At 62.3% G+C, this 56,024-nt stretch carries 52 protein-coding genes (2 of these 52 running past the window's edge); 39 read left to right on the forward strand and 13 right to left on the reverse strand.

The window, feature by feature from the left end:
- The 18 genes from ACYVL5_RS02680 to ACYVL5_RS02765 form a co-directional block, all read left to right on the forward strand.
- Positions 1-1,587: the 3' portion of an NAD-glutamate dehydrogenase gene (locus ACYVL5_RS02680; RefSeq protein WP_460594007.1), read on the forward strand. The gene continues 1,425 nt to the left of window position 1, outside the view; 1,587 of the gene's 3,012 nt are visible here — the last part of the coding sequence; its start codon lies beyond the left edge, outside the window; the stop codon is at positions 1,585-1,587.
- A 52-nt stretch (positions 1,588-1,639) separates the two neighbouring features.
- Positions 1,640-2,374, forward strand: coding sequence for an amino acid ABC transporter ATP-binding protein (locus ACYVL5_RS02685; RefSeq protein WP_460594008.1), 735 nt, complete (start codon positions 1,640-1,642; stop codon positions 2,372-2,374).
- A 176-nt stretch (positions 2,375-2,550) separates the two neighbouring features.
- The gene (locus ACYVL5_RS02690; protein WP_460594009.1) at positions 2,551-3,363 is read left to right on the forward strand and encodes an ABC transporter substrate-binding protein; all 813 of its coding nucleotides are present in this window, start codon (positions 2,551-2,553) and stop codon (positions 3,361-3,363) included.
- Between the two features lie 200 nt (positions 3,364-3,563).
- On the forward strand, positions 3,564-4,268 hold the full coding sequence (locus tag ACYVL5_RS02695; protein WP_460594010.1) for an amino acid ABC transporter permease: 705 nt from the start codon (positions 3,564-3,566) through the stop codon (positions 4,266-4,268).
- 48 nt (positions 4,269-4,316) lie between these two features.
- Positions 4,317-5,006 (forward strand): amino acid ABC transporter permease, encoded by a 690-nt coding sequence (locus ACYVL5_RS02700; RefSeq protein ID WP_460594011.1) that lies wholly within the window; start codon positions 4,317-4,319, stop codon positions 5,004-5,006.
- Between the two features lie 253 nt (positions 5,007-5,259).
- Positions 5,260-6,948 carry a transporter substrate-binding domain-containing protein gene (locus ACYVL5_RS02705; protein ID WP_460594012.1) on the forward strand — a complete coding sequence of 563 codons (1,689 nt, stop codon included), beginning with the start codon at positions 5,260-5,262 and terminating at the stop codon, positions 6,946-6,948.
- Between the two features lie 254 nt (positions 6,949-7,202).
- Positions 7,203-8,618 carry a sigma-54-dependent transcriptional regulator gene (locus ACYVL5_RS02710; RefSeq protein WP_460594110.1) on the forward strand — a complete coding sequence of 472 codons (1,416 nt, stop codon included), beginning with the start codon at positions 7,203-7,205 and terminating at the stop codon, positions 8,616-8,618.
- Positions 8,619-9,082: 464 nt separating this feature from the next.
- Positions 9,083-10,384, forward strand: a complete 1,302-nt coding sequence (locus ACYVL5_RS02715; protein ID WP_460594013.1) for a dicarboxylate/amino acid:cation symporter — start codon at positions 9,083-9,085, stop codon at positions 10,382-10,384.
- 369 nt (positions 10,385-10,753) lie between these two features.
- The gene (locus ACYVL5_RS02720) at positions 10,754-12,979 is read left to right on the forward strand and encodes a methyl-accepting chemotaxis protein (RefSeq protein WP_460594014.1); all 2,226 of its coding nucleotides are present in this window, start codon (positions 10,754-10,756) and stop codon (positions 12,977-12,979) included.
- A 187-nt stretch (positions 12,980-13,166) separates the two neighbouring features.
- Positions 13,167-13,859 carry a lysophospholipid acyltransferase family protein gene (locus tag ACYVL5_RS02725; RefSeq protein WP_460594015.1) on the forward strand — a complete coding sequence of 231 codons (693 nt, stop codon included), beginning with the start codon at positions 13,167-13,169 and terminating at the stop codon, positions 13,857-13,859.
- 4 nt (positions 13,860-13,863) lie between these two features.
- A complete protein-coding gene (locus tag ACYVL5_RS02730; protein ID WP_460594016.1) occupies positions 13,864-14,046 on the forward strand; it encodes a hypothetical protein in 183 nt (60 codons plus the stop codon).
- A gap of 22 nt (positions 14,047-14,068) precedes the next feature.
- Positions 14,069-14,479, forward strand: a complete 411-nt coding sequence (locus tag ACYVL5_RS02735; protein WP_460594017.1) for a hypothetical protein — start codon at positions 14,069-14,071, stop codon at positions 14,477-14,479.
- 110 nt (positions 14,480-14,589) lie between these two features.
- A complete protein-coding gene (locus ACYVL5_RS02740) occupies positions 14,590-16,275 on the forward strand; it encodes a ribonuclease J (protein ID WP_460594018.1) in 1,686 nt (561 codons plus the stop codon).
- A 122-nt stretch (positions 16,276-16,397) separates the two neighbouring features.
- On the forward strand, positions 16,398-18,740 hold the full coding sequence (locus ACYVL5_RS02745) for a DNA translocase FtsK (RefSeq protein WP_460594019.1): 2,343 nt from the start codon (positions 16,398-16,400) through the stop codon (positions 18,738-18,740).
- Between the two features lie 18 nt (positions 18,741-18,758).
- Positions 18,759-19,328, forward strand: coding sequence for a glycine cleavage system transcriptional repressor (locus tag ACYVL5_RS02750; protein ID WP_460594020.1), 570 nt, complete (start codon positions 18,759-18,761; stop codon positions 19,326-19,328).
- Position 19,329: 1 nt separating this feature from the next.
- A complete protein-coding gene (def, locus tag ACYVL5_RS02755; protein ID WP_460594021.1) occupies positions 19,330-19,836 on the forward strand; it encodes a peptide deformylase in 507 nt (168 codons plus the stop codon).
- Between the two features lie 127 nt (positions 19,837-19,963).
- Positions 19,964-20,680, forward strand: a complete 717-nt coding sequence (locus tag ACYVL5_RS02760) for a cytochrome c biogenesis protein (RefSeq protein ID WP_460594022.1) — start codon at positions 19,964-19,966, stop codon at positions 20,678-20,680.
- Between the two features lie 12 nt (positions 20,681-20,692).
- Positions 20,693-21,358 carry a cytochrome c biogenesis protein ResB gene (locus tag ACYVL5_RS02765; protein WP_460594023.1) on the forward strand — a complete coding sequence of 222 codons (666 nt, stop codon included), beginning with the start codon at positions 20,693-20,695 and terminating at the stop codon, positions 21,356-21,358.
- A gap of 359 nt (positions 21,359-21,717) precedes the next feature.
- On the opposite strand, the gene ACYVL5_RS02770 is transcribed toward ACYVL5_RS02765, so the two are convergent.
- Positions 21,718-22,287, reverse strand: coding sequence for a peptidylprolyl isomerase (locus ACYVL5_RS02770; protein WP_460594024.1), 570 nt, complete (start codon positions 22,285-22,287; stop codon positions 21,718-21,720).
- Between the two features lie 162 nt (positions 22,288-22,449).
- Between ACYVL5_RS02770 and ACYVL5_RS02775 the strand changes: the two genes are divergently transcribed.
- From ACYVL5_RS02775 to ACYVL5_RS02785, 3 genes are all read left to right on the forward strand, one after another.
- Complete coding sequence (locus ACYVL5_RS02775) at positions 22,450-23,859, forward strand: phosphoglucomutase/phosphomannomutase family protein (RefSeq protein WP_460594025.1); 1,410 nt, start codon at positions 22,450-22,452, stop codon at positions 23,857-23,859.
- 106 nt (positions 23,860-23,965) lie between these two features.
- Positions 23,966-24,457, forward strand: coding sequence for a roadblock/LC7 domain-containing protein (locus ACYVL5_RS02780; RefSeq protein WP_460594026.1), 492 nt, complete (start codon positions 23,966-23,968; stop codon positions 24,455-24,457).
- 89 nt (positions 24,458-24,546) lie between these two features.
- Positions 24,547-25,134 (forward strand): GTP-binding protein, encoded by a 588-nt coding sequence (locus ACYVL5_RS02785; RefSeq protein WP_460594027.1) that lies wholly within the window; start codon positions 24,547-24,549, stop codon positions 25,132-25,134.
- A gap of 206 nt (positions 25,135-25,340) precedes the next feature.
- Here the strand turns inward: ACYVL5_RS02785 and uvrC are convergent, their stop codons facing one another.
- From uvrC to ACYVL5_RS02805, 4 genes are all read right to left on the reverse strand, one after another.
- Positions 25,341-27,176 (reverse strand): excinuclease ABC subunit UvrC, encoded by a 1,836-nt coding sequence (gene uvrC / locus ACYVL5_RS02790; RefSeq protein WP_460594028.1) that lies wholly within the window; start codon positions 27,174-27,176, stop codon positions 25,341-25,343.
- 782 nt (positions 27,177-27,958) lie between these two features.
- On the reverse strand, positions 27,959-28,393 hold the full coding sequence (locus ACYVL5_RS02795; protein ID WP_460594029.1) for an RNA recognition motif domain-containing protein: 435 nt from the start codon (positions 28,391-28,393) through the stop codon (positions 27,959-27,961).
- Positions 28,394-28,564: 171 nt separating this feature from the next.
- Positions 28,565-29,764 carry a c-type heme family protein gene (locus tag ACYVL5_RS02800; protein WP_460594030.1) on the reverse strand — a complete coding sequence of 400 codons (1,200 nt, stop codon included), beginning with the start codon at positions 29,762-29,764 and terminating at the stop codon, positions 28,565-28,567.
- Between the two features lie 240 nt (positions 29,765-30,004).
- Positions 30,005-30,259: a cytochrome c3 family protein gene (locus ACYVL5_RS02805; protein WP_460594031.1), complete on the reverse strand. Its 255-nt coding sequence runs from the start codon at positions 30,257-30,259 to the stop codon at positions 30,005-30,007.
- A gap of 247 nt (positions 30,260-30,506) precedes the next feature.
- Between ACYVL5_RS02805 and ACYVL5_RS02810 the strand changes: the two genes are divergently transcribed.
- From ACYVL5_RS02810 to ACYVL5_RS02870, 13 genes are all read left to right on the forward strand, one after another.
- Complete coding sequence (locus tag ACYVL5_RS02810; RefSeq protein ID WP_460594032.1) at positions 30,507-31,283, forward strand: ParA family protein; 777 nt, start codon at positions 30,507-30,509, stop codon at positions 31,281-31,283.
- A complete protein-coding gene (locus ACYVL5_RS02815; RefSeq protein ID WP_460594033.1) occupies positions 31,273-32,118 on the forward strand; it encodes a ParB/RepB/Spo0J family partition protein in 846 nt (281 codons plus the stop codon). Before ACYVL5_RS02810 ends, ACYVL5_RS02815 begins: the two co-directional genes overlap by 11 nt.
- Before the next feature lie 413 nt (positions 32,119-32,531).
- Positions 32,532-32,957 (forward strand): F0F1 ATP synthase subunit B family protein, encoded by a 426-nt coding sequence (locus tag ACYVL5_RS02820; protein WP_460594034.1) that lies wholly within the window; start codon positions 32,532-32,534, stop codon positions 32,955-32,957.
- A 71-nt stretch (positions 32,958-33,028) separates the two neighbouring features.
- A complete protein-coding gene (locus ACYVL5_RS02825; RefSeq protein WP_460594111.1) occupies positions 33,029-33,598 on the forward strand; it encodes a F0F1 ATP synthase subunit B family protein in 570 nt (189 codons plus the stop codon).
- A complete protein-coding gene (atpH, locus tag ACYVL5_RS02830; RefSeq protein ID WP_460594035.1) occupies positions 33,595-34,137 on the forward strand; it encodes a FoF1 ATP synthase subunit delta in 543 nt (180 codons plus the stop codon). Before ACYVL5_RS02825 ends, atpH begins: the two co-directional genes overlap by 4 nt.
- A gap of 9 nt (positions 34,138-34,146) precedes the next feature.
- Entirely contained in the window at positions 34,147-35,655 is a 1,509-nt protein-coding gene (atpA, locus tag ACYVL5_RS02835) for a F0F1 ATP synthase subunit alpha (protein WP_460594036.1), read from the forward strand.
- A gap of 18 nt (positions 35,656-35,673) precedes the next feature.
- Complete coding sequence (gene atpG, locus ACYVL5_RS02840; protein WP_460594037.1) at positions 35,674-36,537, forward strand: F0F1 ATP synthase subunit gamma; 864 nt, start codon at positions 35,674-35,676, stop codon at positions 36,535-36,537.
- A gap of 48 nt (positions 36,538-36,585) precedes the next feature.
- Complete coding sequence (gene atpD, locus ACYVL5_RS02845; RefSeq protein ID WP_460594038.1) at positions 36,586-37,995, forward strand: F0F1 ATP synthase subunit beta; 1,410 nt, start codon at positions 36,586-36,588, stop codon at positions 37,993-37,995.
- A 73-nt stretch (positions 37,996-38,068) separates the two neighbouring features.
- Positions 38,069-38,482, forward strand: coding sequence for a F0F1 ATP synthase subunit epsilon (locus ACYVL5_RS02850; RefSeq protein ID WP_460594039.1), 414 nt, complete (start codon positions 38,069-38,071; stop codon positions 38,480-38,482).
- 334 nt (positions 38,483-38,816) lie between these two features.
- Positions 38,817-40,214: an MATE family efflux transporter gene (locus ACYVL5_RS02855; RefSeq protein ID WP_460594040.1), complete on the forward strand. Its 1,398-nt coding sequence runs from the start codon at positions 38,817-38,819 to the stop codon at positions 40,212-40,214.
- A 74-nt stretch (positions 40,215-40,288) separates the two neighbouring features.
- Positions 40,289-41,311 carry an aspartyl protease family protein gene (locus tag ACYVL5_RS02860; RefSeq protein WP_460594041.1) on the forward strand — a complete coding sequence of 341 codons (1,023 nt, stop codon included), beginning with the start codon at positions 40,289-40,291 and terminating at the stop codon, positions 41,309-41,311.
- 17 nt (positions 41,312-41,328) lie between these two features.
- On the forward strand, positions 41,329-42,297 hold the full coding sequence (locus tag ACYVL5_RS02865) for a DMT family transporter (protein ID WP_460594042.1): 969 nt from the start codon (positions 41,329-41,331) through the stop codon (positions 42,295-42,297).
- Positions 42,294-42,590 carry a hypothetical protein gene (locus tag ACYVL5_RS02870; RefSeq protein ID WP_460594043.1) on the forward strand — a complete coding sequence of 99 codons (297 nt, stop codon included), beginning with the start codon at positions 42,294-42,296 and terminating at the stop codon, positions 42,588-42,590. The genes ACYVL5_RS02865 and ACYVL5_RS02870 overlap by 4 nt, the downstream gene beginning before the upstream one ends.
- A gap of 157 nt (positions 42,591-42,747) precedes the next feature.
- On the opposite strand, the gene ACYVL5_RS02875 is transcribed toward ACYVL5_RS02870, so the two are convergent.
- The 5 genes from ACYVL5_RS02875 to ACYVL5_RS02895 are packed head-to-tail and all read right to left on the reverse strand — an operon-like array spanning position 42,748 to position 48,020.
- Positions 42,748-43,818, reverse strand: a complete 1,071-nt coding sequence (locus ACYVL5_RS02875) for a protein-glutamate methylesterase/protein-glutamine glutaminase (protein WP_460594044.1) — start codon at positions 43,816-43,818, stop codon at positions 42,748-42,750.
- Positions 43,819-43,824: 6 nt separating this feature from the next.
- Positions 43,825-44,724 carry an HDOD domain-containing protein gene (locus ACYVL5_RS02880; protein WP_460594045.1) on the reverse strand — a complete coding sequence of 300 codons (900 nt, stop codon included), beginning with the start codon at positions 44,722-44,724 and terminating at the stop codon, positions 43,825-43,827.
- Between the two features lie 10 nt (positions 44,725-44,734).
- The gene (locus tag ACYVL5_RS02885; RefSeq protein ID WP_460594046.1) at positions 44,735-45,607 is read right to left on the reverse strand and encodes a CheR family methyltransferase; all 873 of its coding nucleotides are present in this window, start codon (positions 45,605-45,607) and stop codon (positions 44,735-44,737) included.
- A gap of 10 nt (positions 45,608-45,617) precedes the next feature.
- Positions 45,618-47,480 (reverse strand): chemotaxis protein CheA, encoded by a 1,863-nt coding sequence (locus ACYVL5_RS02890; RefSeq protein WP_460594047.1) that lies wholly within the window; start codon positions 47,478-47,480, stop codon positions 45,618-45,620.
- Positions 47,481-47,522: 42 nt separating this feature from the next.
- Positions 47,523-48,020 carry a chemotaxis protein CheW gene (locus ACYVL5_RS02895; RefSeq protein WP_460594048.1) on the reverse strand — a complete coding sequence of 166 codons (498 nt, stop codon included), beginning with the start codon at positions 48,018-48,020 and terminating at the stop codon, positions 47,523-47,525.
- A 339-nt stretch (positions 48,021-48,359) separates the two neighbouring features.
- Between ACYVL5_RS02895 and ACYVL5_RS02900 the strand changes: the two genes are divergently transcribed.
- The gene (locus ACYVL5_RS02900; protein ID WP_460594049.1) at positions 48,360-49,760 is read left to right on the forward strand and encodes a sigma-54-dependent transcriptional regulator; all 1,401 of its coding nucleotides are present in this window, start codon (positions 48,360-48,362) and stop codon (positions 49,758-49,760) included.
- Positions 49,761-49,775: 15 nt separating this feature from the next.
- Positions 49,776-50,537, forward strand: a complete 762-nt coding sequence (locus tag ACYVL5_RS02905) for a lytic transglycosylase domain-containing protein (protein WP_460594050.1) — start codon at positions 49,776-49,778, stop codon at positions 50,535-50,537.
- Positions 50,538-50,666: 129 nt separating this feature from the next.
- On the opposite strand, the gene ACYVL5_RS02910 is transcribed toward ACYVL5_RS02905, so the two are convergent.
- From ACYVL5_RS02910 to ACYVL5_RS02920, 3 genes are all read right to left on the reverse strand, one after another.
- Positions 50,667-51,164 carry a ferritin-like domain-containing protein gene (locus tag ACYVL5_RS02910; RefSeq protein ID WP_460594051.1) on the reverse strand — a complete coding sequence of 166 codons (498 nt, stop codon included), beginning with the start codon at positions 51,162-51,164 and terminating at the stop codon, positions 50,667-50,669.
- Positions 51,165-51,264: 100 nt separating this feature from the next.
- Positions 51,265-52,038 (reverse strand): TatD family hydrolase, encoded by a 774-nt coding sequence (locus ACYVL5_RS02915; protein ID WP_460594052.1) that lies wholly within the window; start codon positions 52,036-52,038, stop codon positions 51,265-51,267.
- A 3-nt stretch (positions 52,039-52,041) separates the two neighbouring features.
- Complete coding sequence (locus ACYVL5_RS02920; protein ID WP_460594053.1) at positions 52,042-52,752, reverse strand: PilZ domain-containing protein; 711 nt, start codon at positions 52,750-52,752, stop codon at positions 52,042-52,044.
- 131 nt (positions 52,753-52,883) lie between these two features.
- Between ACYVL5_RS02920 and ACYVL5_RS02925 the strand changes: the two genes are divergently transcribed.
- The 3 genes from ACYVL5_RS02925 to ACYVL5_RS02935 all read left to right on the forward strand — a co-directional run.
- Entirely contained in the window at positions 52,884-54,464 is a 1,581-nt protein-coding gene (locus tag ACYVL5_RS02925; RefSeq protein WP_460594054.1) for a peptide chain release factor 3, read from the forward strand.
- A 158-nt stretch (positions 54,465-54,622) separates the two neighbouring features.
- Positions 54,623-55,543: a DMT family transporter gene (locus ACYVL5_RS02930; RefSeq protein ID WP_460594055.1), complete on the forward strand. Its 921-nt coding sequence runs from the start codon at positions 54,623-54,625 to the stop codon at positions 55,541-55,543.
- A protein-coding gene (locus ACYVL5_RS02935; protein ID WP_460594112.1) for a permease crosses the window boundary here: on the forward strand, positions 55,543-56,024 show its 5' portion. The gene runs 1 nt beyond the window's last position; 482 of the gene's 483 nt are visible here — the first part of the coding sequence; its start codon is at positions 55,543-55,545; only part of the stop codon is in view: it crosses the right edge, with 2 bases visible at positions 56,023-56,024. Before ACYVL5_RS02930 ends, ACYVL5_RS02935 begins: the two co-directional genes overlap by 1 nt.

A 56,024-nucleotide genomic window follows, 5' to 3' on the forward strand; every position in this document is an offset into this window, starting at 1 on the left:
TACCACGTCGGCTTCTCCGACATCGCCCGCGGCGGGTGGCGCACCATCATCGCGAGAAGCCGGGACGATTACACCACCTGCGCGACCACGCTTTTGCGCGAGGTGTACGTCCTGGCCAACACCCAGCACCTGAAGAACAAGGACATCTACGAGGGGGGCTCGAAGATGGTGGTGGTGCTGGACGCCTCCGACCTGAAGAGCCCGGGGCGGGAGCTGGAGACCTGGCGGCTGTACAAGCTCCAGTACGGCTTCATCAACGCCTTCCTGGACATCTTCGTCACCAGGGAGGGGCGGGCCGCCGACCCGCGGGTGGTCGACTACTACGCGGAGGACGAGCCGATCGAGCTCGGGCCGGACGAGAACATGCACGACAGCATGGTCGAGGCGGTCGCCTCCCTCTCCGTGCAGCGCGGCTACCTCTTGGGGATCGGCATCATGTCCAGCAAGAAGGTCGGCATCAACCACAAGGAGTACGGGGTCACCTCCACCGGCGTGGTCAAATTCGCCGAGATAACCATGGGGGAGATCGGCATCGACCTAAGGCGCGATCCCTTCTCGGTCAAGTTCACCGGCGGCCCCAACGGCGACGTGGCGGGTAACGCCATGCGGATCATGCTCGAGACCTGCCCGAAGGCCCAGATGCGGCTGATCCTCGACGGGACCGCGGCGCTGTACGATCCGCAGGGGGCCGACCACCGGGAGCTGGCAGGGCTGGTGATGAAAGAGGACCTCGACCGCTTCGACCCGGCGGCGCTTCACCCCGGCGGGTTCCTCCTCTACCGCAGCCAGCGGCGTACCGAAGGGCTGAGGGAGCTCTACCGCAAGCTCGTCATGGGGACCGAAGGCCTCGAGGAGCAGTGGGTCTCGCTGGACGAATTCTCCCGCGAGTACGACGAGCTGGTCTTCTCGGTGGAGGCCGATCTCTTCATCCCCGCCGGCGGGAGGCCCGAGACCATCGACCGCGACAACTGGAAACGGTTCTTCGCCGGGGACGGCAGGCCGAGCGCGCGGGTCGTCGTGGAGGGGGCGAACTCCTTCATCACCCCGGAGGCGCGCGAGCAGCTCCAGCGGCGCGGGGTGATCATCATGCGGGACGCCTCCGCCAACAAGTGCGGGGTCATCTCCTCCTCCTACGAGATCATCGCCAACCTCCTTTTGACCGAGAGGGAGTTCCTCGAGGTGAAGGAGCGGTACGTGGCGGACGTGATCGAGATCCTGGAGAAGAGGGCGGCGGACGAGGCGCGGCTCATCCTCAGAAGGCGGCAGGCGCCGGGATGCGGCCAGCTCTACACCGAGATCTCGGACAGCATCAGCGCCGAGATCAACGGGATCTATGCCCGGCTGTTCAAGTTCTTCCAGTCCAGGCCCCAGCTCTGCCTGCAGCCACCCTTCAACCGGGTGGTCATGAGCCATCTCCCCAGGCTCTTCCGGGAGAGCCCGCGCTACCAGCGGCGCCTGAAGACCCTGCCGCCCAAGTATCTCTACGCCATCCTGGCCGCCGAGATCGCTTCCTCGCTCGTCTACCGGGGCGACCAGGATGCCGACTTCGAGGAGATGGTGCGCGGCCACATAGTCAGGAATTTCTAAGAAGCGACAGCTTTAACTTGTTGCAAAGATTCACAAAGAAAAGGAGCAGCAGATGATCCAGTTTCAGGGCGTCCACAAGTGGTTCAAAAAGCTTCACGTATTAAACGGCATCGATCTCCACGTCCAGCCGGGGGAGGTGGTCGTCGTCTGCGGCCCCTCGGGGTCCGGCAAATCGACCCTGATCAGGACGATAAACCAGCTGGAGCCGATCAACGAGGGGAGCCTGGTGGTCGACGGCATGGATCTCTGCAGCAAGAAGACCGACATCAACAGGCTGAGGGCCGAGGTCGGTTTCGTGTTCCAGCAGTTCAACCTCTACCCGCACCTCTCGGTGTTGAACAACATCACCCTCGCCCCCACCAAGATCAGGAAGACCCCGAAGAAGGAGGCCGAGGAGCAGGCGATGGCCCTTCTCGAGCGGGTCGGCCTGGCGGTGAAGCGGGATGCCTACCCCACCCAGCTCTCCGGCGGACAGCAGCAGCGCGTCGCCATCGCGCGGGCGCTCGCCATGAAGCCCCGGATCATGCTGTTCGACGAGCCGACTTCGGCCCTGGACCCGGAGATGATCGGGGAGGTACTGGCGGTCATGCAGGATCTCGCCAAGACCGGCATGACCATGGTGGTGGTCACCCACGAGATGGGGTTCGCGCGCGAGGTCGCCGACCGGGTCGTCTTCATGGACCACGGTGTGATCCTCGAGGAGGCGAAACCGCTGGAATTCTTCAAAAACCCGCAGCACGACCGGGCCAAGCAGTTCCTGAAGCAGCTGCTGTCGCCGATGCACTGAGGCGGTCGAGGCCCCATCCTCACCCGGAGAAAGTCGTAGGGTGGGCCCGTACCCACGCGGGGGCTGACGAAAGGTGGGCAGAGGGCTGCCCACCCTACCGAGGGGGGCGTCTGGCCTGGATGTTCGAAAAAACGAAGCCGTTTGTTTCCGGCACTACCACCAAAGGAGATGCGATGATGAAAAGATTGGCTGCCGTAGTTTTGGGTTTGGTACTGGCTTGCACGGCCGGGAAGGCGGCGTTCGCCGCTGATACCCTGGCCGACGTGAAGAAGAAAGGGGTGCTGGTCGCCGGGGTGAAGGATTCGCTCCCCCCGTTTGGCTACGTGGATGAGAAGAGCCGCGAGATCGTCGGCTACGACGTCGACATCGTCAAGGCGATCGCCAAGAAACTGGGGGTCCGGGTGGAACTGAAGCCGGTAACCTCGGCTTCGCGCATGCCGCAGCTCATGGAAGGGAACATCGACATCATTGCGGCCACCATGACCAAGAACCCGGAGCGGGCCAAGCAGATCGGCTTCAGCCACACCTACTTCGCCACCGGCCAGAAATTCATCACCAGGAAGGGTTCGGTCAGAAGCCTGAAAGACCTGGCCGGCAAGAAGATCGGCACCGCCAAGGGGTCCACCTCCGAGCAGAACGTCAAGAAGGCGATTCCGACCGCGACCGTGCTCTCCTTCGACGATTACCCGCAGGCGTTCCTCGCCCTGCAGCAGGGTAAGGTGGCGGCGGTGACCACCGACGAGGCGATCCTGGCCGGCATCCTCGCCAAGGCTCCCAACAAGGCCAAGTTCGAGATCCCGAACGTCCAGATCTCCGACGAGCCGTACGGTCTCGGTATGCGCAAAGACGACGTGAAGTTCATCGCCTTCGTCAACAAGACCCTGCTGGAGATGGAGAAGAGCGGCGAAGCGAAGAGGATCTTCGAGAAGTGGTTCGGTCCTTCCACCGCGTTCCACCTGAAGCGTAACTTCAAGTTCAAGGCTGACTAGTTAGCTGGGCCCCTCCTCATGACTCCCCCCTCCCCTCGAGGGAGGGGGCGAGGAGGTGGGGGAGGTGTCCACGCAGGGCCGAAGCCGGCCTCCGAGGGGTACTTTTAACGACTAACTTCCCCTCCGCAAACTATCCCTCCCCTGGGCGGGGTGAGGATGGGGGGAAGGCGGGGGCTTTGGCCCTTTGATGGAGATTTATCGTGCTACATTACAATTTTGATTGGTCGGTGGTCACCTCCGGCAAATATTTCGAGTGGCTCGTATCGGGGCTGAAGGTCACCCTGGAGCTTTCCGCGATCGGCATCGTCGGCGCCTTCCTGCTCGGACTGGTCATCGCCGTGCTGAAGATGAGCCACTACCGGCCCCTGCGCTGGATGGCCTCCGCGTACCTGGAGTTTTTCCGCAACACCCCGCTGCTGGTCCAGATCTTCTTCTGGTACTTCGGCTCCTACAAGATCCTGCCGATGGCGGTCAACGACTGGCTGAACAACACCAACTTCGAATTCGCCGCCGCGGTCATCGCACTGATCATCTACACCTCAGCCTTCATCGCCGAAGACATCCGCTCGGGTATCCTCTCCATCCCCAAGGAGCAGATGGAAGCGGCCCGCAGCGCCGGGTTTTCCTACCTGCGCTCCATGCAGTACATCATCCTGCCCCAGGCGGTGCGCATCACCGTCCCGCCGCTGGTCAACCAGTTCCTGAACCTCGCCAAGAACTCGTCTTTGGCCATGACCATCGGCGTCATGGAGGTCACCTACCAGGCGCGCCAGGTGGAAAGCTACACCTTCAAGGGGTTCGAGGCGTTTACCGCGGCGACCGTGGTCTACCTGGGACTTTCGGTGACCATCACCGCGCTCATGGACCTGTACAACAAAAAGGTCCTGAACGCGCACCGGGCATGATGACCTTAGTTCCGGCCGGACCACGGCCGGCGTAACTGGAGAATTAGTATGGATTTCAACGTTATCCTCGACAATTTCACCTACTTCATGATCGGCCGCTATCCCAACGGCCCCCTGGGCGGCCTGGGCCTCACCCTTTATCTCGCGGTGGTCTCCTGCATACTGTCGTTTTTCGGCGGGCTGATCCTGGGGCTCTTGAGCCTTTCCCGTTTCGCGGTCATCCGCTACCCGGTGAACCTCGTCATCAACACGGTGCGGGGCCTGCCGCTGCTCATGGTCATCTTCTGGATGTACTTCCTGCTCCCTGCCCTGATGGGGAAGGCCGTCCCGGAGAGCCAGACCGTCATCATGGGGCTCACCATCTTCACCTCCGCCTACATGTCGCAGATCGTGCGCGCCGGCATCGAGGGGATCCCCAAGGGGCAGGTGGAGGCGGCGATCTCGACCGGGCTCAAGGGTTGGCAGGCGATGCTGTACATCGTGCTCCCGCAGGGGATGCGGAACATGATTCCCTCCTTCGTGAACCAGTTCGTCTCGCTCATCAAGGACACCTCGCTCGCCTTCATCGTCGGGGTCTCCGAGCTGACCCACGTGGCGACCCAGGTCAACAACAGGACCATGTCCTATCCCACCGAGATCTTCATCTTCATCGCGGCGGTCTACTTCGTCCTCTGCTTCAGCTTCACGACCTTCTCGCGCTGGCTGGAGGCGAGGCTCGCCTGGAGAAAGTCGATCTAGTCCGGACGGGGAGAAACTGGCGCTGCCGGATTACTTGCGAAGAGAAAGGGGGACAGGTGCTTGAACGACAAGCCGCCGGTCCCCCTTTTGTATTCCCTCTTACGGAGGCAGGGTGCCGGGGTCGTGACGGCGGGAAAGCTGCCTCTTTACAAAAAAAAGGGGGCGACCTATAGTCGAATCTTCCGCCCGCTGGAAAGGCCGGCGATGCCGGTGGGCATTCTCTCGCATCGAAAGGTACTCTGTGCGGCGTTGGTTGTTATCGAAAAAGCAGCTCTTTTCCCTCGTTCTGGCGCTCTCGCTGGTGGCCGGGAGCGTGCCGTCCTGGGCCGAGCCGGCCGCCGCGGCTCATTCCTCGACGGTAGTGGTGGTCGGGGGCGACAAGAACTTCCCTCCCTACGAATTCCTGGACAAGAACGGCCAGCCGGCCGGCTTCAACGTCGAGCTCACCCGCGCCATCGCCGAGGTGATGGGGATAAAGGTGGAGATCCGGCTCGGCAACTGGGACGACATGCGGCATGGCCTCGAAAACGGGTCGATCGACATCCTGGAGGGGATCACCAGTTCGGAGGCCCGCAGCAAGACGGTCGATTTTTCTCCCCCGCACAACATCATCCATACCTCCATCTTTGCGCGCAAGGGCGCCCAGCCGGTATCGGGACTGGAGGCGCTGCGCGGCAAGGAGGTGATCGTGCAAAAGGGGGGCAACATGCACGACTACCTCCTCACCCACGATATAGGTGCCAAACTCTTCTTCGTCGATACCCACGCCGACGCGCTGAGGCTGCTGTCGTCGGGAAAGCACGACTACGCGCTGGTGGGGAACCTCCCCGGCCTCTACCTCGGGCGGGAGTTGGGGCTGTCCAACATCGTTGCGGTCGGCCACCCCTTTGCCGGCGGCTACTACGGCTACGGCGTCAAGAAGGGGAACGCCGAGTTGCTCTCTACCTTCAGCCAGGGGCTCGCCATCGTCAAGAACACCGGGCGCTACCAAAAGATCTACGACAAGTGGCTGGGGGTCCTGGAGCCCCAGCAGCCTTCCCTGGGGAAGATCCTCCGGTATCTGGCCATGGTGGTGGTTCCTCTGCTGCTCATCCTCGGCGGCACGGTGATCTGGTCGAGGACCCTCCAGCGGCGGGTGGCGCAGGCGACGGCGGAGCTCCAGCAGCACCAGCAGCAGCTTATCCAGGCGGACAAGATGGCTTCCCTCGGGATCCTGGTTTCCGGTGTCGCCCATGAGATAAATAACCCCACCGGTCTCATCCTCTTCAACATCCCGGTCCTCAAGAAGCTTTTCCAGTCGGCCCAGTCCAGCCTCGAGGAGCGCTTTGAGGAGCACGGGGATTTCATGATCGGCGGGATACGGTATTCGCAGGTGCGCGAGGAGGCCCCGCGGATGTTCGACGAGATGCACGACGGCGCCCGGCGGATAAAGCGGATCGTGGATGACCTCAAGGATTTTGCCAGGAAGGACGATTCCGACCTGAACGAGTCGGTCGATCTCAATGTGGTGGTGGCGGCCTCGGTCCGGCTGGTGGAGAACTCCATCAAGAAGGCGACCCATCGGTTCGAGGTCAGCTGCGCCGAAGGGCTTCCTCGCTGCCGGGGGAACGCGCAGAGGATCGAGCAGGTGGTGGTCAATCTGATCCTCAACGCCTGCCAGGCGCTTCCCTCGCCTGATAAGGGGATACGGGTGGCGACCTCGTTCGATCAGGAAGCAGGGGAGGTGCTGGTCTCGGTCAGCGACGAAGGGGTCGGCATTCCGGCGGAGCACGTGTCCCATCTCACCGATCCCTTCTTCACCACCAAAAGGGACCAGGGAGGCACAGGGCTCGGGCTGTCGGTTTCGGCGGGGATCGTCAAGGACCACCAGGGGCGGCTGATGTTCGCTTCGGCGGTCGGGGAAGGGACGACGGTGACGGTGGCGCTGCCGGCGGAGGCGTAAAACCTCCCGCACCCGGCCCCTTGTATAGTCATCCCCTCTCCCGGAGGGCGAGGGGATACTATTCCACCCGGCCCTTGTGTCCTTTATCCCCTCGCCCCCATTGGGGGAGAGGGTGCCCGTAGGGCGGGTGAGGGAAGGTTCTCAAATCACCCTCACCCCTCCCCCTCTCCCGGAGGGCAAGGGAATTGGAGTATAGAAAGGGCGAGGGGGATAGCACTCTCTCAGCTTTGAGTCGGTAAAGGAGACGGAGCTTGATGATGGATGAACTCTATCCTTCTTTCGGGATTTTACTGGTGGATGACGAGGAGGCGTGGCTGAGAAGCCTCAGCATGACGCTGGGACTGTCGGCGGGGATCAGCAACCTCGTGCGCTGCAGCGACAGCCGCGACGTGATGGGCATCCTCGCCAAGGGCGGTATCGGGCTGGTGCTCCTCGACCTCAACATGCCCTATCTCTCGGGAGACGAGCTCCTCGCCACCATCGTGGAGGAGCATCCGGACATCCCGGTGATCGTCATCTCGGGGCTCAACCAGGTGGAAACCGCGGTGGAGTGCATGAAGCGCGGCGGCTTCGACTTCTTCGTGAAGACGGTCGAGGAGGAGCGCCTGATCCAGGGGGTGCAGCGCGCCATCCGCATGATCGAACTCCAGCGGGAAAACCGCGAGATGCAGTCGCGCCTTCTCACCGACAAGCTGGAGCATCCGGAGGCGTTCGCCGAGATCGTCTCGGGGGACCCGGCCATGCGCTCCATTTTCCGCTACATCGAGGCGGTCTCCAGGAGTAGCCAGCCGGTCCTTGTCACCGGGGAGAGCGGGGTAGGGAAGGAGCTGGTAGCCAGGACCATCCATCGCCTCAGCCGCGCACCGAAGAAACTGGTCTCGGTCAACGTGGCGGGGCTGGACGATAACGTCTTCAGCGATACCCTCTTCGGCCATACCAGGGGTGCCTTCACCGGCGCCGACGTCACCCGCCGCGGCATGATCGAGCAGGCGGCCGACGGTACTCTCTTTCTCGACGAGATCGGCGATCTCAGCACGCCGTCGCAGGTGAAGCTTCTCCGTCTTCTCCAGGAGGGGGAATACTTCCCGCTGGGTAGCGACCTCCCCAAGCGGATGAACGCCCGGGTGGTGGTCGCCACCCACCACGACCTCGGGGCCAAGCAGGCCCGCGGGGAGTTCAGAAAGGACCTCTACTACCGTCTCTGCGCCCACCACGTCCACATCCCGGCGCTGCGTGAGCGCCCGGGCGACATCGCGCCGCTTTTGGACCACTTCCTGGAGGAGGCCGCCAGCGAGCTCGGCAAGAGGAAGCCGACGGTCCCGAAGGAGCTTCCCATCCTTCTCTCCACCTACCCCTTCCCCGGCAATGTCCGTGAGCTCAGGTCGATGGTCTATGACGCCATGAGCCTTCACGAGAACCGGATGCTCTCCATGGACTCCTTCAAGCGCGCCATGGACAAGCAGGGATTCAGTCCGGCCGAGCGGAGCGCCGCGCTCTCGGCGGCGGGGTCGGTTTTCCTTCCGTCGGCACCGCTCCCCTCCGCCCGTGAGGTCATGGATCTGCTGATCGCCGAGGCCATGACCCGTGCCTCGGGGAACCAGTCCATCGCCGCCCGCCTGATCGGCATCTCCCAGCCCGCACTCAGCAAGCGGCTCAAGAAGCAGAGCTGACATCCTCCGCATCCCGGCCTTCCCCGTGAAGTCTTCGCAGGGGCCACCTTGGATAAATCCCCCCTGTCCCCCCTTTGCAAAGGGGAAGACGTCTGGCCGCCGTTTTCCCCAAGCGCCATACCTAGTCGAACCCTTATGAAATCCAGATCGGTGATAACTTTCGTGAAGTTGCCGGTCTGTAAGGGGTTTTTTCGCCATTCGGTCATCGTTGCCGCGTTCTCCCCTCCCGAAAGTTATAACCCTTTCTATCCCCAACAATGCCGGAAATCTTAACGAAACCGGCGCCTTGCCCCCGTCTCGCCCTTTGGCATCTCCCTTGCTCAAAAAGCGTGGCCCGAATTGAGCCCCCACGCCTGCCCGGCCTGATCCTCCCGGCCGAGGATGCCCTGTGAAGCCCCTGGACCAGCGGTAACCAGCCGCGCTGGCCAGCCCCATTCCATGCACGAGGAGAAGGAGAAGCACCGATGAAAAAGAACAAACTGACACTATGTATCATGGCCGGGATGGTGCTCGGTATCGCGGTAGGCTACGCCTGTAATGTGAGCGTCAACGCGGCTGACGCGAAGGAACTCGCGGGGTACTTCTCCATGGTGACCGACATCTTCCTGCGGCTGATCAAGATGATCATCGGCCCGCTGGTGTTCGCCACCCTGGTCTCCGGCATCGCCGGGATGGGCGACTCCAAGGCGGTCGGCCGCATCGGCGTCAAGGCGCTCGGCTGGTTCCTCTGCGCCTCCCTCGCCTCGCTTTTCATCGGTATGTTCTTCGTCAACGTCCTGCAGCCGGGACACGCCATGAACCTGGCGCTCCCCGCCGCCGGCGCCGCCACCAACCTGAAGACCTCGTCGCTCAACTTGAAGGATTTCGTCACCCACGTCTTCCCGAAGAGCTTCTTCGAGGCGATGTCGCAGAACGAGATCCTGCAGATCCTCGTCTTCTCGGTCTTCTTCGGGTTCGCCATCGGCTCTTTGAAAAAGGAGCAGAACCGCACCATCCTCAAGTTCGTGAGCGAGCTGGGGCATGTCATGCTGAAGGTGACCGACTACGTCATGTGGGTCGCGCCCTTGGGGGTCTTCGCCGCGGTCGCGTCGGTCATCACCGTGCAGGGGCTCGGTGTACTCCTCACCTACGGGAAGTTCATCTCAGGCTTCTACCTTTCCCTGGCGGCCCTCTGGATGGTCCTCATCGCCGGCGGTGCAGTGGTCCTCAGGGGGCGCACCATCTCGCTTCTCAAGATGATCCAGGAGCCGATGCTGATCGCCTTCTCCACCGCGAGCTCCGAGGCCGCCTACCCTAAAACCCTCGAGCAGTTGAAGCGTTTCGGCGTCTCCGACAAGATCGCCGGTTTCGTGCTGCCGCTCGGTTACTCCTTCAACCTCGACGGCTCCATGATCTACCAGGCCTTCGCCATGATCTTCATCGCCCAGGCTTTCAACGTCGAGCTCTCGATCTCCAAGCAGATCACCATCCTCCTGGTTCTCATGGTGACCAGCAAGGGGATGGCCGGGGTCGCCCGTGCCTCCCTCGTCGTGGTGGCGGCGACCCTCCCGATGTTCAACCTTCCCGAGGCGGGCCTTTTGCTCATCATGGGGATCGACCAGTTCCTCGACATGGGGCGCACCGCCACCAACGTGATCGGTAACTCCATCGCCACCGCGGTGGTCGCCAAGTGGGAGGGGGGCCTCGCCGAAGCAGGTGCCGCCGAAGAGGAGGCCGCCGAGGCCGACGAGGATCTCTTTGCCATTCCCGACCCGGTGGCCGACTAGCCGGCGGGATCGTCGTCTCACTTAAACTGAAGTGGCTTACCGAGAGGGGGTGTCTGAAAAGGCGCCCCCTTTCTGCATCTGGCGTGCCCTGACTCCCGCCATTTCACCGGCGAATGGTGGTTGGCTGAGCCTGACTTGAGGCGGGATCGTATTGGGGCCCTTTAAGCATTTAGTTGTAATCAGGATAGGAGAAAAGTAATGAGCTTGTAAGGCGATAGAGCATAACTGTTAACAAATTATAAATTATCAATCTTTTGTTTATTCACTTAATTTAACAGCCGAAAATGCCGATCTATTTAAACGGATTCGAACCAGGTAGGCACCGATAACTCCGGTCACTGTACCCAGAGCTATGACAGAGGAGGCAGTATGTTCACCCGCATGAAGATTGCTGTTCGGCTTTCGCTAGGATTCGGCCTGTTATTGTTATTGACCATCGTGGTCGCCGCCACCGGATACTGGGGCGCCAGCAGCATCAATCACGAGGTCGCCAAAGATCTCGACAGCGACGGTGTCATCGCGCAGCACGCGGGCCGGGCACGGGCCAACATCCTGGGGCTTCGCCGTTACGAAAAGGACGTCATCCTCAACTGCGCTTCCCCTGAGAAGGTGCAGGAATATTACAAGAAGTGGAAAGAAGAGGAGGAGAAGGTCGAGCAGCGGATGCAGGCGCTGGAGAAGGTGGCGGTGGATCCGAAAGACCGAGAGACGGTCAAGGCCCTCCGTGCCGACCTCACCACCTACCGTGCCGGCTTTCCCAAGGTTTACCAGGCCATCGTGCAAGGGAAGATAACCACCCCTGCCGCGGGCAACCAGGCAATGGGCGAGTACAAGGACGCGATCCACAGCATGGAAACGACGGCCGCCGATTTCGCGGTGGACGGATACAAACGGCTCGATGGACTCAAGGGGACCATCGGGAAGAAGGTATCGAGCGTGGTGATGACCTTGGCCATCCTGGTCCTCGTCGTGATGGCCGCCGGCGTGGCCACGGCGCTCATCCTCTCCCGCAAGATCGGGGCGATCCTCAAGTCCCTCGTCCAGGAGGTGGACCATCTTTCCGAGGCAGCCATCAACGGTCAATTGACCGTCCGCGGCGATACCGAGAAGATCGACTTCGAGTTCCGCGGTATCGTCGAGGGGATGAACCGGACCCTCGATGCGGTGATCGGCCCCCTGCACATGGCGGCCGGCTACGTGGACCGGATCTCCAGGGGAGACATGCCCCCGAAGATCACCGACCAGTACAAGGGAGACTTCAACGAGATCAAGAACAACCTCAACAGCGCCATCGACAACATCAACCTCCTCATCGAGGATGCCAACATGCTGGCCGACGCGGCCTTGAGGGGAAATCTCGCGGTCCGGGCGGACGCCACCCGCCATAGCGGCGACTACCGCAAGATCGTCGAGGGGGTGAACAGTACCCTCGATGCGGTCATCACCCCGCTCAAGATGGCAGCCGACTACGTGGAGAAGATCTCCAAGGGGATCATCCCTCCCGCCATCACCGAAAATTACCAGGGGGATTTCAACCACATCAAGAACAACCTCAACGTGCTGATCGGGGCGACCAACGGTATCACCGCCGCCGCCAAGGAGATCGCCGACGGAAACCTGATGGTGGAACTGAAGGAGCGCTCGCCCCAGGACGAGCTGATGCAGGCGCTGGCTGCCATGGTTGCCAAGCTGGTCGAGGTGGTGGGGGAGGTCAAGGCATCCTCCAACAACGTCGCTTCCGGCAGCGACCAACTCTCGGCCGGCGCCCAGCAGCTGTCCCAGGGAGCCTCCGAGCAGGCGGCCTCTGCGGAAGAGGTCTCCTCCTCCATGGAGGAGATGACCGCCAACATCAGGCAGAATGCGGATAACGCACAGCAGACCGAAAAGATCGCTGTGAAGCTGGCCGTCGACGCCCGCGAGGGGGGTAAGGCGGTCAACGAGACGGTCAAGGCCATGAACGACATCGCCGCCAAGATCTCCATCGTCGAGGAGATCGCCCGGCAGACCAACCTCCTGGCGCTCAATGCCGCCATCGAGGCGGCCCGGGCCGGGGAGCACGGCAAGGGATTCGCGGTGGTTGCCTCCGAAGTGAGAAAGCTCGCCGAAAGGAGCCAGAAAGCGGCGGCGGAGATCTCGGAACTGTCCATCTCCAGCGTCCAGGTCGCCGAGCACGCCGGCACGCTTTTGGCCAACATCCTCCCCGATGTCCAGAAAACGGCGGAACTGGTGCAGGAGATCAGCGCCTCGAGCCGGGAGCAGGACTCCGGCGCCGAACAGATCAACAAGGCGATTCAGCAGCTCGACCAGGTCATCCAGCAAAACGCAGGCTCCTCGGAGGAGATGGCCTCCACGGCGGAGGAGTTGTCCTCGCAGTCGGAGAAACTGCAGGCGATGATCGAATTCTTCAGGATCGACGAATTCCGGGTCGCCCAGCGGGCCCGGCGGCCGCTCCCCAGGGAAGCCCAGCCCGAGCCCAAGCTGACCATGTCGGCCAGGCGCGAGAAGCCCCAGGTGAGAAAGCCGCAGGCGGCCTCCGGTGGCGGCCATCACCTGGTGCTGGAGGACGAGGAAGACCAGGGATTCGAGAAGTTCTGACCGGCCAGGAGCCATCGATGCTGTCAAAGAGGGGTGCTCACCTTAAGGGGGCACCCCTCTCTTCGTCTCCCGGCAGAGGGGATGGCAGAGAGGAGCTGCGGTATACGCACCACTGTCACATCAATTTGGTTTGACTCTGTTAGTAAAAAAAAGTAACGTAGCCGGGATTATCTGAAGGAGTGTATGCATGTTACGAGCGCGGCTCTACCTCCTTTTCATGGTCCCGTTCACCCTTTTCTGCTCCATGATCGCTGTCATCGGCGGTCTCTTCGACGGCAGCGGGAAAGTGGCTCACGCGGTGGCCAAGTTCTGGAGTCGCGGGATGCTCACGGTGGCCCGCATCAAACTTGAGGTGGACGGCCTCGAAAACGTTCCCACTGACGGCCCGGTGATCTACATGGGGAACCACCAGGGGAACTTCGATATCAACGCCCTTTCCCTCGCCATTCCGCGCCTCTTCTCCTGGGTCGCCAAGGAAGAGCTCTTCCGGATCCCGCTCTTCGGGGCCGCCATGAGTCGCGCCGGCTACATCCCCCTGGACCGCAGCGACGGCCGGAAGGCGCTCAAGAGCATGAAAAAGGCGGCCGAGAGGATCGCGGCCGGCGCCAGCGTGGTGATCTTCCCGGAGGGGACCAGGACCAAGGACGGACACCTGCTCCCCTTCAAGAGGGGGGCCTTCATGCTGGCGACCCGGGCCGGCGTCCCGGTGGTGCCCTTCACCATCAACGGAAGCCGGGCGATCAACCCCGCCAACCGCATCGAGCTCTATCCGGGGACCATCAGGATCAGCTTCGCCGCGCCGCTTGCTTCGGCCGGGGTGCCGGAGGGGGAGCTCTTGGAAAAGGTGCGCGAGGCGATCGCCGCGAGGCTGGAGGTTTAGTGCAATGACGATACTGTATCTGGCTATGGTGGCGGCGGGGATCGGGATGATCTGCTGGGGCCTCCCGGCGTCGCACCGGATGAAGGCTCCCTATGACGCGTTGGCGGCCCTGGCCGTCCTGGTGGGGGTGGTGGTCGGCCTCCTCGGGGCTCTCCTGACCGCCGATCCTGGATTTTTCAAGAGCTAGGGGGATTCCCCCGGGAAACGATATGGAAAACGCTAAGACGATAGCAGTGAACGTGGTGGCCGGCCTGGTCATCGGCCTGGTGATGACCTCGGGAGCGGTACTGTACCGGCAAAACGCCCTCTTCGCCAAGGGTGAACGGGCGGCGACCGGCGGTTACGGCGGCTGGGACTTCCCCTCCGCGGTGGCGGGGTACGAAGCCGCCATCCACATGTACGTCCCCGGCTCTCCGCTGGTGGAGAAGAGCGCCGCCAAGCTCTGGGAGATGGGGCAGCTCTGCGAGCAAAACGGCGACGTGACCCGGGCGCTCATCGCCTACCGCTCGCTGAGGAGCTCATTCTACGCCGTCACCTGGCTGACCACGCCGGGCAAGGATTACATCGACCGCTGCGACGCCCGCATTGCCCAACTGGTCAAGCAGCAGGGCGGCCGCTAAGGGCGAAACGGGAATAATCCCCGGTTCACTCCTCCCCCTTCCTGCATGCTCCCCCTCCCCTTCAAGGAGAGGGCTGGGGTGAGGATGGGGGTGGAGTCAGAGGAAGTAACTTGGAAGAAGAACTAACCAACACAGCCACGGCAAGCGGCCTCAAGTTCGTAGCCCTCGGGGGCTTGGGCGAGATCGGCCTCAACATGGCCGCCTTCGAGTACGGCGACGACATCGTCATCGTCGACTGCGGCCTGATGTTCCCCGAACCGTACATGCTCGGGATCGACGTGGTGATCCCCGACATCTCCTACCTCCTGGAGCGGGCCGACAAGGTGCGGGCCATCCTCCTCACCCACGGCCACGAGGACCACATCGGGGCGCTCCCCTACGTGCTCCGGGACCTCAATCCTCCCATCTTCGGCACCGCGCTCACCTTGGGCCTCGTCAAGGAGAAGCTCAAGGAGTTCGACCTCGACCAGAAGGTGGACCTGCGGGTGGTCCGGCCGCGCGAGAAGGTGATCCTCGGCGAGTTCTGCGTCGAGTTCATCCGGGTGGCCCACTCCATCGTGGACGGCTGCGCGCTGGCCATCAGGTCGCCGGAAGGGGTGGTGATCCACTCGGGCGATTTCAAGCTCGACCAGACCCCGGTGGACGGGGAGCTGACCGACCTGGCCACCTTCTCCCGCTACGGAGAGGAGGGGGTGCTGGCCCTCTTCGCCGACTCCACCAACGTGGAGCGCGAGGGGTACACCCTTTCCGAACGGCTGGTGGGCGAGGCCTTCGCCGAGATCTTCCCGCGCTGCTCGGGGAGGGTCATCGTGGCGGCCTTCTCGAGCAACATCCATCGCGTGCAGCAGGTGGTGGAGGCGGCCCAGAAGACCGGGAGAAAGGTCCTCTTGAACGGCCGCTCCATGATCGCCAACGTGCAGATCGCCCGCGAGCTCGGCTACCTGAGGATCCCCGACGACATCCTGATCGATTTGAAGGAGATGCCGCGGCTTCCCAAGGAGGAAGTCTGCATGATCACCACCGGGAGCCAGGGGGAGCCGATGAGCGCCCTGACCCGGATCGCGATGGACGATCACAAGCAGATCAAGGTCGAGGAGGGAGACACCGTGATCCTCTCCTCCCGCTTCATCCCGGGGAACGAGAAGACCATCTCGGACCTGATCAACCACCTCTACCGCCGGGGCGCCGAGGTGATCCACGAGAAGGTCTCCGAGGTCCACGTCTCCGGCCACGCAAGCCAGGAAGAGCTGAAGCTTCTGCACAACCTGGTGCGGCCGCGCTTCTTCGTCCCGGTGCACGGCGAGTACCGCCACCTGGTCAAGCATGGCCAGCTTGCCCAGCGGGTCGGGACCCCGAAGGAGCGGACCATCCTGGCGGTCAACGGGGACGTCATCCTCTTCGACCGCGGCGAGGCGCTGATCGCCGACCACGTGGAGACCGGCCGGGTCTTCGTGGACGGCAAGGGGGTGGGCGACGTCGGCAACGTGGTGCTGAAGGACCGCAAGCACCTCTCCGAGGACGGCATGGTGGTGGTGATCATCGGGATCAACCAGACTTCCGGCGAGATCATCTACGGCCCCGACATCGTCTCGCGCGGCTTCGTCTTCGAGGACGAGAGCCAGCAGTACCTCGACGAGGCGAAGAAAGTGGTGCTCGACACCCTGGCCCTGGTCAACACCGAGGTACTGACCGACTGGAGCGAAGTAAAGCTGGAGGTCCGCCGGGTGCTGCGGCGCTTCTTCAACAAGACCATCGAGCGCCGCCCGGTCATCCTCCCGCTGGTACTGGAAATGTGACGTGAACCAAGTTCTAGGTTCTATGTTCTACGTTCTAGGTTAGAGACAAAAGAGGACGTAGATAAGGCCATAGTGGTTTTCAACGTAGAACCTAGAACGCAGAACATAGAACTGGTTTAGTTATGGCAACGACGGACGAACAAAAAATCGAAAAGAAGGACAAGGTAACCAAGGAGATGAAGGGGATGGCCCTCGGGGCCGCCGGCATCTTCCTCCTGGTGGCGCTTCTCTCGTTCAACGGCGAGGACCTCTCCTTCAACAGCGCCTCCAACGCGGCCGCCATCCACAACCTGGGTGGCTCCTTCGGGGCGCAGGTGGCCGACCTCCTCCTGCAGCTTTTGGGGCTCGCCTCCTATCTCTTCCCGATCACCCTCGTCTACCACGCCTACCGCTCCTTCACTTCGGACCCCATCCGCTTCCGTCCCTACAAGGCGGTGGGTTATAGCCTGTTGGTGCTGTCCGTCTCGGGGCTCTTCGCCTTCAACCTCCAGTTCACCGAACTGCTGAGCCAGCGGGTTCCGACCGGCGGCTTCATCGGCTACCAGTTCGCCTCCTTGCTGAAGAGCGCGGTCGGCAAGGTCGGGGCCATCCTGGTGCTCCTCCCGATGCTGGCGGCGGCCGCCATGCTGCTGTCCCGTTTCTCCTTCGTCCTTTTCGCCAGCTGGTGGGGGACCGCGCTCAGGGACCGCTGGGCCCGCTACCAGGAGCGAAAAGCCATCAACCGCGAGCTGATGGAGAAGGAGGCGCCCAAAGGGGAGAAGCCCAAGCCGCAGTCGGCGCCGGTCATCAAGCCCGCGGCGGCAGCGCCCCCGGTCAACGCGGTGGCGGCCAAGAAGGAGAAGAAGAAGGACGACAAGAAGGCCGCTCCCATCCAGGAGGCCTTCGAGTTCATCAAGGCGGACGGTAACTACCGTACGCCCCCCCTGTCGCTGCTCGATCCTCCACCCGAGACCACCAAGCGCCAGGACCGCGAGACCCTGACCATGAACGCCCGCCTGGTGGAGAAGAAGCTCCGCGACTTCGGCGTGGAAGGGGAGGTGGTGGAGATCTGCCCCGGCCCGGTCATCACCATGTACGAGTTCGCTCCCGGCCCCGGCATCAAGGTGAGCCGCATCGCCGGCCTCTCCGACGACCTCTCCATGGCGCTGCAGGCCCACTCCATCCGCATCGTGGCCCCGATCCCCGGCAAGGGTGTGGTCGGTATCGAGCTTCCTAACCGCGAACGCGAGATGGTTTCCCTGAAGGAGATCTTCAACTCCGAGGAGTTCCACAAGGGGAAGATGAAGCTCCCGATGGCGCTCGGCAAGGATATCGCCGGCAACCCGCTGGTGACCGACCTCGCCAAGATGCCGCACCTCCTCGTGGCCGGCGCCACCGGCTCCGGTAAATCGGTCGCCATCAACACCATGATCCTGTCGCTTCTCTACACCTCCACCCCCAACGACGTCAGGATCATCATGGTGGACCCGAAGATGCTGGAGCTCTCGGTCTACGAGGGGATCCCGCACCTGCTTTTGCCGGTCGTCACCAACCCGAAGAAGGCCTCCCTCGCTTTGAAGTGGGCGGTCGAGGAGATGGGGCGGCGCTACCGGCTCATGAGCGATAAGGGGGTCAGGAACATCGACTCCTACAACCGCGAGCTGGAGAAGAGCGAGAAGGAGCAGGCCGAGCGGGAGGCGGAACGGGAAGCCGAGCGGGCCAAGGGGGTGGTGGTCCTCGAGGAGGCCGACGAGGTCGACGATACCGAGGACATGGAGGCGCGCGAGGCGGCCATCCAGGCCTTCCTGGAGAAGGAAGACCAACTGGAGCACGGCCATCTTCCCTACATCGTGGTGATCGTCGACGAGCTCGCCGACCTCATGATGGTGGCCGGACGCGAGATCGAGGAGTCCATCGCCCGTCTGGCCCAGATGGCCCGCGCCGCCGGTATCCACCTGATCCTGGCCACCCAGCGCCCCTCCGTCGACGTCATCACCGGTCTCATCAAGGCGAACTTCCCGGCCAGGATCTCCTTCCAGGTCTCCTCCAAGATCGACTCCCGGACCATCCTGGACGGCAACGGCGCCGAGTCCCTCTTGGGGATGGGGGACATGCTCTTCCTCCCGCCGGGGACCTCGAAGATGCTCCGCTCCCACGGCGCCTTCGTTTCCGACACCGAGGTGGGAAGGGTGGTGGAGTTCCTGAAGAAGCAGGGGAAGCCGGTCTACGAGAAGTCGATCCTGGAGATGAAGTCCTCCGACGAAAAGGAGGAGGGGGGCGACGAAGACGAGATCGACGAGCGTTACGACGACGCACTCGCCCTGGTGGCCGAGACCAAGCAGGCCTCCATCTCCATGATCCAGCGGAGGCTTCGGATCGGCTACAACCGGGCCGCCCGCATCATCGAGAAGATGGAGCAGGAAGGTGTGGTTGGTCCCTCCGACGGCACCAGCAAACCCCGTGAAGTTTTTATCAACAAGATCTAGCCACCCTCAGGAGGAGCAATGACCCCCAAATGTCGCAGTGGCAACCTGGCCCACTTCGCGGTTACCATCATCGGCAAGGACCGTCCCGGCATTGTGGCCGACACCGCCGAGGTCCTCTACACCCTCGGGTGCAACGTGGAGGACTCGAGCTGCACCATGCTCGGCGGCGAGTTCGCCATGATCCTGATCGTCTCCCACACCAAGCCCTTCGCCAAGAAGCAGCTGGAGGGGGAATTCGCGGCCAAGGTCCACGACCGCGGGCTCTCGACCTTTGTCCGGTCCTTGAAGGATGACGAGGTCTGCTACCAGAAGCCGAGCGGCGAGCTCTGCCTGATCTCGGTCTATGGCAGCGACCAGCCGGGGATCGTGTACCGGGTCACCCGCGAGCTGGCCGACCGCGGTGTGAACATCAACGACCTCAACACCAAGCTGGTGGGGACCCCTGCCGAGCCGGTGTACGTGATGATGATCGAGGCGGCCCTTCCGGAGGAGATGTCGGTGGACGACGCCTCCCTGCTGCTGGAAAAATTGAAAAAGGAGTTGAGCGTGGAGATTTCGGTGCGTCTCATCACACCGGTCTCCCTCTGATATGGCTGTACAACCCATCCTCATCTATCCGAATCCCATCCTGAAGATGCAGGCGTGGACGGTGGAGCACTTCGACGATGAGCTCAGGCAGCTGATCGCGGACCTGGTCGACACCATGCACGCAGGTCCGGGCTCCGTCGGCGTTGCCGCTCCCCAGATCGGTGTCTCCTCCCGGGTCTGCGTAATCGACGTCTCCAACAACCGTCACGGCAAGGACAACAACCACGGCCTCTTGCTGATGGTCAACCCGGAGATCGTGGCCAGAAGCGGCGCCGCCGTCATGCGGGAGGGGTGCATGAGCGTCCCCGACTACACCGGCGACGTCGAGCGCGCCACCGAGGTTACCGTCCGCTTCACCGAGCCCGACGGCAATGTCCGCGAGTTCACCGCCACCGGCTTCGAGGCGGTCGCCATCCAGCACGAGATGGACCACCTGGACGGCTTCCTCTTCCTGGACCGCATCACCTCGCTGAAGACCGGCCTCTTCAGGAGAAAGAGCTACAAGTAACCCCGAAGGCACCCTCACCCGCCCTTCGGGCACCCTCTCCCGGTGGGAGAGGGCATCAACAGCATCCCCTCGCCCTCCGGGAGAGGGGCAGGGGGGAGGGAGGTTTTCGGGTGTCGAGGCACATGTCATGAAATGGTTGCTAATGCTGTCCGCCGGTCTTTACCTCATCTCCTACCGGCGCATCCTCTTCGCCGCGGCCACCGCCGGCGAGCTCGTCTACCTCGCCAGCCGGGGCCTCACCCTCGGGCGTCTTCCGCTTATCGGCCCTCAGGACACCCTGGCCTTCCTCGCCTGCTCCGTAGGCCTCATGGCGCTCCCCTTCATCTTCTCCAAGCAGTTAAGGGACGACAGCGTCTTCTGCTGGAGTTGCGGCGGCCTGGCAGCGCTCTTCTCGCTCCTCGCGCTCCCCTTCCCGACCCTCAACATGCCGCTTCCCCCGGTCTTGAACACCATGTGGTTCGAGCTGCACGTAGCACTCGCCTTCTTCTCCTACGCCCTTTTCGGCGTGGCGGCCATCCTCGGGGGCTTCTTCCTCTCGCGCGGCAGCCGCAACCTTCTCGATCTCCAGTACCGCGCCGCCCTGGTCGGCTACTCCTTCTTCTCCTTCTCCATGGTCTCCGGGGGGATCTGGGGCTACTACGCCTGGGGGACCTACTGGCTCTGGACTCCGAAGGAGCTCTGGACTTCCATCCTCTGGCTCTTCTACTCCATGTACCTCCACCTGAGGGTGAAGGGGCAGGAGTGCGACCGGATGTTCGCCTGGCTCGGGATCGTCGGCTTCCTGATCTCCATCTTTACCTACCTGGGCGTCAGCATGCTCATGCGTAGCTCGCACAGCTTCTAGGGGGAGGGTGCCATGCTGAAGACGATCTACCAACGCCTTACCTCGCTCAACCTCGGGCTCTGGCTCTTAACCGCCCTGATGGTCGCTCTGGCCCTCGGCTCCTTCTCTCCGGGAGGAGGGGAGGAATCCCGCCTCAACGACCTCCCGCTCCTCATCTGGCTCCGCCATGCCCCGCTCTCCTACAGCTGGTGGCTCTGGCTGGCGGTCGCCCTGGTGGCGGTCCTCTCCCTGAACGCCATCCTCTGCTCGATCGAGGCGCTCAGGAGGAAGGGTCGGAGCATCGCCCCCCACCTCATGCACCTGGGCTTTCTCCTCATCGCGGTGGCGCACCTCGTTTCGGCCTACGGCGGGATGAAGGACGTCCTGCAGGTCGGGGAGGGAACGGTGATCGGCTTTCCCGACCGCGAGCAGGTCCGGGTGGAGAGGATCAGCGGCGAGACCGGAGAGATGGGGATGCCCATCTCCTACCGCGCCGAGCTTCGCTTCGCCAACGGGGAGGTCGGGACCACCTCGCCCAATCATCCCTGTTTCCACAAGGGGTTCGGTATCTACGTGAAGCAGGTGGATCTCGGGCCGATGCCGATGGCCCTGATGGAGATCCACCGGGAGCCGGGGGCGCTTCCCGCCCTGGCCGGAGGCCTCCTCTTCACGCTGGGGAACCTGATGCTCCTCGCCTAGCGCAGAAAAAGGGAATAAAAAAAGGGCGCCCGATGAGGCGCCCTTTTTCGTTCCAGCAACCCGTAGGTCGCGTTGAGGTACGAAACGCGACACTTTCCGGCGGTCATGGCAATCGTTGCGTTTCACGATGAAGCAGTTCAACGCAACCTACCTTCTCTCTACACCCCGACCCTCACCCGGCCTGCGGCCACCCTCTCCCCCAATGGGGGCGAGGGAAAAACTTAGGTTCCCTCCCCTTCAAGCTTGCCCGCCGCAGCCTTGGCGAAGGAGGGGGGGGGCAGGGTGAGGATGGGGGCCGACATAAAAAAAGGGCGCCCGATGAGGCGCCCTTTCTCGTTGCTGGCCGGCGGATCCTACTCCTACTTGAGGATCTTCACCGCCTTGATCACGATCGGGGTGGCCGGGACGTCGGCCATGCCGCGGCTGTAGCCGGTGCGGGTGGCGGCGATCTTGTCCACCACGTCCATGCCGGATATCACCTTGCCGAAGACGGCGTAGCCGTACCCCATCATGTTGTCCCTATGGTTGAGGAAGTCGTTGTTCGCCACGTTGATGAAGAACTGCGAGGTCGCCGAGTCGACGATCATGGTGCGGGCCATGGCGAGGGTGCCGCGATCGTTCTTGAGCCCGTTGGTGGCCTCGTTCTTGATCGGCGGATCGGTCGGCTTGGGCGTGAGGTTCGCGTCCATGCCGCCACCCTGGATCATGAAGTTGGGGATGACGCGGTGGAAGACGGTCCCGTTGTAGAAACCTTTTTTGGCGTAATCGAGGAAGTTTTTGACCGAGATCGGCGCTTCTTTCTGGAAGAGCTCGACCTTGACGTCCCCCATGTTCGTCTCGATGACCGCCATCGGGTTGTGGTCGGCAGCCCCGGCGGTACCGGCGAAGCAAAGGAGCAGGGTAAGGAGGCACATCAGTTTTTTCAGCATGTTACGGTTCCCCTTTCTGGTTGGTTTGCGTGCCTTTAAATTTATAAGGCAATCCTCACTGGCGGTCAACCCCTAGCTTGGTCTCCCGTTAACAAATGGTTGACATATCAGTTGTCGCCGTGGAAAATGCCGTCACATAAAATCCCGGGGAGGTGGGTGGACTTGCAGATTCAATTTGGAACCGACGGCTGGCGAGGCGTCATTGCCGATACTTTTACCTTCGAAAACCTGTCGCTGGTGGCCCAGGCGACCATGGATTACCTGCACGCCGAGAAGCTGGCCGACAAGGGGCTGGTGATCGGCTACGACCGCCGTTTCCTCTCCAAGGAGTTCGCCGAATGCGTGGCCGGCATCGCGGCCGGTAACGGCATCAAGACCTGGCTTTGCGACGGCTACGCGCCGACCCCCGCCGTCTCCTGGGCGGTCTTCGAGAGGGGTGCCGGGGCCGGGATCATGATCACGGCCAGCCACAATCCCCCCCGCTACAACGGCTTCAAGGTCAAGGAATCCTTCGGCGGATCGGCCCGCCCTGCCACCACCAAGGTGCTCGAGCGGATGGTGGCCGACAACCAGGCCAAGGGGCGCAAGGTGGTCTCGGTGAGCCTCGCCGACGCCAAGGCCTCCGGCGTGCTGCAGTCCTTCGACGCCGAAAAGGCCTACCTCGCCCAGCTCGGCAAGTACGTCGACCTGGAGCTCATCAACAACTCCGGGATCAAGGCGGTGGTAGACCCGATGTTCGGCGCCGGCTGCGGGTACCTGCCGCGCCTGGTTCCCGGCATCACCGAGATCCACGGCACCGAGAATCCGAGCTTCGGCGGCCATCCCCCCGAGCCGATCGCCGAGCACCTCGAAGAGCTCGCCTCCCTGGTCCGCGAGGGCAAGTTCCAGGTGGGTCTCGCCCTCGACGGCGATGCCGACCGGATCGGTGCCGTCGACGAGACCGGCGAATTCTTCTCCTCCCACCGCATCTTCACCGTTCTTCTCCGTCACCTTTACGAGCGCAAAGGGGTGCGGGGGGGCGTGGTCAAGACCGTCTCCACCACCCGCATGATCGATCTCCTGGCGGACAAGTACGGCCTCAAGATCTTCGAGACCCCGATCGGCTTCAAGCACATCTGCGAGATGATGCTGGCCAACGACATCCTGATGGGGGGCGAGGAGTCCGGCGGACTCGGCGTCAAGGGGCACATCCCCGAGCGCGACGGCATCCTGATGGGGCTTCTCCTCCTGGAGGCCATGGCCATGAGCGGCAAGGGGCTCCGGGCGCTGCTCGACGAGACCATGGACGAGATCGGGCACTTCCACTACGCCCGCATCGACATGCCGATCGACAACACCTCCAAGCAGAAGCTGGTCAGCGACCTCTCCGCCGGGGGGATCTCCACCATCGCCGGCCACGCCGTGGTCGACACCAACTTTTCCGACGGCTTCAAGTACATCTTCGCCGACGGCGCCTGGCTGCTGATCCGTCCCTCCGGGACCGAGCCGGTCCTGAGGCTGTACAGCGAGGCGGGGGACCCTGCCAAGGTGGAGCAGCTTCTCCAGGCCGCCCGTGGGATCGCCGGCGTGTAGCCGGATATCTCCACGGCATATTCCTTGAAATGGCAGGTGAGTTCTGCTATAGAGTATAATCCGCGTCAAAAGACGGCTAAAGTCAGCACCCGTTAAGGAGTCCTTCATGTCGAATCCTCAGTTGATCATGTACGATGAGGAATTCAAACAGATAAATGTGGTCATCGAGAAACTCCTGAGGGAAGCGAACGCCAAGGTGATCTTTCTGGTGGACAAAAACGGCCAGCTGATTACGGGGTGCGGGGAAACCGAGCGTTTCGACACCACCTCGCTGGCTTCGCTCACCGCAGGTAACATCGCCGCCACCGGCGGTCTCGCCAAGCTGATCGGCGAGAAGGAATTCTCCATCCTCTTCCACGAGGGGGAGAAGGACAACCTCCACATCTCCATCGTGGCCGGACGCGTCATCCTGGTCGTCCTCTTCGATACCCGGTCATCTCTGGGCCTTGTCCGTCTCAGGGTGAAGAAGGCCTCCGAGGAGCTGGCGGTCATCTTCGGCCGGCTGGTGCAGAAGAGCGAGGAGAAGGAGAAGACCGGCGACAGCGACTTCCCATTCGCCGAGATCACCGACGACGATATCGACAATCTCTTCAGCTAGCGGCCCTCCGGGACGCCCGGGAGATTCACGAAGCGAATACCTCTCCTGACTGCCTGACGGGGGAGAGTTAAAGAAAGAGGTAAACCCCGATGTCCTTCATCAACTACGCTTCCCGCGAGATAAACTGCAAGATCGTCTACTACGGCCCGGGCCTCTGCGGGAAGACGACCAACCTGCAGTTCGTTTACCAAAAGACTGCCCCGGAAGCGAAGGGGAAGATGATCAGCCTTGCCACCGAGACCGAGCGGACCCTGTTTTTCGACTTCCTCCCGCTGGCGCTCGGCGAAATCCGAGGCTTCAAGACCCGCTTCCACCTCTACACCGTTCCCGGCCAGGTCTTCTACGACGCCTCCCGAAAGCTGATCCTCAAAGGGGTAGACGGGGTGGTGTTCGTGGCCGACTCCCAGGAGGAGCGGATGGACGCCAACATCGAGAGCGTCGAGAACCTCCGGATCAACCTGGCCGAGCAGGGGTACGATCTCGACAAGATCCCCTACGTCGTCCAGTACAACAAGCGCGACCTCCCCAATGCGCTCTCGGTCGACGAGCTCCGCAAGGAGCTGAACCCGACCAACGTCCCCGACTTCGAGGCCTGCGCCACCACCGGCGAAGGTGTCTTCGAGACGCTGAAAGCGATCGCCAAGTTGATCCTGTTCGACCTCAAGAAGGGGCACTAAGACAGCGCCTCATCTTTCTTAAAAAAATCCCCCTGGACCACATGGCCCAGGGGGATTTTTCGTTTTTGCCGGGAAAGGCTTCCCTCACCCCCGCCCCTCTCCCGGAGGGAGAGGGTATATGGACTTGAAGAGATGCCCTCTCCCTCCGGGAGAGGGTGGCCGAAGGCCGGGTGAGGGAGGTTCTTGAGGGGGGAGTGACGATGAGGTTAGCCCTCCTTCTGCTCCTCGTGCAGATGCTCCCACACCGCCCGCGCCGCGGCCTCGCTCATCCCCGGGGTGGAGGCGAGCTGCTCCTGAGTTGCCTCCTTGATCCCCTTCAAACTCCCGAACCGAATCAGCAGCAGCCGCTTCCTCTTCGGCCCGATACCCGGGATCCCCTCCAGCTCCGACGACGTCAGCTCTTTGCTCCTTACGCTCTTGTGGTAGGTCACCGCGAACCGGTGCGCCTCGTCGCGTATGCGGGCGAGAAGCAGCAGCGGCGCCGAGTTCTGCCTGAGGGTGATCGGGTTCTTTCTCCCCGGCCTGAAGACCCGCTCGTCGCTCTTGCTGATCTCCGGGCTCTCCATGTCGCGGAAGGTCCGGCTCTTGGCGAGACCCGCCGCCTCCACCCCTTCCACCCCCAGGTCGTCCAGCACCGCATTCAAGACTCCTAGCTGCCCGAGCCCGCCGTCCACCACGATCAGGTCCGGCTTATCCTCCTCGCTCTCCGGCTTGAACCGGCGCGAGAGCACCTCCCGCATCATGGCGAAGTCGTCGGACTGCATCACCTCGCGGATCCGGTAGCGGCGGTAGAGCGAGCGGTCGGCCTTGCCGTCGATGAAGACCACCCGGCTTCCCACCGCCATCTGCCCCTGGATGTTGGAGATGTCGTAGCACTCGATCCTGCGCGGCGGCGCCGGGAGGTGCAGGCGCTCGGCCAGGTCCTTGAGGAGGTTCTCGGCCGAGCTTTCCTTGGCGAGCCGCTCCTCGGCGGCGGTCTGCGCGTTCTTCTGGGCCAGCATGACCATCTCGAGCTTCGGTCCGCGCTGGGGAACATTGATCGAGACCTTCTTCCCCGCCTTCTCGGTGAGAAGCTCCTCCAGGGCGCCCGGCTCCGGGATAGGGAGCGGAAGGAGGACCGAGGGTGGGATCGGGTTGTCGAGGTCGTAGTATTCGTTGAGAAACGACGCCAGGCCTTCCTCGGTCTCCATCTCCCACACGAAGCGGAAGCTGCGGCTCCCGGTGAGGGCCCCCCCGCGGATGTGGAGGAGGGCGATCTGCAGCTCTTCTCCGGCGCGGTGCAGACCGAAGACGTCGCTGTCGCCGCCGCGGGAGACCACCTTCTGGCGTTCCACCGTCACCTCGATGGCTTTCAAGAGGTCGCGGTAACGGGCGGCGTCCTCGTAACGCATGTCCTCGGAGGCGAGGTTCATCTTGGCGCGATAGATGCGGGCGATCTCGGTGTTCTTTCCCTCCAGGAAGAGGGCGGCCCCTTCGGCGAGCGCTGCGTATTCGGCCTCGGAGATGAGCCCGCAGCAGGGGGCGGAGCATTGCTTGATCTGGTAGTAGAGGCAGGGGCGCTTCCTCGCCAGGCAGGTGGCGAGCGGGTAGTGGCGCAGCGGGAAGACCTTGTAGAGCTGCTTGAGCACTTCCTTGGCGGAGGTCGCCGAGGAGTAGGGGCCGAAGTAGCGGGCGCCGTCGGAAGGGACCTTGCGTACCAGTGAGAGCCGAGGAAAGCGCTCCTTCATGTCCATCCGGAGCGAGAAGTACGTTTTGTCGTCCCGAAGGTTGATGTTGTACTTCGGATGGTGCCGCTTGATCAGGGTGTTCTCGAGGATCAGGGCCTCTTTTTCGGTATCGGTGACGATGAACTCGACGGACTCCACCAACTGCACCATGAAGCGGATGTGGATGCGCGCGTCGCCGGAGCCGAGCACGTACTGGCGGACCCGTTTCTTGAGGCTGCGAGCCTTACCGATGTAGAGGATGGTCCCGTCCGCCGACTTCATCAGGTAAACCCCGGGCGACGACGGGAAGTTGTCGATCATGGATAGGGCAATCATGGCGGGTAGTATAGACGGATGAGTTTAAGAAGGGAAGGGGGGGGAGGAGCTAAAGGCTCTCACTGTCACGGATAGCTTGGTGTTGTTCAGTGACAACCGTCCTGGAAGTATCGATGGCGGTCGATGGTCCCGTCAAGGCGACGGTTGGTCCTTGGAAACATTGCCATGACGTGAGGTGGCGGCTGTTCTGGTGCTGAGATCGGGACGCCCGATCCCGCTGACGGGATGGACGCCTCGAGGGTTCGTGCATGTATCACCAAGGTGATGGGGATTGGTCCATTCAAGGGGAGCTTCCAAGCCCAGCAACGAGGTGCGTAGCCTGCAATGGGAATCGATACTCTCTAACTGGTGGATGCTTGGTCCTGCGGCAGTGATGCATGGTCCTGAGAGAGGGATGGATAGTGCTGGGACAGGGATGCATGGTCCTGTGAAAGGAATGCCTGAGGCTGCGAGAGCGATGCCGCGGCCTGTGATGGCAGCGAGCGGACTGATGATGGTTGTCATTGGTACAAAGGCAGCCGTGGTGCCCCTCGCGAAAGTGACGCTTGGTTGTGGTGATCGTCATCACAAAGCATGTCCTGTCCTCTTCATCAGTCTTGAGACGCTCTTCAGAGGACTGAGTATGGTCATCAAAGGACCAACTGGGCACCCTTCGAAACCCCTTTGCGCCGGCGCAGCTTGAAGAGACGGTTTGAAACTAAAATTTCGGTGCGGAGCTGGAGAAAGCCGGGGGCAAAATCCCTCCTGTCCCCCCTTCGCAAAGGGGGGAATGATGGGCAGGGTTAACCTTTGCGCGGGGCGCGCTTGGAGGAGGCGGGTTTGACGCCGGATTTGGGGGCGGCGCCGGCGGTTGCGGTGCCTTTGCCTGCCCCTTTGGGAGCGGCTTTCTTGGCGGCGGAGCGTGCCCCCGTTCCGGTAGCACCGGCACCCGCTGGCTTCTTCCCCTTGTAGCCTCCCTGGTTCTTCTGCTTCTGCGGGTTGGCGATGGAAACAGTGATCGGCTTCGTGTGGAGGAGCGCGCCGTCCAGCGAAAGGATGGCGTCCTTGGCCTCGGCATCCGTGGACATCCTCACGTAACCGCAGCCCATGAAGCGGCCGGTCTGGGTGTCCCTGATGAGATGGACGGAGGTCACCCGCCCGGAGACGGAGAAGAGTTTTTCGAGGTCGTATTCGGTGGTTTCGTAGGAAAGGCTCCCAACGTAGAGCTCTTTGGCCATGTATCGGTTCTCCTTGAATTCTGTGGAGCGGCACTGTAGCACAGGAAAAGGTCGGCGGCAAACCTTTCCCGGGTGAAGAGATCTCGTAGGGTGGGCAGCCCTCCGCCCACCGATCCGTGCACCTGACCGCGTGGGCACGCGGTGCCCACCCTAAAGGCCGGTCCGCCCGCCTTACGCCTGGCCTTTTTCGCGGAAGATGGCGGTGAACATCGGGTCGCGGTCGGTCTGGGAGGCGGTGAGCACCATCTCCACCTCGACGGCGCGGCCAAGCTTGAGCACCCGCTGGATCGAGGTCGCTTCGGCCGGCACCTCGCCGCGGGCGAGTTTCTCCTTCAATGCCGGTCCTCCTTCGAGATAGTCGAAGATGTTGTCCCCGAGGAGATCCTGGCGGGAGCGCCCAAGGAGCGTCTCGGCCTTGTGGTTGGCGATGACGATGCGCCCGTCCTTGAGGAAGGTGACGATGGCGGAGGCGGCGACCTCGATGAACTTCCGGTACCGTTCCTCGGATTCGTGCGACTGAACGGTGCGGCGGGTGAGCTCCTCCATCATTTCGTTGAAGGCCCCGATGAGCACGCCGATTTCATCGTTGGACCGTCTGGGGAGCTTTTCGCGGAAGTCGCCGGTGCGGGTGACGCGGGTGATGGTCTCGGAGAGCATCCTGACCGGAGCGACGATCTCCCGGCTCATGATGAGCCCCATGACGGTCACGACGATCAAAAAGATCGCGGTACGGGCAGCCATGTCGAGGGCGAAGTTGACCCCGAGCTGGGCGTACAGGTCCTTGAGGGGGATGCTGACCGACACGGCCCCGATGACCTCGCCGATGTGGTAGTTGTACGAATAGTGACCGGGAGGGAAGCGCTTCCTGACGAAGTCGGGTGCGGTTTCGAAGGGGCCGTGGCAGTTGAGGCAGGAGGCGGTGGCGAGCATCGGCTGCATGTACCGGAAGAGCTCTGAACCTCCGGAACTGACGATGTCGTACACCTCGCGGGGCGGGTTGTGCTGGAATTTCTTGAGTTGCGCGGTTTCGTAGGGGTCCGGACTGTTCTGAGGGTTCCGGTAGCGAAGGGAGACCTGGCGGACGTAGAACTTGCTGTTCTGGGTGACCCGCCTGGCCACCTGGGTGGCGACCACCTGCGGGACCAGGTTGTAGTTGTGCTCCGGCTCGTCCTTAACCACCGACGACATGTACTCGCGCGTCTCGATCAGTTCCCTGGCGAAGGTGCGGGCGTTGTCGATGGCAAACTGGATGATGAGGCTTTGCTGACGCTGATAGGTAAAGATCCCGGTGACCACCAGCAACACCAGCAAGAGCAGTGACATCAGACCGAAGAACTTGATCCGTAACGGTAGGTCGGACAAGCGAGACATGGGGGCTCCGGCTTTTAATGATTTACAGCCGGAAGTATACCGAATGAGGGGTGAAGCGCAAATGAGAGGGCGTACGGTAGGAGAGGGTGGCCGAAGGCCGGGTGAGGGCAGATTTTGTAAACTCCCTCACCCCTGCCTCTCTCCCCTAAAGGCGCGAGGGAATAGATAGGTACTGCCCCTCTTCGCTCAAGGGGGCTTGGGGATATGGCTTCCTGCCCCTCAACCATGGGGCGAGCGATGTTACGACTTCTTCTTGTGGCACTCCACGCACATCGGGTCGGTCTGGCTGCGTCGCAACTGGGCGGACTTGTCCTTGGGGACTGCTTTACCCATCAACTTCTCGCCGATCTTGTGGCAGTCGAAGCAGTTTCTCCCTTCCAGCGCCTTGTGCATCTTCACCATTGCCGGGTTCTTGCTGTGGCATTCGTGGCACTCAAAGGCATAGGCGCTCTGGGAGACTAATAGAAGGGCGACGAGAGTGAGGACTTTTTTCATGCTGTTCTCCTGGTGGCTTTTCTGCCCGGCCGGGTTCTGAGTGACCGCGATCCGCGGCGAAAATTCTGCTAACTTGCGGCGGCATAGTATCAATCCCGCGCTGTTTTACCCTTGACCAAAGTCAAAACCAGTGCGAAGCAAGGGAAGAAAAAAACTTTCCATACCAGCGGCAGTGTGGTAGTTATCGATCTTTTCAGGTGGGGCGGCTCCCCCTTGTTCGAGCGGAATACCCTCTAGGACGGTAGATATGGCAAAGATCATCTGTGTGGCAAATCAGAAGGGTGGGGTCGGCAAGACGACCACCGCGGTAAACCTTTCCGCCTCCCTGGCGGTTGCCGAACGGCGGGTGCTTCTGGTGGACATGGATCCGCAGGGGAACGCGGGAAGCGGGGTCGGGACCGACAAGAGCCTCATCGAGGAGAGCATCTACGATGCCCTCATCAACGACATTCCCCCCGCCAGCCTGGTGGTGAAGACCGAGTTGCCGTTCCTGCATCTCCTTCCCGCTACCGCCGACCTGGCCGGCGCCGAGCTTGAGCTGGCCGGCCTGGAAGGGCGCGAGCGGCGGCTGAGAAGGATCCTCACCCTCCTTTCCGACAGCTACGATTACATCTTCATCGATTGTCCCCCCTCCTTGAGCCTTCTCACCGTCAACGCCATGACCGCCGCCGACTCCGTGCTGATCCCGCTTCAGTGCGAGTTCTACGCGATGGAAGGGCTCTCCCAGATCCTCAAGACCATCAACCTGGTGCAGCAGGGGCTCAATCGCTCGCTCTACATCGAGGGGATACTCCTCACCATGTACGACGCGAGGAACAACCTGTCGCGCCAGGTGGCCGACGAGATCCGCGCGCACTTCCCGAAGGAGACCTTCGAGACCGTCATACCGAGAAACGTCAGGCTCTCGGAGGCCCCGTCCCACGGCAAGCCGATCTGCCTCTACGACATCACGTCAAGGGGGGCAACGAGCTACATGGATCTGGCCAAGGAGATGATCGGACGGGAGGTGAAGCATGGCAGTTAAAAAGATGGGACTCGGAAAAGGGATGGGGGCGCTGTTGCCGGTGGTCGAGGATCACGGCAAGAAGTACTTCTCCTGCCCGATCGAGGACATCCGCCCCAATAAAGAGCAGCCGCGCAAGACCTTCGTGAACGAGAAACTGGAGGAGCTGGCCGCCTCCATCCGCGAGAAGGGGATCATCCAGCCGCTGGTGGTCCTGAAAAAGGCGGGGCACTACGAGATCATCGCCGGCGAGCGCCGCTGGCGGGCGGCCCAGAAGGCAGGGCTTCGCGAGGTGCCGGTGGTCATCCAGGACGTCTCCGAGGAGACCGCCCTCGAGATGGCGCTCATCGAGAACATCCAGCGCGAGGACTTGAACGCCGTGGAGGAGGCCGAGGCCTACCACTCCCTCCTCGAGCGCTTCTCGCTCTCCCAGGAGGAGCTGGCCAAAAGGGTCGGCAAGGAACGCTCCACCATCGCCAACTCGCTCCGTCTTTTGAGGCTCCCCAACGACATCAAGCGCGACGTCGCCGAGGACCGGCTGACCATGGGGCACGCCCGGGCCCTGTTGACCCTGGAGGACCCCGATGAGCAGCGGGCGGCCCGCGACGAGATCGTCAAGGGACACCTCTCGGTCCGCGAGACCGAGGCACTGGTGAAAAGGAAAAAAGGTCCGGCGGCTCCCCCCAAGACCAAGAAACAGGCCGAAGACGCCGACCAGCGCGACCTGGTGGAAAGGATGCAGCGCTTCTTCGGCGCCAAGGTGGCCGTCAAGCGTTCCGGCAAGGGGGGCAAGCTCGAGATCACCTTCTCCGACCAGAACGAGCTCGCCAGGATCGTGGAGATGCTGAACCTCTAACCTTCCCTCACCCCTCCCCCTCTCCCCTAAAGGGGCGAGGAGAGAGGTTAGCAGGGGAGAGGAAGCCGAAGAAAGGTAGGTCGCGTTGAGGAACGAAACGCGACATCACCGCCGGGCCCGGCAAAAAAACGTCGCGTTTCACAACGAAGCCGTTCAACGCGACCTACGTGTCATATCTGCTGTCCTTCCTCTCATTGCTGCGCGGAAGCCTGTGTCATAGCGTAGACATTAATGACAGACGACCCCGTTTACGGAGCCGCGCCCAGTCACAATCTGTATACAATCTTTAGTTTCATTAGATAAATCGCTTGACAGGTAAAGGAGTTATGTGGTAGCTATCACCTGTTTTGCGCTCTCCCTGCGATATCGATTCTAACAGATCGTTTTAAAACTGTTTTACAAGAGGTGGATGGGTGATCAATCTAGATTTGGCATTTGTGTTCCAGTTGGTCAACTTCCTGGTGCTCGTGCTGCTGCTGAACGTCTTCCTGTACAAGCCGATCAGGAAGCAGCTGGCCGACCGTGCCGGCGAGCTCAGCGGCGCGAAGCAGAAGAGCGCCGAGGTTGACCGGGAAGTGCAGGAGAAGCTCGCTGCTTACGAGGCTCGCATGCGCGAGATCCGCGCCAGCGCCGCCGACGAGCGTGGTGTTCTGAAGAAGGAGGCCGCCGGTCAGGAGGCCGCCATCCTCGACAAGGCCCGCGCCGAGGCTACCCAGTCTCTCGCCTCCATCAAGGCCAAGGTGGCCAAGGAGACCGAGGAGGCTCGTCAGTTGCTGAAGCAGAGCGCAGAGGCCCTCTCCGCCGATATCTGCGAAAAAGTTCTCGGGAGGAGCCTGTAAGCATGAGCAAGAACACCAAACGCATCGTCTTCTCCCTCGCCCTGATAGGCCTGGTCCTCGGCCTCGCCGCCATGGGCTTCGCCGCCGAAGAGGCCGCCCAGCACGCCGGTGCCGCCCATGAGGCTGCCGAGGGTGCCCACGAAGCCGGTCATGCCGCCGCCCAGATGAAGGACTTCATGTGGCGCTGCATCGACTTCGCCGGTCTGGCTGCCATCGTGATCTGGGCCCTCAAGAAGGCCGACGTGAAAGGCTCGCTGGCCGCCCGCCGCGCCGGCATCGAGAGTGCCCTGAAGGAAGCGGTGGAGGCCAAGGCCGCCGCCGAGAAGAAATTCCAGGAGTACTCCCAGCGTCTCGACGCCGCAAACCAGGAGATCGAGACCATCTCGGCCAACATGAAGAAGGAAGGCGAGGCCGAGAAGGCACGGATCATCGCCGAGGCCGAAGAGGCTGCCAAGCGCATCCGCGCCCAGGCCGAGGCCGCCGCCGAGCAGGAAGTCCTCAAGGCCCGCGCCGAGCTCCGCGCCGAGGCCGCCAAGCTCGCCGTCGAGCTGGCCGAGCAGAAGATCGTAAAGAATATCGCCAAAGACGACCAGGACAAGCTGGTAGGTGAATACATCTCCAAGGTGGTGACGCTACATTGAGTACGAACGCAATAGCAAAACGTTACGCCAAGGCGCTTGTGCAGCTTGGCTCGGAAGCAGGGAGTGTGGAAAGCTTCAACACTGAGCTCTCCTCCTTCGGTGCGCTCCTCTCCTCCAACCGCGAACTGAGCGCGGTGTTCGGGAACCCGGCCTACGGCATGGAAGCCAAGGCCGAGATCCTGAAGGAGCTGATCGCGATGCAGAAGCTCTCCCCGTACGTCTCCAACCTCCTGATGCTCCTTCTGGAGCGCGGCCGCCTCTCCGTGCTGCCGCAGATCGCCGACAGCTACTCCAAGTACGCTGACGAGCTCTCCGGCGTCATCAGGCCGACCCTCACTTCCGGCCTGCCGCTGGAAGCGGGGCAGATCAACGAGATCAAAGCCGCTCTCGAGAAATCCACCGGCAAGAAGGTCGAGCTGAAAGTGGAAGTGGACCCCACCCTGATCGGTGGTGTGGTCACCAAGATCGGCGACAAGGTATTCGACGGTAGCGTAAGGACACAGTTAGCCAGAATTCAAGATACATTACAGAAGGGGTGAGACGGTTCTATGGAAATCAAAGCGGAAGAAATTAGCGAGATTATCAAGAAGCAGATCAAGGATTACGGCAAAGAGGTAGCGGTTGCCGAAACCGGCACCATCATCTCCATCGGTGACGGTATTGCCCGTATCCACGGTCTCGACAAGGCGATGGCTGGCGAGCTCCTCGAGTTCCCCGGCGGCACCACCGGCATGACCCTCAACCTCGAGGAAGACAACGTCGGCGCCGCCATCCTCGGCGAGTTCTCCCACATCAAGGAAGGCGACCAGGTCAAGCTGACCGGCAAGATCGTCGAGGTTCCGGTAGGCGAGGCCCTCATCGGCCGCGTCGTCAACGCGATCGGCGAGCCGATCGACGGCCTCGGCCCGATCAACACCAAGACCTTCGGCAAGGTCGAAGTGAAGGCCCCCGGCATCGTCGCCCGTAAGTCCGTCCACGAGCCGATGCAGACCGGCCTCAAGGCGATCGACTCCATGGTTCCGATCGGGCGCGGTCAGCGCGAGCTGATCATCGGCGACCGTCAGACCGGCAAGACCGCCGTCGCCATCGACACCATCATCAACCAGAAGGGCGGCGACCTGATCTGCATCTACGTTGCGATCGGCCAGAAGCGCTCCACGGTTGCCCAGGTCGTTTCCAAGCTGAAAGAGCACGGCGCCATGGACTACACCATCGTCGTCGCCGCTTCCGCTTCCGAGCCGGCCCCCATGCAGTTCATCGCTCCCTACACCGGCGTCACCATGGGCGAGTACTTCCGCGACAACAAGAAGCACGCCCTGATCATCTACGACGACCTTTCCAAGCAGGCCGTGGCCTACCGCCAGCTCTCCCTGCTGCTCCGCCGTCCGCCGGGGCGTGAAGCTTACCCGGGCGACGTCTTCTACCTCCACAGCCGCCTCCTCGAGCGCGCCTGCAAGGTATCCGACGCCCTGGGCGCCGGTTCGCTCACCGCGCTGCCGGTCATCGAGACCCAGGCGGGCGACGTTTCGGCCTACATCCCGACCAACGTCATCTCCATCACCGACGGCCAGATCTACCTGGAATCCGACCTGTTCTACTCCGGCGTCCGTCCGGCCATCAACGTCGGTCTCTCGGTTTCCCGCGTCGGCGGTTCCGCCCAGGTTAAGGCGATGAAGCAGGTTGCCGGTACCCTGCGTCTGGCACTTGCCCAGTACCGCGAGATGGCCGCCTTCGCCCAGTTCGGCTCCGACCTCGACAAGGCCACCCAGATGCAGCTTGCCCGTGGTGCCCGTCTGGTCGAGATCCTCAAGCAGCCGCAGTACCGCCCGCTGGCCAACGAGAAGCAGGTCCTCGTCATCTTCGCCGCCAACAACGGCTACGTCGACGACTACCCGGTCGGCGTGCTGGGGCGTTACGAGCAGGAACTCCTCGCTTTCTTCGACTCCAGGAAGGCGGATGTCCTCACCGAGCTCCGCGACAAGAAGGCCATCGACGACGGGCTGAAAGCCAAAATCGTCGCTGCCCTCGACGAGTTCAAGAAGGAATTTACTGCCTAATCCAAGGACGGGAAGAGAATGGCGAACCTCAAAAGCATCAAGAAGCGGATCGTATCCGTAAAAAATACCCGGCAGATCACCAAGGCCATGAAAATGGTCTCGGCTGCGAAACTGCGCCGGGCACAGGAAAACGTGGTCGCCGCCCGCCCCTACGCCGCGAAGCTCGCGGAGGTGCTGGAGCGCCTGGCCAAGAGCCAGGACACCGATGCCAGCCCTCTCATGGTGAAAAGGGACGGCGGTCGCGCCCTGCTGATGGTCGTTACCTCGGACAGGGGTCTTTGCGGCGGCTTCAACGCCAACCTCTGCAAGGCCGCCGAGCGCTTCCTTCGTGAAAGGAAGGGTGACTTCACCGAGGTCTCCCTGATGACGCTGGGCCGCAAGGGGTACGAGTTCTTAAGGAACCGTCACAAGGTGCGGAAAAACCACGGCAACATCTTCTCCACCCTCTCCTACCAGACCGCATCGCTGATCGCGGCCGAGGTGATCGAGGGGTATCTGGCCGAGGAATACGACGAAGTCTACATCATCTTCAACGCCTTCAAGTCCGTCATGAGCCAGGACATCACCATTCAGCAGCTTTTGCCGGTGGTTCCCCAGGAAACGGGTGAGGAAGAGGTGCAGACCCAGTACATCTATGAGCCTTCCAAAGGGGCGCTCCTGGATGAGCTTCTTCCCAAGCACATCGACGTGCAGGTCTTCAAGGCTCTGCTGGAGTCCGTCGCTTCCGAGCACGGCGCCAGGATGACCGCTATGGACAGCGCCTCCAAGAACGCCACCGAGATGATCGGCAAGCTGACCCTGATCTACAACCGGGCCCGCCAGGCCGCCATTACCACGGAGCTGATGGAAATCATCTCCGGTGCGGAATCGATTAAAGGTTAACACTTTAAAAATAGTGGCCTCTCGGGGCCGCAGGAGGAAGAGGGTAACATGAGCAACTTCGGAAAAATTTCGCAGGTCATCGGCGCCGTTATCGACGTCGAGTTCGAGCCGGGGCAGCTGCCCCCGATCTACAACGCCCTTCGCGTGACCAACCCGGCCATCGACGACCAGGAATGGAACCTGGTTCTCGAAGTCGCCCAGCACCTCGGTGAGAACTCCGTGCGTACCATCGCGATGGACTCCACCGACGGTCTGATCCGTGGCCAGCAGGTCAAGGACATGGGCAAGCAGATCTCCGTCCCGGTCGGCCGCAAGACCCTGGGCCGCATCCTGAACGTCATCGGCGAGCCGGTGGACGAGATGGGTCCGGTTGGTAACGACAAAGAGTACGGCATCCACCGCCACGCTCCCGAGTTCGTCGACCAGTCCACCAAGGTCGAGTCCTTCACCACCGGCATCAAGGTCGTCGACCTCCTCGCACCGTACGCCAGGGGCGGTAAGATCGGCCTCTTCGGCGGCGCAGGCGTCGGCAAGACCGTTCTCATCATGGAGCTCATCAACAACATCGCCAAGCAGCACGGCGGCTTCTCCGTCTTCGCCGGCGTCGGCGAGCGTACCCGTGAAGGGAACGACCTCTGGATGGAGATGAAAGAGTCGGGCGTTCTCGACAAGGCCTCCCTCGTGTACGGCCAGATGAACGAGCCGCCGGGGGCCCGTGCCCGCGTCGCCCTCTCCGCGCTCTCCATCGCCGAGTACTTCCGTGACGAGGAAGGCCAGGACGTGCTCCTCTTCATCGACAACATCTTCCGCTTCACCCAGGCGGGTTCCGAGGTTTCCGCACTCCTCGGCCGTATCCCTTCCGCCGTCGGTTACCAGCCGACCCTGGCCACCGAGATGGGCGAGCTCCAGGAGCGCATCACCTCGACCAAGAAAGGTTCCATCACCTCGGTCCAGGCGATCTACGTACCGGCCGACGACCTTACCGACCCGGCTCCGGCAACCGCCTTCGCCCACCTCGACGCGACCACCGTTCTTTCCCGTCAGATCGCCGAGCTCGGCATCTACCCGGCAGTGGACCCGCTCGACTCGACCTCCAGGATTCTCGATCCGCAGGTCATCGGCGAGGAGCACTACCAGACCGCGCGTAGCGTCCAGTACGTCCTCCAGAAGTACAAGGACCTCCAGGACATCATCGCCATTCTCGGTATGGACGAGCTCTCCGAGGAAGACAAGCTGGTTGTTGCCCGCGCCAGGAAGATCCAGCGTTTCCTCTCCCAGCCGTTCCACGTCGCCGAGGCCTTCACCGGCGCCCCGGGCAAGTACGTCGAACTGAAGGACACCATCAAGGGCTTCCAGGAAATCGTCGCCGGCAAGCACGACGACCTCCCGGAGCAGGCCTTCTACATGGTCGGCACCATCGAGGAAGCCATCGAGAAAGCTAAGTCGCTGGCTGTCTAAATAAAATCAGGTGAGGCTCGTGGGCGGTTGATCCCGCCTGCGAGCCGCAGCCTTTCGCCCCAAGAGGTTTTCCATGGCTGAAAAACTGAAGGTTGAACTGGTAACCCCCTACAAGAAGGTCCTCTCCGAAGAGGTGGACGAGATCACCGCTACCGGTGCTCTCGGTGAGTTCGGCGTGCTGCCGGGCCACGCCCCCTTCCTGACCTCCTTGAAGATCGGCGAGCTCGCCTACAAGCAGGACGGTGTCCTTCACCACCTGGCCCTCAACTGGGGGTACTTCGAGGTGGAGAACGACAAGGTTACCGTGCTGGTCGAAACCGCCGAGAGGTCCGACGAGATCGACCTGGAGCGCGCCAAGGCCGCCATGAGCAGGGCCGAGACCCAGCTCAAGTCCCTTACCCCGGAAGACAAGAGCTTCCGCGTCTACGAGGCCGCCCTCGAGCGCGCCCTCGTCAGGGTGCAGGTGGCCGGCAAAGCCAGGCGTTAAGCGGTACCGAAAATAGAGTTACGAAGAAAGAGCGGCGCATGCCGCTCTTTTTTTGTACCCGCCGTGCGTCGTGCGCCATCCCCGACCTTTACCACATCCCCTCACCTTTTTTGGGGAGAGGGGGATGGGGGAGGGAGAAGAATTAAAAGCACGGGGCTCTTCGGCACGTTAAAATTAACAGGAACGCCGACCACGGGTACCCTCCCCTTCAAGGGGAGGGACAGGCTGAGGATGGGGGCGCTGCCGGCAGGTTTCTAAAGGCCGGCCTCACACACTCCTTCGCCCCTCCCTCTGCGGAGGGGCCATCCGCTCGAGACAGACGAGGCATACCGTCATGCAAGGAACCGGTCACGACCTGGTCAACCAGCCGATTCCGCTTCTGATCCGGAAGCTGGCGGTGCCGACCAGCATCGGCTATCTCTTCAACACCATGTTCAACGTGGTGGACACCTTCTACGGCGGCAAGGTATCTACCGACGCCCTGGCCGCCCTTTCCCTCTCCTTCCCCGTCTTTTTTCTGATCATCGCCATCGGTGCCGGTATCTCCACCGCCGCCACCTCGCTCATCGGTCACGATCTCGGCGCCGGCAACCGTGTGGCCGCCCGCCACATGTCCATCCAGACCGTCTCCTTCGGCATCGTGCACGGGCTTCTCGTCGGGGTCATCGGGTGGTATCTCTCTCCTGTTCTCTTCGAGATCATGGGGGCGCGGGGAAACGTACTTCAGCTGGCCCTCCACTACATGCATACCATCTTCACCGGTAGTATCTTCTTCATACTGAACTGGGCCCTCAACGCCATACTCAGCGCGGCCGGGGACACCAGAAGCTTCCGAAATTTTCTGGTCGCCGGGTTCTTCCTCAACCTCATCTTCGACCCGTGGCTTCTCTATGGGGGGCTCGGGATCGAGCCGATGGGATTGCCTGGAATCGGCTGGGGGACCGTCATTATCCAGGCCGTGGGGAACATCTACCTGGTCATGCGGGTAAGGTCGGCGGGAATGCTGTCGGAGTTTAAGTGGAAGGAGCTATTACCCGGCCGGCACTGCTACTGGGAACTCGCCAAGCTCGGCTTTCCCTCGAGCCTCAACATGATGACCGTCGCCATAGGGATCTTCATCATCACCGGCTTCGTCGCGAGGTTCGGTTCGGGGGCGGTGGCCGCCTACGGTATCGCCACCAGGATCGAACAGGTGGCGCTGCTTCCCGTCATGGGGCTCAACATGGCGACCCTGGCCCTGGTCGCCCAGAACAGCGGCGCGCGCCGGTGGGAACGGGTGGTGGAGGTCATCAAAACCGCTCTGCGGGCCGGGATCGCCCTGATGCTCGCGGGTACCCTCACCGTCCTCTTCGGTGCCCGTCTACTGATGTCGTTTTTCACCAAGGACGCGAACGTAGTGGCGATCGGAGCCGGCTTCCTGCATATCGAGGCCTTCGTCTTCATCGCCTATGTCATCCTGTACACCTCAGTATCGGTCCTGCAGGGACTGAAGCGGCCGGTGTTTCCCCTGGTGATCGGTCTGCTGAGGCAGATCGTGCTGCCGATTCCGGTCTTTTACCTTCTGGCCGTCCTCCTGGAGTGGGGGATCAAGGGAATCTGGTGGGGGATCCTGCTGGTCACCTGGTCGGCCGCGCTCGCCTCTCTTTACTACATGGCGCACCTCGCCTCCCGCATCGCCACCAGTGACAGAGAACATCTGGTGGAAAAGGACGGGGAAGGGGTTCTGCGTTAGAATGTCCTTACCGATCTGACGAAAGCCCATCCAAATTGCTGTCAGCAGTCTTTCGCACCCGCGGAGGTAAGGTCGTGGACCTCGGTTACGTCTGCTCAGAGATAGAAGAGCGTGTCGGGCGGGAGCTCCGAGAGAGTAGCGACCCTGAAAAACGGGTCGAGATACTTACGTCCGCGCTCTATGAGGCGGGCCGCACCGTACTTCCCGCACTCGGGCTCCCCAAGAAGTCGGTGGAGTACCATCACGCACAGGAAACGGCGCTTAAACTCTTCAGCACCATCTCCATCGCCCTGGTACGGTCCGGAAGCGAGGGGAAAAAGGCGGTATCGGTACTGGCTGAGCTTGCCGAGGGATGTCACGACCCGCTCATAAAGAAAAAACTTTCCGTGTACGCCCAGGAAATCCTCGCCAAGTCCCACCTGCGGAAAGCCCCCAAGGCAAAGGTCGGGAAGGGAGTCACCCTGGCCGCGGTCGCTTCCCTCGCCCTTTCCCTGGCCGGTCATCACTATTTTCCGCTCCATACCGCTTCCCAGGTGACGACAAGCGGTGTAGTATCGGGGCCGCCCGCGCAACCCCGGGGCGAGCCGGTCCAGCAGCCGACCCCCTCAAGGCCGAACCCGGTGGAGGGAGGGAGACCGCAGGAGCTGGCCGCCAGCCAGCCGAACCGGGAAGAAAAGGCGGTCGCCGCGAGGTCGCTCGTCAGAGAGGGAGAAGTGACACCGGTGCGGGTGGTCAACAACCAGGTACTGGTGCCGGTGGTCCTGAAGCAGGGCGGGGTGGCGGTTAAACTCGAGCTCCTGCTGGACACGGGGGCCACCCGGACCGGCGTGCACGAAAACGCCATCGGCCGGTTGCCTCTGGACTTGCGACAGGCGCGGGCGATCAGCGTGGAACTAGCCGACGGCAGGAGTGTCCGCTCCCGCCTCACCAGGATCGACCTGGTGACGGTCGGTCCCTTCACCCATCCCGGGCTGGAGATCGAAGTGATCTCTTTCTCGGGGGCCGGTGCGCTGCATGACGGCCTGCTCGGAATGGATATCCTGGGGCGGCACCGCTACCAGTTGGACATGGAAAAAGAGGTCATCCGCTGGTATTGAACCGGCGGGACGGAGGCGTGGTTATCAAGAAGATCTACCTGAAGTTGCTGCTCACTACCTTCTTCTGGGGGGGGACCTTCGTCGCTGCCCGTATCGCAGTGCGGGAAGCCCCGCCGTTCACCGCGGCCACCGTGCGTTTCCTGATCGCCGGCGCGGTCCTGGTGGCCCTGGCGGTACGGCAGGCACGCCAGGAAGGGAGCCCCTTGCCGCTGCCGAAAACGATCGGCCAGACCGCTCTCCTCTTCTCCCTGGGGCTCACCGGCGTCTTTCTCTACACCGCCTGCTTCTTCACCGGGCTCAAGCTCACCACGGCGACCAACGGCTCGCTGATCGTGGCGATCAACCCGCTGATCACCGCCGTCATCTCGGCCAAATGGCTGGGCGAACGGGTGACCCGGCCTCAGACTGCGGGTCTGCTGATCTCGGTGGCAGGGGTCGCCGTGATCATATCCAAGGGGTCGCTGGCGGTCATCTCCGGTCTCTCCCTCAATCCGGGAGATCTCTTCATGCTGGGGGCTCCGCTTTGCTGGGCGCTCTATTCGGTCCTTGGGAAGAAGGCCCTGGCCAACTTCGCCCCGCTGACCGCGACCGCCTACGCGGCGGTGTTCGGCGCCGCCTGCCTTCTGCCGGCCGCGATTGCCGAGTCCATTCACCTGGGAAAGGGACTGCCGCACTTCTCGGCGATGGGGTGGCTGGCCGAGCTGCAGCTGGCCCTGCTGGGGACGGTGGTAGGCTTCGTCTGGTGGTACCAGGGGATCGGCGTCATCGGCGCCTCCAAGGCCGCCTCCTTCGTCAACCTGGTCCCGCTTTTCGGTACCGTTCTGGCCGCCCTGATCCTGAGCGAACGGATCACCGGAGCCCAGCTGGCAGGGGGAGGGCTGGTGGTACTGGGAGTCTACCTGGGAAGCGGGCAAGGCTTTCCCGCCGGAAAGGGGGTGGCGGTGAGGCTTCAACCCCAGCCGGCTTCCCGCGAGGAGGAAGGATGATCAAACCGAGCCTTGTGCCTACCCTGCAGTTGATGTTCAGGGCGCTCTTCCCTTCCAAAAGAGACCCCATGCCGATGAACCGGCGCAGGGATGGTGTCTCCATCTTATATCCTCCCGACTTCGGTAAGACCATGGATCCCCTGCTGGACGAGGCAGGTAATTTCAGGGTACTTTTCCCCGGCTGCAGCGAAGCGGCGGCACCGCTCGTTCTCTTCCGGCTGAAGCGCCAGGGGTACTCGCGCTGCCGGGTGAAAGCGAGCGAGGAAGGGCTCTACCTGGAAGGGAGCCGGTAAAAAAGGGGAGGGGGAGTTGGTGGGAGCTGAAGACCAGCATCCCTTGTGAAAAGGGGGCCGGGGGGATTTCACCAGCCGAACGAAGCGCAAACAGAAAGGGGAAGGCCACGCGGCCTTCCCCTTTTTAAGGTGAGCGGTGCCGGATGCCTATCCGGCGTCAGCTCCCGATCTTCCCGATCTCGAACCCGATCTGGTCCAGCGGCAGGACGACGTCCGCCACCTTTCCCTCGATGCAGGCGCGCGGCATCCCGTAGATGGTCGAGGTCGCCTCGTTCTGCACCAGGGTCACCCCACCTTTCCCCTTCAGGTGCTGCATCCCCTTGAACCCGTCGTTCCCCATCCCGGTCAGGATCACCCCGAGCATGGCGCCGCCGCTCGCGTCGCAGAGGCTCGTGAGCATATGGTCCACCGACGGGATGTAGATGTACTGGGGGAACTCCGAGGTGGGGTAGGTCTTCACCACGATGTTGCTCCCCTGCTTGACCAGCGAGGTGTGCACGCCGCCGGGGGCGATCAGCACCTGGCCCCCCTTCACGATGTCGCCGTCCTTGGCCTCCTTGATGGAGAGCGAGCATTTGGCGTTGAGGCGGTCGGCGTAGGGACCGGTGAAGGCCTTGGGCATGTGGATGGCGACCACGATGCCGTGGGGGAAGTTGACCGGAACCCGGGAAAGCACCTCCTGGAGCGCGACCGGCCCCCCGGTGGAGGCGCCGATACCGACGTAGGAGATCTTGCGGTGGGTGAAGTGGGAGGGGCGCACCACCTGCTGCGGACGGACCAGCCGGGGGGCCATCCCCGCCCTCAGCGGGACCGGCGCCAGCGACGCCTCCGCCACCTTGGCGAGCAGCGCCTGCTGGAAGACGGACTGGGCATCCTTGCTGTCGGTGACGTTCTTGGGAACGTAGTCGATCGCCCCGGCATCGAGCGCCTCGAAGGTGGCCTTGGCCCCTTCGCAGGTGAGGGTGGAAACCATCAGCACCCGGGTCGGCTGCTTCGCCATGATCTGCTTGAGCGCACCGATACCGTCCAGGCGGGGCATCTCGACATCCATGGTGATCAGGTCGGGCTTCAGGGCCAGCGCCTTCTCCACTCCCTCGACGCCGTCGGCGGCGATGCCGACGATCTCCACCTTCGGCGCCCGGGAGAGGATCCCGCGGATGGCCATCCTCATGAACGATGAGTCGTCAACGATAAGCACCCTCAATTTGGCTTGCTGTGCCGGATACATGGTTGGTCAGGCTCCTATCCCCTGGAAAATGGACCTGACCATGTCCTCGATCTCGGGGACGCGGTCGTCCAGTTCGTAGCAGAAGCGTTCCACGTCGAGATCGGCCAGGTGAGGTGCGTAGGACTTGAGGATCGACCAGGCTTTTTCTTCGGCGAGATTGAAAGTGACCCACGATTTCCCGCCGTAGTCGAGCTGACGGACGCAGCAGAAGAGGTCGGCCAGGTTCACGATGGCGCAGAGGGTGGGATCCAGGGTGGCCTCCTCGGGGGCATGGTGAAGGGCGATCACCTCGCAGTAATCGGGGGGGAAGTTCCACTTCTGGGCGATGCAGAGCCCCACCTCGTTGTGGGAGGTCCCCAGGAACTCGATCTCCTTCTCCACCAGCCGGAAGGGGTGGCCGTGGGTCGAGTCCAATAGCGCCCGGAAGGCGTCCTGGCGGTAGTAGCTCAGGAAGACCTCGCCGATGTCGTGCACGATCCCGACCAGGTAGGCCTTCTCGGTGTCCGGATAGCGGACCCGCTGGGCGATGATCTTGGAGACCACGCCGACACCGAAGGAGTGCTCCCAGAAGCTCTTGATGTCGAGGATGCCGTCACGCCCCTCGAAGACGTCCACGAAGGAGCAGGTGAAGGCCAGTTCCCGGATGTGGCGGAACCCCAGGTAGATGAGGGCACGCTTGACCGACTTTATCTCGTGGGCCGGCTTGTAGAGCGGCGAGTTTACCATCTTGATGACACGAGCCGCCAGGACCTGGTCGGACAGGATCATGTCCGCCACCTCGTCGAGCTCGACGCCGGGTCGATCCAGGAGCTCGATGACCCTGGTAGCAACCTGCGGTATGGTGGGGAGATCAACGAAGCTTTCCACCATCTCCTGAGCCGTCTGCATCATGGCTGCTTTTTCCATACCATCGTCCTCACTTGTTGTAGGTGAACCCGCCCGGGAAGTGCACGGTTTTGAACTTGTCATTCACCCCGTGGAGCGATTCAGACTGGCCGACGAAGAAGTACCCGTACGGCTGAAGGTTGTTGTAGAAGTGCTGCACGACTTTGCTCTTGGAGGCGGTGTCGAAGTAGATCAGGACGTTCGCACAGAAAATGAAGTCGAAGCTCTTCATAAAAAGCATCTTGTTGTCGTCGTAGAGGTTCAGGTGGTTGAAACTGGCGAGCTTCTTCACCTCCGGTGACAATACGAATCTTCCCGGGCTCTCCTCCCTGAAATACTTCTTCAGGTAGTAGTCCGGGGTGTTGCGTACCGAGTAGCTGCCGTAGACACCCTCCTTGGCCTGGGCCAGCACCGTCTCGTTGATGTCGGTGCCGACGATCTCGATGATCCAGTCCTTCAGGAGGGCGTTGCGCTTTTCCAGGAGGATCATCGCCATGGTGTAGGCTTCCTCGCCGGAGGAGGAACCGGCACTCCAGATCCGGAGCTTGCGGAAACCGATCTTGGACTTGGCCGCCACGATCTCGGGGAGGAACTTGTTCTCCAGGGCGTTTAGCTGCGGCATGTTCCTGAAGAAGCAGGTCTCGTTGGTGGTGATCTCGTCGAGCAGTTTCTTCAATTCGGTGCTGCCGGTCATGCCGGAGCGGACGTACTGGTAGTAGTCGCCGTGGCTCTTGCACCCGGTCGCTTCCAGTCTGCGGGCCAGTCTGCTTTCCAGGAAGTATTTCTTGCTGCTGTGAAAGTAGATCCCGCAGACGTTATATATATAGTCCCTGAGCTGCTCGAAATCCTTGTCGGATATCTTCAGGGCCGCTTTCACGTCGATGGGTTTGGTCTCTAGTGCCATTATCATCCCCTCAGGCCGATTTCCTCACGCCGGCGGACTCCCCGCCTCCGATAAGCCCCATCGGGTCTACAATGAGCGCCACCCTGCCGTCTCCCATGATGGTCGATCCGCCGATGCCGGGGAGGTTGGCCAGGAATTTGCCGAGCGACTTGATGGCCACCTCCTGCTGGCCGAGCAGCCGGGAGACCACCAGCCCGACCCGTTTCTCCGCCACCCCGACGATGACGACGTAGCAGGTTTCCCGGTCTTCGCCGGTGTGGGCGCAGTTGAAGGTCTGCTGGAGCCTCAAAAGCGGAAGCACGGAATCCCTGAGCTTGAGCACCTCCTGGCCGCCGACCACGTGGAAATCGCGGGTGGAAACCCGGAGGGTCTCGATGACCGAGGAGAGAGGAATCGAGTAGATCTCCTTCTCGACCTCGACCAGAAGCGACTGGATGATGGCCAGGGTGAGCGGCAGTTTAAGGATGAACTCGCTCCCGTGGCCGAGGTCGTTCTTGATCTCGATGATCCCGTTGAGCTTCCTGATATTGGTCCTCACCACGTCCATGCCGACGCCGCGGCCGGAGAGGTCGGTGGTCTGCTCCTTGGTGGAGAAACCGGGGAGGAAGATCAGTTCGAGGATCTCGCGCTGCCCCATGGAGGCGAGCTGGTCCTCGGTCACGAGCCCCTTGTCGAGGGCCTTCTTGGAGACCCGCTCGGGATCGATCCCGCGGCCGTCGTCCTTGATGCTGATGACGATCTGGTTCCCCTCGTGGGCCGCCGAGAGGATGACGGTCCCGACCCGCCCCTTGCCGGCGGCCAGCCGCTCGTCGGGGGTCTCGAGGCCGTGGTCGAGGGCGTTGCGGATCAGGTGGATCAAGGGATCCCCGATCTCGTCGACCACCGAGCGGTCGAGCTCGGTCTCCTCGCCGAAGACCTGGAGGTCGACTTCCTTGCCGAGGTCGCGCGCGAGGTTTCTGACGATGCGGGGGAACTTCTTGAAGACCTTCTCGACCGGCAGCATCCTCATCTTAAGGACCTGCATCTGGAGCTCGCTGGTCACGAAGTTGAGGCGCTTGGAGAGCTTGCCGAAATCGTCGGCGAAGCCGGAGACGTCGAGGCCGGCCTGGAAATCGCTGTGCAGCTGGATCATCCGGTTACGCTCGAGCACGAGCTCGCCCACCTGGTTCATGAGGTCGTCGAGCCTTTTCACGTCCACCCGGACCGTGGTGTTGTCGGCCAGTTCGTCCCCCTTGGCGGCGGCTGCCTGTTTCGGGGGCTCCTTGGAGGCGGCGGCCGCCTTCGGCTGGGGCGGGGGAGCCGCTTTGGCGGCCGGCTCTTCCTTGGCCGCGGCGGATTCCCGGGCGGCGGAGGCCGCCTCTTCGAGCGCCTCGGCGGCCTCCTTGAGGGCGGTTTCCTGGGTGACCGGGGCCTCGGCCGCCGGAGCCGGCTCCTTCTTGGGCGCGGACGCGGCCGGAGAGAGTACCGACGCCTCGCCGGCCCCCTCCGAAAGGTAGGGGATCAGCTTGCTGATCACCGTTTCGATGTCCCGCTCGACGATCTCGCCGTCCTTGATGTCGGCCACCAGGGTCTTCACCAGGTCGACGGCCTCAAGGATCACGTCCATGATCTCCGAATTCAGGGAGAGCTCTACCTTCCTGAGCCGGTTGAGGACGTCCTCGGTCTTGTGGGTCACCTTGACCAGGAAATCGAACCCGAGGAAGCTGGAGGCCCCCTTGACCGTATGGATCGAGCGGAAGATCCGGTTCATCAGCTCGGAGTCTTCGGGGCTCTTTTCCAGGCTGATCAGGTCGTCGTCCAGCTTTTCCAAAAGCTCGGTGGTTTCTGCCAGGAAACCTTCTAATAGTTCCTGATCCTCGCAGTCTATAGCCATGACAATGCTCCAGAAAAAGGGGAGTCCACACCCCTGTGCGGTTTACGAAACGGTGCTGAAGAACCTTCGCTCGTCGGCGGTGAACATCTTCTCCAGGTCAAGAAGGACCAAGAGGCGCTCGGCCTGGTTGATCACCCCGGCCATGCATTCCTGTTCGATCCCCCCGGAGACCACCGGCGGAGGAGGCTGGATCTCCTTGTCGGAAATCCTGATCACCTCGGAGACCTCGTCGACGATGAAGCCCATCATCTCGCCGACCACCTCCATCACCATGATGCGGGTCCTTTTGTCGTATTCGGCCTCCATGAGGTCGAACTTCTTGCGGAGCGAGATGATCGGGATCACCTTGCCGCGCAGGTTGATGACTCCCTCCACGTAGTGGGGGGTGTTGGGGACCCTCGTGATGTTGAGCATACGGATGATCTCGCGCACCATCAGCACGTTGATGCCGTATTCTTCCTTCTCCAGGTTGAAACTGACCAGCTGGATCAGTTCCCCCCCGACTTCCTCGCTTTTAAGCTTCAGTGCGGTCGTCTGCATGTCTGCTCCTCCGTGTGCTCGTGGCGGCCCCTGGCGGGACCCCGGGCTGGGCCCTCTTCAATGTCTAATCGGCGCTATCGTGCAAAGGTTAAATGATTTTTTTGCGCTGGAAAGGGCGCCGAGCCCCCCCTGCGGGAGCCGGTCCGGAAAGGGCGGCGCGGCCCACCCCGCCCGGGACAAAAAATTGACGAAATTTAATGTTAAAGGAAAAGAATTTGACCGCCGGATTCCTCCAAGTCATTTTATTGACATGGAGAGATAATGAAGCTATAGTTTCCGAGCGGTACGGTTTTTTTATCGGTGCTGGGACCGGCAACTTTAGTGGAAATCGGGGAGACAATGGAATCACCCAAGATACTCATTGCGGATGACGACAAGAAAACCAGGGACTTCGTTGCCGCCTTTTTAAGCTACAAGGGGTACCAGGTCTTTCAGGCCTTCGACGGGCAGGACGCCCTGCAGAAGGTGGATCTTCACGACGTGCAGATGGTGATTACCGACATCATGATGCCCCGCGTGAACGGCCTGGAGTTCATCAAGCAGCTGAAGTCGATCCGCCCCGATATCGTCACCATCGCCTACAGCGCCTTCGCCAATTTCGAGATGACCGCCAATCTTTTGAAGGCCGGCGCCTTCTTCTACCTGGAGAAGCCGTTCAACCTCGAAGAGCTGGAAACCCACGTAAAACGGGGACTTGAGCACCGGGCGCTGCAGAGCAAGAGTTTTCGGTCCAAACCGTGCATCAAGAACCGTGCGCTGCTCAACAACATCATCGGGGAGAGCGAGAAGATGCTCTCTCTCTTCGAGATGGTCGAGAAGGTGGCGGGCTCCGACTCCACCGTGCTGATCCAGGGAGAGTCGGGGACCGGGAAGGAGCTGGTGGCCCGCGCCATCCACGACCTCTCCACCCGGGTGGACAAGAACTTCGTGGCCGTCAACTGCGCGGCCATCCCGGACGAGCTCCTGGAGAGCGAGCTCTTCGGCCACGTCAAGGGCTCCTTCACCGGGGCGGTCGCCACCCGCATCGGGCGCTTCGAGATGGCCGACAAGGGTACCCTCTTCCTCGACGAGATCGGCGACATGAAAGCCAACCTCCAGGTGAAGCTTTTGCGGGTGCTGCAAAACCGCGAGGTGGAGCCGGTCGGTGCCACCCGGGCCAAGAAGGTCGACGTCAGGATCATCGCCGCCACCAACCAGAACCTCGAGCAGATGGTCTCCTCGAAGAGCTTCCGCGAGGACCTCTACTACCGGCTCTCGGTGATCCCCATCACCCTCCCCCCCCTGAGGGAGCGGGGGACCGACATCGGGCTCCTTTTGAACCACTTCCTGGAGCGTTTCAACAAGGGGAAGCAGAGCAAGGTCCAGGGGTTCGACCGCCAGGTGATGGAGATCCTCACCCACTACGACTGGCCCGGCAACGTCCGCGAGCTGGAGAACCTGGTCGAGCGGATGGTGATCATCAAGGGCTCCGGCATCCTCACCGCCAACGACCTTCCCGAGAAGTACCGCAGCGGCAAGGCGACCTCGACGCTCCGCAGCGACGAGATCACCCTCCCGGACGACGGCTTCTGCCTGAACAGCGCCGTCGAAGAGTTCGAGAACAAGCTGATACTCCAGGCCCTGCAGAAGAGCCGGGGGAATAAGAAGGAGGCCGCCGAGCTCCTCAATCTCAAGCGGACCACCCTGATCGAGAAGTTGAAGAAAAAGAAACTGGTGTACGATGGAGTGCTCAACCAGTAAACGAGGCACCACGCAATGTCGATTGACCCGGTAGCGGCAGCGCAGCAGGGTTTGACCCCCACCAGGAATTCCAACCCCCCCCAGGGCACCACGCCCGGGACCAACTTCCAGCAGCTGCTGGAGGGGACCGGGAAGGGAGAGCCCGTTTCTCCGGCCACCGCCGCCGAGATCCTCCGCCTCAAGATGCTGAACTCGGCGATGAACCTCGGGGACGACAACTCCCGCCAGGGAAACGCGGTCAGCGCCGGTGTCCAGGGGCTTCTCGATCGCTTCCTCGAACAGCTTCCCAAGGAGAGCCCGCCGGCCGCCTGGGGGGCGCCCCCGGGAACCGAACAGCAGGTCGGCGACGCCCTGGAAGGGGACGGTGGCGGTTCGGCCGCCGCCCCGGTCTCCGGCGACCTGGAAGGGATCATCCAGAAGGCCTCCCAGCGTTACGGGGTGGAGAGCGGCCTCATCAAGGCGGTCATCAAGGCCGAAAGCGACTTCAACCCCCGCGCCGTTTCCCCGGTAGGCGCCCAGGGGCTCATGCAGCTCATGCCCTCCACCGCGAGGGGACTCGGCGTCACCGACTCCTTCGACCCCGAGCAAAATGTCATGGCGGGTACCCGTTTCCTCAAGGATCTCCTCAGCCGTTACCGCGGAAACGTCGACGAGGCGCTGGCCGCCTATAACTGGGGTCCGGCCAAGGTCGACCGCCACGGCACCGACCGCCTCCCGAAGGAGACCAGGCTCTACCTCGCCAAGGTCAAGAGCTACTACTCGCAGTACGTCGCCTAGTGGGCAGAAAACCAAAGGGCAACCCCATCCTCACCCTGTCCTCCCCTTGAAGGGGAGGTGCTTGGGAAATAAAAAAAGCCTCCGTATCTCGAAAGTACGGAGGCTTTTTCCCTTTCCTGTCGACCCCTTTCACTCCCTTACGTAGATGTCCTGGTCCGAACTGCTCACCATCGTCATCACGCGCATGTACTCGTCCTCGATCAGGTCGTGATGCTTCTGGGTCTCGCAGATGACCGTCTCGAAAACCTGTTTCACGTGCTGGTCGGCCATCTCCGAGGCCAGCACGGTGTAGAGGTCAATGGTGGCTTTCTCCTCCTGCAGGGCGATCTCCAGGGCCTTTTGCTCGTGGACGTCGGCCGCCAGCACCTCCTCGAGGGCCTGGTGGATGGCGGAGACCTCCTCGACCGGTGTGTCGAGGTAGCTGTTCAAGTCACCGAGGTCCCCGCCGACGTAGTGGTCGAAGAAGGCCTTCAGGTGCCCGATCTCCTCGTTGGCAAGGAGAGTGAATACCTTTTTGGAACGGTCGTCCTCCGTGATGGCCGCAGCCTTGCGGTAGAACTCCATGCTCTCCTTCTCGGTCTTGATGGCCAGTTTCAGGGCCTCCTGCAGCGTGTACTGTTTTCCCATGAATTCACCTCCTCCCAAGTCATGATAATCGAGACAAAGTATATCCAAGGCTGCCCGGAGGTCAAATCGGGGTCGGAAAAGTTCTAATGATAACTAAAACTTAAGTCGTTGATGCGGGGAGCCCGAAGAGGCGGCGGGCATTGGCGGAGGTGGCCCGGGCGAGCTCGTCGACGGGGATGCCCTTGAGGGAGGCGACCTTGCGGGCGATGAGCGGGAGGAAGGAGGGGCGGTTGGCGAGCCCGCGGTGAGGCTCCGGGGCGAGGTCGGGGGCGTCGGTCTCCAGGAGGAGGCGGTCGAGCGGGACGGCGGCGGCCACCTGGGCGGGCCTTACCGCGTTGGCGAAGGTGACCGGTCCGGCGAGCGAGATGTAAAGCCCGGCCCGGAGGCAGTCGCGGGCGGTCTCGGGGCTTCCCGAGAAGGCGTGCATGACCCCCTTCACGTTACTGCCGGCCGCCTCGGCCATGATGGCCAAGAGGTCCGCGAAGGCCTTGCGGCAGTGGATGAGGACCGGAAGCCCGAATTCGCAGGCGAGCGAGAGCTGGGCGCGGAAGGCGGCGCGCTGGAGCTCGCGGCTGGGGGACGCGATGAGGTAATCGAGACCGATCTCCCCCACGGCGGCGGCGTTGCGGCAATAGTTACTGAGGGTGGCGCGGAGCTGGCCGTCCCAGAGGGCGGCGTGCATGGGATGGAGGCCGAAGGCGGGGATCAGCCGGGGGTGGCCGGCGGCCAACGATGCGATGACCGGCCAGCCGTCGGGGTGGACGCCGGGAACCAGCATACCTCCCACCCCCGCCCCCTCCGCCTCCGCCAGCACCTCGGGAAGGGAGGCGAGGAGCAGGGGATCGTCGAGGTGGCAGTGGCTGTCGAACAGCATCGGCTAGCCGCGCTTGATGCCGGGGTGGTCTTTCAGTTCCTTGATGATCTCGACCTGGCGGCGGAAGAGGTACTGGGAGATGCTGATCTCGGTGGCGAGGGTGAGCTCGATCTGGAAGACGAGACGGAACCCGCTCTGGAGGGACAAGACCTTCAAGAGCGAGGCGGGGACGGTGATGGTGCCGATGGGAAGGGTGACGGTGAGTTCCCCCTGCGTGGTGAGGGGGAGGGTCGGTTCGTCGACCACGTTGATGGTGATGCCGGTCAGCGACATGTCGTGGAGCCTTCCCCCCACGGTCCCTTCCGGATAGGTGAAGGTCGCGTAGATGGGATCGGAGAGCTCGACCCGCACCGACATCCTCCGCTCCGCCCGCACCAGGGCGTAGGAAAAGCTGGAGAGAATGACTTTGGACTTCTCGACGTTGGCGTAGTTGGCGTTGGCGATGACGTCCCGGGGGAAGTGGCTGCTCTTGAGGATGACCACCTTCTCCAGCGAGATCACCAGCGCCTGTACTTGGTGGACCTGCAGCTCCGCGTGGGCCTCTTCCACCGTGACGATATCGGCCTCGTAGCTGACCGGGATCTCGCGGTAGAAGTTCAAGAGCTTCAGGTCGTTTTTGAGTTTTCCTGCCCGTATGGCTGCCAGGGTGGCCAGGATCTCCGCCTGGTCCTCTTTCTCCCCTGCGAGTTGGAGCTTCTGGTATTGGTCTTTCATCCGCCCACCTGGAAAAACTGAAAAAAATGTTGCCCTTTACCCGGTCGCACCAATATAATACGACTCGGTTCGGCGAAGATACCCTCTTCGCCTTTATTTTGTCCAGAGTTTTAATAACGGGAGTCAGTTTAATGCGGTACAACGAGCAGGAGATCGAGAAGAGGCGTACCTTCGCCATCATCAGCCACCCCGACGCCGGTAAAACGACCATCACCGAAAAGCTCCTTCTGTTCGGCGGCGCCATCCAGCAGGCCGGGGAGGTGCGGGCCAGGAAGTCCGCCCGTCATGCCACGAGCGACTGGATGGAGATGGAAAAGCAGCGCGGGATCTCGGTCACCTCGTCCGTCATGAAGTTTACCTACCGTGACTTCGAGATCAACCTCCTCGATACCCCCGGCCACAACGATTTTTCCGAAGACACCTACCGGACGCTCACCGCCGTCGACTCGGTGCTCATGGTGATCGACTCGGTGAAAGGGGTCGAGAGCCAGACCAAGAAGCTCCTCGAGGTCTGCCGCCTGCGCCACACCCCGATCATGACCTTCATCAACAAGCTCGACCGGGAGGGGCGCGAACCGCTCGACCTCTTGGACGACATCGAGAGCACCTTGAACATCCAGTGCGCCCCGATGACCTGGCCGATCGGCATGGGTAAGCGCTTTAGGGGGACCTACCACCTCTACACCAAGGAGATCTCCTTCTTCGACCCGACCGCCGACCACGGGGTAGGGGAGGTGGTGACCGTCAAGGGGCTCGACGATCCGAAGCTGGACGAGCTTTTGGGGAGCCAGGTCGAGGAGCTGCGGGCCGACGTGGAGCTCCTGGAAGGTGCCGCCCATCCCTTCGACCTCGAGGCCTACCTGGCCGGGAAACAGACCCCGGTCTTCTTCGGGAGCGCCATCAACACCTTCGGGGTGCAGCAGCTTTTGGACTCCTTCGTGGAGAACGCCCCGGGGCCCCTGCCGCGCGAGACCCTCACCCGCACCGTCTCCCCCTACGAGGAGCCCTTCACCGGCTTCACCTTCAAGATCCAGGCGAACATGGACCCCGCCCACCGCGACCGCATCGCCTTTTTCAGGATCTGCTCCGGGAAGTTCGTGCGCGGCATGAAGGTCAGGCACCTCCGCCTGGGGCGCGAGGTCCAGATCGCCAACGCCACCATCTTCATGGCCCAGGACCGGACCAACGTCGACGAGGCCTACGCCGGGGACATCATCGGTATCCATAACCACGGGACCATCAAGATCGGCGATACCTTCACCCAGGGGGAGGACTTGAAGTACACCGGGATCCCGAACTTCGCGCCCGAGCACTTCAAAAAGATCCGCATCCTGAACCCGCTGAAGTCCAAGGCACTCGAGAAGGGACTCGTGCAGCTGGCCGAGGAGGGGACCACCCAGGTCTTCAGGCCGCTCATGGGGGCCGACTGGATCGTCGGTGCGGTCGGCATGCTGCAGTTCGACGTGGTCATGCACCGGCTGGAGCACGAGTACGGGGTGAAGTCGGCCTACGAGCCGGTTTCCTACGTGACCGCGCGCTGGGTGACCGGGGACCGTAAGACGCTCGACGAGTTCCAGAAGAAGGAAGCGATGAACCTCTACACCGACGGGGAAGGGAACCTCGCCTACCTTGCCGGCAGCCAGTGGCGCCTCGACAACACCATGGAGAACTGGAAAGAGCTCACCTTCCACGCCACCCGCGAGCACAGCTGACCTGCTTTAGTTCCCGCATCCCCCCCGGGAAGGAGGTCAAGGTTTCCCGCCATACCCTCGCCCCTTTAGGGGAGAGGGTGGCCGACAGGCCGGGCGAGAGAGATTTTTTCACTCACCCTTGCCCTTTTAACGCGGGGCGAGGGGACAAGGAACCTGCCATGTCATCATCCCCCGATTCGTCTACCGCCCAAGCCGCCACGGGGTCTCAAGCCGCCTCCCTGACCGCCGACGCCCTCATGGTGCTGGCCGCCGGCATCCTCTGGGGAACGACCGGCACCACCCAGGCCCTGGCCCCGGGCGGGGCAACCCCGGTCAGCATTGGCGGCATGCGGCTCGTCGTGGGCGGCCTCACCCTGCTTCTGCTGGCCCTGGCCCGCGGGGGACTGGGGAGGCAGCGCTGGCCGCTTCTTCCGACCCTGTTGGCGGGAGCCTTCGTCGCCTCCTACCAGCTCTGCTTCTTCGCGGCGGTCAGCCGGACCGGTGTCGCGGCCGGCACCCTGGTCGGCATCGGCAGTTCCCCGATCATGGCGGGCGTTCTGGGATTCGTGGTACGTGGTGAGCGGCCGGGGAGGCGATGGGTGGTGGCGACCGTGCTGGCCCTGGCGGGATGCGCGCTTTTGGCGGCGGGAGGCGGGGGGATAGCGGTGAACCCCCTCGGCATGCTCCTGGCCGTGGCGGCCGGGGCTTCCTACGCGAGCTACACCATCGCGATCAAGGGGCTTCTTCCGGGGCGTTCAGCCGAGGCGGTGATGGCGGTGGTCTTCTGTATCGGGGCCCTGCTGCTTTCCCCCTTGCTCCTCTCCTCCAACCTGCAGTGGATCGCGACCCCGAAAGGGGCGACCCTGGTTCTCTATCTCGGCGTGATGGTCACCGCGCTCTCCTACTGGCTTTTCGTCCGCGGTCTGCGGACCGTCCCCGTCGCCACCGCCGTGACCCTTTCCCTTGCCGAACCGCTCACCGCCGCCCTGTTGGGAATCTTCTTCCTGGGCGAGCGCCTTTCCATGATGTCCATGAGCGGCATTCCCCTCCTCTTCGCCGGCCTCGTCGTCCTCGCCGGCTCAGTCACCGAAGGAAAATAATACCGCGCCACCCCGCGGTCACGTGCGGTGGCGTCAAGGTCGGAGCGGCAGAGGTACAGGAGCAAAGCTTCAAGGAAAAGCTGAGGTACGCCCGTGAGTACACCATTGGGCTCCTAAAGAAGATTTGGCCCTATGTTATAGTAGGTATCGGACTAGGAGCTTTCATTCATGGGTACGCGCCGGAAGAATTTCTTGTCAGGTACGCAGGTCGAGACAACCCCTTGGCCGTGCCGCTTGCCGTAATCATCGGCGTCCCGCTTTACAGTAACTCCGCTGGGATAATTCCCGTTGTTCACGCCCTGATGGAGAAGGGGCTCCCCATCGGCACCGTGCTTGCCTTCATGATGGCGGTAACTGCGCTTTCCTTTCCCGAGGCCGTCATCCTCAAGAATGTCCTCAAGACGAAACTCCTGGCCACGTTTTTTGGGATTGTCGCCGCTGCAATCGTAGTTGTTGGGTATCAGTTCAACGCGATTTTGTA

It is taken from the genome of Geomonas sp. Red276 (assembly GCF_054784495.1).

Bases quoted from the DNA above. Each gene is read 5' to 3' on its own strand.
- ACYVL5_RS02685 (WP_460594008.1), top strand. From the start codon at position 1,640: ATGATCCAGTTTCAGGGCGTCCACAAGTGGTTCAAAAAGCTTCACGTA.
- ACYVL5_RS02690 (WP_460594009.1), top strand. From the start codon at position 2,551: ATGAAAAGATTGGCTGCCGTAGTTTTGGGTTTGGTACTGGCTTGCACG.
- ACYVL5_RS02700 (WP_460594011.1), top strand. From the start codon at position 4,317: ATGGATTTCAACGTTATCCTCGACAATTTCACCTACTTCATGATCGGC.
- ACYVL5_RS02710 (WP_460594110.1), top strand. From the start codon at position 7,203: ATGATGGATGAACTCTATCCTTCTTTCGGGATTTTACTGGTGGATGAC.
- ACYVL5_RS02715 (WP_460594013.1), top strand. From the start codon at position 9,083: ATGAAAAAGAACAAACTGACACTATGTATCATGGCCGGGATGGTGCTC.
- ACYVL5_RS02720 (WP_460594014.1), top strand. From the start codon at position 10,754: ATGTTCACCCGCATGAAGATTGCTGTTCGGCTTTCGCTAGGATTCGGC.
- ACYVL5_RS02725 (WP_460594015.1), top strand. From the start codon at position 13,167: ATGTTACGAGCGCGGCTCTACCTCCTTTTCATGGTCCCGTTCACCCTT.
- ACYVL5_RS02730 (WP_460594016.1), top strand. From the start codon at position 13,864: ATGACGATACTGTATCTGGCTATGGTGGCGGCGGGGATCGGGATGATC.
- ACYVL5_RS02735 (WP_460594017.1), top strand. From the start codon at position 14,069: ATGGAAAACGCTAAGACGATAGCAGTGAACGTGGTGGCCGGCCTGGTC.
- ACYVL5_RS02745 (WP_460594019.1), top strand. From the start codon at position 16,398: ATGGCAACGACGGACGAACAAAAAATCGAAAAGAAGGACAAGGTAACC.
- ACYVL5_RS02750 (WP_460594020.1), top strand. From the start codon at position 18,759: ATGACCCCCAAATGTCGCAGTGGCAACCTGGCCCACTTCGCGGTTACC.
- def (WP_460594021.1), top strand. From the start codon at position 19,330: ATGGCTGTACAACCCATCCTCATCTATCCGAATCCCATCCTGAAGATG.
- ACYVL5_RS02760 (WP_460594022.1), top strand. From the start codon at position 19,964: ATGAAATGGTTGCTAATGCTGTCCGCCGGTCTTTACCTCATCTCCTAC.
- ACYVL5_RS02765 (WP_460594023.1), top strand. From the start codon at position 20,693: ATGCTGAAGACGATCTACCAACGCCTTACCTCGCTCAACCTCGGGCTC.
- ACYVL5_RS02770 (WP_460594024.1), bottom strand. From the start codon at position 22,287: ATGCTGAAAAAACTGATGTGCCTCCTTACCCTGCTCCTTTGCTTCGCC.
- ACYVL5_RS02780 (WP_460594026.1), top strand. From the start codon at position 23,966: ATGTCGAATCCTCAGTTGATCATGTACGATGAGGAATTCAAACAGATA.
- ACYVL5_RS02785 (WP_460594027.1), top strand. From the start codon at position 24,547: ATGTCCTTCATCAACTACGCTTCCCGCGAGATAAACTGCAAGATCGTC.
- uvrC (WP_460594028.1), bottom strand. From the start codon at position 27,176: ATGATTGCCCTATCCATGATCGACAACTTCCCGTCGTCGCCCGGGGTT.
- ACYVL5_RS02795 (WP_460594029.1), bottom strand. From the start codon at position 28,393: ATGGCCAAAGAGCTCTACGTTGGGAGCCTTTCCTACGAAACCACCGAA.
- ACYVL5_RS02800 (WP_460594030.1), bottom strand. From the start codon at position 29,764: ATGTCTCGCTTGTCCGACCTACCGTTACGGATCAAGTTCTTCGGTCTG.
- ACYVL5_RS02805 (WP_460594031.1), bottom strand. From the start codon at position 30,259: ATGAAAAAAGTCCTCACTCTCGTCGCCCTTCTATTAGTCTCCCAGAGC.
- ACYVL5_RS02810 (WP_460594032.1), top strand. From the start codon at position 30,507: ATGGCAAAGATCATCTGTGTGGCAAATCAGAAGGGTGGGGTCGGCAAG.
- ACYVL5_RS02815 (WP_460594033.1), top strand. From the start codon at position 31,273: ATGGCAGTTAAAAAGATGGGACTCGGAAAAGGGATGGGGGCGCTGTTG.
- ACYVL5_RS02825 (WP_460594111.1), top strand. From the start codon at position 33,029: ATGGGCTTCGCCGCCGAAGAGGCCGCCCAGCACGCCGGTGCCGCCCAT.
- atpA (WP_460594036.1), top strand. From the start codon at position 34,147: ATGGAAATCAAAGCGGAAGAAATTAGCGAGATTATCAAGAAGCAGATC.
- atpG (WP_460594037.1), top strand. From the start codon at position 35,674: ATGGCGAACCTCAAAAGCATCAAGAAGCGGATCGTATCCGTAAAAAAT.
- atpD (WP_460594038.1), top strand. From the start codon at position 36,586: ATGAGCAACTTCGGAAAAATTTCGCAGGTCATCGGCGCCGTTATCGAC.
- ACYVL5_RS02850 (WP_460594039.1), top strand. From the start codon at position 38,069: ATGGCTGAAAAACTGAAGGTTGAACTGGTAACCCCCTACAAGAAGGTC.
- ACYVL5_RS02855 (WP_460594040.1), top strand. From the start codon at position 38,817: ATGCAAGGAACCGGTCACGACCTGGTCAACCAGCCGATTCCGCTTCTG.
- ACYVL5_RS02870 (WP_460594043.1), top strand. From the start codon at position 42,294: ATGATCAAACCGAGCCTTGTGCCTACCCTGCAGTTGATGTTCAGGGCG.
- ACYVL5_RS02875 (WP_460594044.1), bottom strand. From the start codon at position 43,818: ATGTATCCGGCACAGCAAGCCAAATTGAGGGTGCTTATCGTTGACGAC.
- ACYVL5_RS02880 (WP_460594045.1), bottom strand. From the start codon at position 44,724: ATGGAAAAAGCAGCCATGATGCAGACGGCTCAGGAGATGGTGGAAAGC.
- ACYVL5_RS02885 (WP_460594046.1), bottom strand. From the start codon at position 45,607: ATGGCACTAGAGACCAAACCCATCGACGTGAAAGCGGCCCTGAAGATA.
- ACYVL5_RS02890 (WP_460594047.1), bottom strand. From the start codon at position 47,480: ATGGCTATAGACTGCGAGGATCAGGAACTATTAGAAGGTTTCCTGGCA.
- ACYVL5_RS02895 (WP_460594048.1), bottom strand. From the start codon at position 48,020: ATGCAGACGACCGCACTGAAGCTTAAAAGCGAGGAAGTCGGGGGGGAA.
- ACYVL5_RS02900 (WP_460594049.1), top strand. From the start codon at position 48,360: ATGGAATCACCCAAGATACTCATTGCGGATGACGACAAGAAAACCAGG.
- ACYVL5_RS02905 (WP_460594050.1), top strand. From the start codon at position 49,776: ATGTCGATTGACCCGGTAGCGGCAGCGCAGCAGGGTTTGACCCCCACC.
- ACYVL5_RS02910 (WP_460594051.1), bottom strand. From the start codon at position 51,164: ATGGGAAAACAGTACACGCTGCAGGAGGCCCTGAAACTGGCCATCAAG.
- ACYVL5_RS02915 (WP_460594052.1), bottom strand. From the start codon at position 52,038: ATGCTGTTCGACAGCCACTGCCACCTCGACGATCCCCTGCTCCTCGCC.
- ACYVL5_RS02920 (WP_460594053.1), bottom strand. From the start codon at position 52,752: ATGAAAGACCAATACCAGAAGCTCCAACTCGCAGGGGAGAAAGAGGAC.
- ACYVL5_RS02925 (WP_460594054.1), top strand. From the start codon at position 52,884: ATGCGGTACAACGAGCAGGAGATCGAGAAGAGGCGTACCTTCGCCATC.
- ACYVL5_RS02930 (WP_460594055.1), top strand. From the start codon at position 54,623: ATGTCATCATCCCCCGATTCGTCTACCGCCCAAGCCGCCACGGGGTCT.